We start from the raw sequence: 40,893 nt of genomic DNA, 5'->3' as shown, positions 1-40,893 counted from the left end.
GGGATTGGGCCCGAACCCGGGGGCGGACACACGGTCTGGACCTGCGACTTCTGGTCCGTTCCTGCTCCGGAATCGGGCAGTGCGGTGGCCGTGAGCCGGCTGCGCACGATGAACCGTGGCAGCCGGCCGCCCTCACCTCACGGCGTGGCCGGAGGGACGGAGTAGTAGACGATCAGCCGGGGCCGGCGGGCCGACGTGTTCGTGTACTCGCGCGAGTCATACACCGAGCGGCTCCCTGGCGAGTCGAGCCGGAAGGAGACCAGCCCCCCCGGGAACAGCATCTCCTGCACGATGGGCACCAGCAGGGGGCTCGCGTTGATGCCCGCCTGCGTGGTGTACGGCACGGTCCGGTTCGGGAACTGCCAGGAGCCCAGCTCGCAGCTGAAGCTGGAGGGCTTGGTGTTCCAGGTGAGGCCCGCCTCGCTCCACGCGTTGTCGGGGACCCACCGCGTGTAGACGTTGTTGTCCGCGCCGGGCGTGACATCTCCGCCCGAGGACGTGGTCGCCAGGACGACGGAGGCCACCTGGGCGTTGGGAGGAAGGCTCGCGAGGTTGAAGCGCAGGAAGGTCTCCGCGTCCGCCCGGTTCACGGTCAGGCTCATGGACGCGCCCGCGGTCGCGTTCGGGTTGCTCCTCCAGACGGACGTGTCCGCCACCGGGAAGAAGGACGCCGCCTCCAGGTGGGACGTCACCTGCGGATCGCCAGGCTCGAAGTAGCTGACGACCAGCCGGGGCCGCTCACTGGCGACACTGTACTCCCGCGAGCGATACACCGTGTGGTAGCCCGGCGACCGCAGCCGGAAGGAGATCAGCCCATCCGAGTCCAGCGCCTGTTGCACGGGCGCCTGCAGCTTCGGGTCGAAGTTGACGCCCAGCTGCAACGGCTTGGGCGTGCTGTTGGCGTTCCAGAGCCACCAGGACCCCAGGTCGCTCCCGCTCACGGCGGGCCGGGTGTTCCACGTCATGCCCGTCTCGCTCCACGTGTCGTCCGGCACCAGGTGCGCGTAGACGCTGCCGTCGCCGCCCGCGGAGGAGCCCTCGTAGGACAGGGCCTCCAACCGGACCGAGGCGATGTGGGCTCCGGCCGGGACGCTGCTCAGGTTGAAGCGCAGGTAGGTCTCACCCTTGCCGGAGTCGACCCACAGGTTCTGGGCGGTGCCGTAGTTCGTGGTCGGGCTGGCCGACCAGACGTAGGTGTCCGCCTCCGGCTCCAGGACCACCTGCGTGGGCGCGGAGCCAGTGGGCGTGGGGCAGGGGGGCGGCACGAAGTAGGAGACGATCAGCTGGGGCCAGCGGGCCTCCGACACGTCGTACTCGCGCGAGTGGTAGTTCGTCCGGTACCCGGGCGAATCCAGCCGCAAGGAGATCATCCCGTCCGACTCCAGCGCCTGCTGCACGGGCTCCACGAGCTTCGGGCTGGAGTTGATGCCCACCTGGGTCGTGTACTGGCCATTGCGGTTCCAGAGCAGCCAGGAGCCCAGGTCCTCGCTGGAGGCCGCGGGCTTGTTGTTCCAGGTGATGCCGGTCTCGCTCCACGTGTTGTCGGAGACGAGCCGCGTGTAGACGTTGCCGTCCGCGTTGTCATACGCGTAGCCGTCATTGGACGTGGCCACCAGGGACACGGCGACCACCCGCGCGTTGATCGGGACGCTGCCCAGGCCGAAGCGGAGGAAGGACTCCGCCGCCGTCCGGTCCACGGTCATGCCCCCGCTCTTGCCGTAGTTCGTGGTGGGGTTGCTCGCCAGTACCTGCGCGTCCGCCATGGGGTAGAGGGCCACGACCTGGAGGTCGGTGGTCACCTGCGGATCCCCGGGCTCGAAGTAGTTGATGATGAGCTTGGGCCGCTCGCTGGCGACGCCGTGCTCCCGCGAGCGATACACCGTCTGGTAGCCCGGAGACATCAGCCGGAAGGACACCAACCCATCCGAGTCCAGCGCCTGTTGCACGGGCGCTTTCAGCTTCGGGTCGAAGTTGACGCCCACCTGCAAGGGTTTGGGCGTGCTGTTGGGGTTCCAGAGCCACCAGGAGCCCAGCCTTTCGCCGGTCACCGCCGGCCGGTTGTTCCAGGTCATGCCCGTCTCGCTCCACGTGTCATCCGGAACCAGGTGCGCGTAGACGCTGCCATCCCCTCCAGCGGAGGCGCCGGAGTAGGCCAGCGCTTGCAGCATGACCGAGGCGATGTGGGCGCCAGCCGGGAGGCCGCTCAGGTTGAAGCGCAGGTAGGTCTCACCCTTGGAGGTGTCGACCCACAGGTTCTGGGCGGTGCCGTAGTTCGTGGTCGGGCTGGATGACCAGACGTACGTGTCCGCCTCTGGCTCCAGGATGAGCTGCTTGGGGGTGGGGACCGAGGTGAGCGGCGCGGTCTGGGCCCGTGCCGGTGAGTCTGGCGCTCGCGGTGCTTCGCCGGTGTCACAGCCCGGGACGAGCCCCGCCACGAGCGGTGCGATGAGAAGGGAACGCAGGGACTGCTTCCACGGGGATACGCGATGCATGCAGTGGCACTCGGGGGCATGCGCGCCGGTCCTTTCCAGCGCGACGTACACCCCTTGAGCAACCCCCGCGCCAGGGCGCGGTGGACGCCGGAACCTCCATGACTTCAGGCACTTGCGCGGCGAACCGCGTCGTGACGGCGCCCGCGCCGGGGAGGAACGTGCCAGAACCGGCACGCTCGCGAGCGCGCCCAGCGGACGCACGTGTCAGGGCCTCACGGTTCCAAAGCCAATAGCCCAAGGGCGCGGGCGTCTACCGATCACGGAAAGGCCCCCGAATGCGCCACCCTGCTCGTACGCTCCTGCTGACCTGTCTTTGTCTCCTGCCGGCCTGCAAGCCCCGCGACAATCAATCCATTACGCCCCGTCCCATTCCCCCGGGGTATGACTTTCCAGGCAACCGGGAGGAGATCCAGAGAGGTCTACCCGGGAACCGGGCTACCCATGCCCGTCTGGGACACCTGGAACGGAGAGGAGCTCTTCCCGGCCCCGAATCAGCCAACGCCAGACATCTCGCGGCGCAAGGCAGCGCATGGGTTCCACGGGCCACGCCAGTTCCACCACCCCGCGGGTGCGGGCCCGGTCGTCACTCCGACCGAGCAGCTCGTCTCCTTCAACAAGTTCAACCCCGAGATGGCTGCGTACCTGACGCAGGGCCATCCGGCCCGGAAGGAGGGACCCCGGTATTTCTACAACCGGTTCGCCAGCCTGGCCGCGCTCAACAGCCAGTGGCCGGCCAACACGCCCCTCGCGCAGCGGACCGTGCAACAGGCGCCGTATACCGCGCCCTCGGCGGGCAGACCGGGCGCGGCGGCCATGGAGCTCAAGCCCGTGCTGTACTTGGTCAAGAAGAGCCAGCCCACGCCGGTGCCCCTCTGGATGGGGTTCGAGGGCAGTCTCAACTCCGGAACCACGTGCACGCCCGAGCAGCAGGCACTGGACAACTGCCATCCCACGCCCTCGCTCTGGCTGACGTGCGCCATCGTGGATCCCACGGCGCTGGCGGGGGCTCCCATCGCGGAGGCCACCGCCGGGCAGATCCAGGGCGTCGCGCCGCTCATCGCCCAGGCGAACAACGCCAACCCCGCGGCCCTTCCAGATGAACGCCGAAGAGGCCCAGGCCTTCAACGACACCAACATCGAAGGGCTCCAGGCGGAAGCGGGCGACTACGCGGTCCTCACGGCCATGCACGTCAACACCAAGGAACTCGCCAACTGGACCTGGCAGACCTTCTGGTGGCAGCCGGGCCGTGACGCGCCGGATGACTTTCCGGGAAGCAAGAAGGGGATGACTGACAAGGTGACGGGGGCGGGGCGCAACTATGCGATGTGCACCGCCTACAACCAGACCCAGGGCAAGGGGAGCAGCAAGATGACCGTCTGCTTCAATCCATACCTGGAGACCTCGCCGAACATCCCCAAGGGCGTCCAGAGCAACTGCATGACGTGTCACGGGACCGCGGCCGTGGGCAGCGCCTTCCTGAACACCGCCAGCAGTCCGCCCGCGGCGTGGGCGCCCCAGACGCCCTCGTATCCGTGTGACTACAACGCGCCCATCGACTTCGACACATACACGTGGCTCACGGGCTTCACGAGCACGGACTTCTCCTGGGCGATTCCGGCGGATCCCCAGCCGCTCCCCCAGAACCCGAACAACCTCCCCCAGGTCCCGACGTTGAACTGCCCTTGAGGGAAGTCATTCTCGCGGCGCCAGGATTTCATCCAGGAGCGCCGGTGTGCCCTCCACCCGCCGCAGGCGGGGGTAGCGCAACCCCTCATGCCAGGGAATGAGGGCGGAACGGGTGGCCGTCCCCTGGCGCCAGGAGAGCCGCAGGGGCTCCTGGCGCGAGGTGGCTCGGACCGCGTCCTTCAATCGCTGCGCGTCGTAGGGGCTCCCGTTCACGGCCGTCACCACCGTACCGGGCAGCAGGCCCACCTCGAAGGCAGGCCTCTCCCAATCCACCCGGAGCACCTTGCCGTCCTTCGCGAGCTGGAGGGCGAGGTTCGTCTGGGATTGCCGCAGGACTTCGCTGAAACCTGGCTGCCCCGGGTGCTCAGCACCTTCGCTCGCGCGCATCCGGCGGTGCGCATCGAGGTGCGCACCGAGCGCAACGCCCACCTCGTCAACCACGTCATGACCGGCAAGCTGGACCTCGCGCTCGCGCAGGAGTTGACGGCACCCCGGCGGGCGCGGTCGCGCGGCGAGGGCTGACGTCAGGCAATCAGGTCGAGAACCGCTTCCGGTAGTCGCTCGGCGAGACGGAGAGATTGCGCTGGAAGGTCACCCGCATCCGCTCCTCGCTGCCGAAGCCGCACATGCGGGCGACCTGGTCCACGTTGCGCTTCGAATCCTCCAGCAACCCCCGGGCCCGCTCCAACCTCATGACCTCCACCGCCTTCGCGGGGGTCCGGCCGGTCTTCTGCTTGTAGACGCGCGCGAAGTTGCGGGGACTCATGCGTGCCTTCCGGGCCAGCGCTTCAACGGTGAGGTCGTCACGGCCCAGGTTGTCCGCGAGCCACAGATGCAGCTCATCGAAGTCGGCGTGGTCCTGGGTCTGTGATTGCAGCAGCTCGCTGAACTGGGATTGTCCGCCCGGCCGCTTCAGGAAGACGACCAGCTCCCGTGCCACCGTCATCGCGAGGTCATGTCCATGGTCCGCCTCCACCAGCGCGAGGGACAGGTCGATGCCCGCGCTGACTCCCGCGGAGGTCCACACCGGATCCTCCCGGACGAAGATGGCGTCGCGGTCGAGCGTGAGCGTCGGGAAGCGCTCACGCAGCCGGTCTCCCATGGCCCAATGGGTCGCCGCGCGCTTGCCGTGAAGCAGCCCGGCTTGCGCCAGCAGGAAGGTGCCGCTGCACACCGACGCAGTCCGGCGGGTCGCTTCCGCCTGCTTGCGCAGCCATTCAATCAGGCGCCCTGACCGGGCCAGCACCTGCTCGATGTCCGGCGAGCCCGGAACGACGAGGGTGTCGACCGGCACGTCCCGGAACGCGGCGAGCGGCGACGTCTGCAACACGACGCCTTCCGCTGTCTGCACGAGCCCCCCTTCCATGCTCACGGTGTGGCGGACGTACCCCGGCTGTCCGCGCTCGGCCAGGGCCTTGGACGCGGCCCAGAACACCGTCTGGGGGCCCGTCAGGTCCAGCAGCCCCATGTCCGGAAAGGCGACGAAGAGCACGGTGCGCAGCTGGCGGGAGGTTGGCAGAAAACCAGGGGTGGATGGCATGGCGGCCACCACCTTTCACCCCTACGTTCCTGGCGTCAACCGAAAGGCAATCATGAAGATCGTGGTCATTGGAGGCACCGGCCTCATCGGAACGAAGCTGGCGAAGCGGCTTCGCGAGCAGGGCCATGAGGTGGTGGCGGCGGCCCCCAGCATGGGCGTCAACACCCTCACGGGCGAGGGCCTGGCGGAGGCGCTCGCGGGCGCGCAGGTGGTGGTGGATGTGGCCAACTCGCCGTCGTTCGAGGACGCCGCTGTGTTGTCGTTCTTCGAGACCTCGGGGCGCAATCTGCTCGCGGCGGAGGCGAAGGCTGGCGTGAAGCACCACGTCGCGTTGTCCGTGGTCGGCACCGAGCGGCTCCTGGGCAGTGGCTACTTCCGCGCCAAGATGGTCCAGGAGAAGCTCATCCAGGCCGGCGGGATTCCATACACCCTGGTGCGCGCGACGCAGTTCTTCGAGTTCATGGGCAGCATCGCGCAGGCGGGAACGGAAGGGGACGTGGTGCGCCTTTCCACTGCGCTCATCCAGCCCATGGCGGCGGAAGACGTGGCGGACGCCGTGGCCGAAGCGGCGCTGGGCAAGCCCGTCCAGGGCATCGTCGAAGTGGCCGGACCGGAGCGTCTGCGCCTGGTGGACGCGGTCCAGCGCTACCTGCGCGCGAAGCAGGAAGGGCGCAAGGTCATCGCGGATGCGCACGCGCGCTACTTCGGCGTGGAGCTGGACGACAGCTCACTCACGCCGAGCGGCACACCGCGTGTCGGGAGGACGCGGTTCGAGGAGTGGCTCGGCCGCTCCGTGGCATAGCCGCGCCGCTTCAGGACGAGCGAGGCCGGACGAACCTCCAGGCCAGGGGCATGAGCAGGCCCGCGATGGCGGCCTTGATCAGCCCTCCGGGGAGGAACGGGACGAAGCCCTTCTGGATGGCCGTGGCGAAGTCGAGCCCGGCCTTCACCCGGAGCCAGGACACGCCCACCGCCAGGATGAGGACCTGGCCTACGACGAAGAGCGGGAACGCCGTCCACGGCCTCCTGTCGTACCCGAGGCGCGCCGCGGCGCCCACCAGGAGGGCCGCGGGGAGGAAGGCCACCAGGAAGCCGCCGGTGGGCCCGGCGAGCGCTCCCCAGCCGCTGGCGCCCTTCGCGAAGAAGGGCAGCCCCACCGCTCCCAACAGGAGATAGGCGGCCTGCGCGGCCACGCCCCGTCGGGGCCCGAGCGCCGCCGCAGTGAGGACGACCGCGAGCGTCTGTCCCGTGATGGGCACGGGTGAGCCCGGCACCGCGATGGCGACCTGGGCGAGCAATGCCGTGCAGAGCGCCGCTCCCAGGATGAGCGCGGCCTCCTGTGCGCGCGTGCGCACGAAGCGGTCAGCCAGGACGCCGTGCAATGACGATGCGGAGGGGAGGGGAGACACGCGCCGATGCTCGGCGAGGACGCACACCGGTGCAAGGCTGCCGGCGGGGAAGTGCGGGAGCCGCCCACGGGCGTCCTGAACCGGCTACGGTCCCGGCCCTCTCGTGGTCGGAGGACTTCCCCCTTTGACGAATCCACTGCTCGGCACGTTGTTCCTGGTCCCGGTGACGTCGCTCTACGCCGCGCTCAACGCCTTCCTCACGCTGGCGCTCTCCATCAACGTCAGCCTGGTCCGCACGAAGCACAAGGTGTTCCGGGGCGACGGAGGCCATGCCGGCCTCGGGTCCGCCATCCGCGCGCATGGCAACAACGTCGAGCAGGTTCCCCTGGCGCTCATCCTGCTGCTGTTGGCGGAGCTGGGCGGCGGGAACTCGACGGCGCTCCATGTCTTCGGCGGTGCGCTGCTCGTGGCGCGGCTGGCGCATGCGTTCGGGATGCTGCGCGGAAGCCCCGTCCAGGCGGTCGGCGCAACGCTGACCCTGGTCGTGCAACTGGGCCTGGCTGTCTACGTGCTCGTGCTGCGCCCCTGGGGCTGAAGAACCCTCCCCGGGGCGCGAGTTTCAGCGGCCGCGTCTACCGCTTGGCGATGTTCAGGTGGACGTTGCCGCACTCACCCTCGAAGCCCTCGACGATGATGAGCAACATGGTGCCCTTGATGAGCCCACTGAGGGTGATGCCGGACGTCAAGAGGTCGCCCGTGTCATCGTTGCACTTCAGGACCTCATTCGTGGCCCTGTAGTTCCGGATCTCCATGATGGTGTCGAAGTTGGAGTTCCTCGTGGAGAACGCATAGGTCCCCGTCTCGGGGACCCGCCAGATGTAGGAGACGTCGCGCGACGAGCCTGAACGGCACGTGGTCGCCCACTGATTGCTCGCCGTGCAGCTCGTGGGATAGGTCGCGACCGGGGCGCCCATGGCGCTCCCCAGGTCTCCCGCGAGCGTCTGCGCCTCCACGCGCCGGGGTTCCTCGGACTGGCTGTCGTCCAGGACCTCGGCCTCCTCGGGCACGGAACCGTCGAAATCCTCACCCTCGGGCAGGGGTCCGCAAGCACCGAGGAACAACGCACACGAGGCCACACCCACAAGGGATTTGCCGAAGCTCGTCATGGTTCACCTGGGCACGGACGGTTGTGTCCGTCTTGAACCCAAGGTGCCTCTTCCCAGGTGTGACAGCCATTGCCCCACCCGGCCACGACACACGCCAATTATGGATAATATGGATTCCTTGTTCTCCCGGCCTCCCATCGGATGAGAGGCGTTGGGGTCAATTCCTATCCCGCGTCCTCCTTCGCCCGGGCCCGGACCTCCGCCGCGAACAGCTCCGCTGCGGGTGTGCGAGGGGCGCCCTTGCGCCAGAGGAGCGCCGCCAGTTCGGAGCGGGGGGCGGGGGACAGCCGCTTCACCACCAGCCGCTCCGCGTCCGCGAGCCGTGGTTCGGGGAGCACCGTGACGGCGAGTCCCGCGCGGACGATGGCCAGCACGGTGGCCACCGCGTTCGATTCGAGCGCGACCCGGGGCGCGAAGCGCATCGCCGCGAAGTGCGCGTCCACCCGGGCCCGCACCCGCAGGCCGCGTGACAGGAGCGCGAAGGGCTCCTCCGCGAGCAGCTTCACGCCCACGGACTCCGCGCCCGCCAGCGCATGTCCGCGCCCGACGACGAGCGCGAGCCGGCTGTCGAAGACGGGCTCGGCATCCAGGTCCGCCAGGCGCGCGGGCGCATAGCCCAATCCCACGTCCAGCTTGCCGTCCGCCAGCTGCCGCTCCAGCTTCCGGACGACGGCCTCCTGCGCGCTCAGCCTGAGCCCGGGATGCCTGCGGAGCACCGCCGCCAGCGCCGGCACCACAAGGCCCCGCATGCTCGGGGGATAGCCCACCCGGAGCGCCCCCGTGGCGAGCCCCCGCAGCGCGCCCACCGCGGACAGGCCCGCGTTCACGTCCTCCAGCGCGCGTGAGGCATAGGTGCGGAACAGCTCCCCCGCCTGCGTCAGCCGGATGCCCGTGCGGGCCCGTTCGAAGAGCGGTGTGCCGACCTCCTCCTCCAGTTGGTGGATCTGATGCGACAGCGTGGGCTGGGAGACGTGCAGCCGCCGCGCGGCGCGCCCGAAGTGCAGCGCGTCCGCGACGGCGGAGAAGTAGCGGAGGTGTCGAAGCTCCATGTGGCCATCATAGACGGCATCTATCGGCTCGATGAAAACAGACGAATGTACGAATCGAGGCCCGCGGGTACATCTTCCGCATCACGGAGGAGAGGCACCCATGAAGGCATCGGATCTGTTCGTGAAGGCGCTCGAAGCCGAGGGCGTGCGCTGTGTCTACGGACTGCCCGGCGAGGAGAACCTGGACCTGCTCGAGTCCATGCGCGCAGCGGGCATGCGCCTGGTCGTCACGCGACACGAGCAGGCGGCCGGATTCATGGCCGCCACGCAGGGAAGGCTCACCGGACGCGCGGGCGTGTGTCTGGCCACGCTGGGGCCCGGGGCCACCAACCTGGTGACGGCCGCCGCGTACGCGCAGCTGGGCGCCATGCCCATGGTGATGCTCACCGGCCAGAAGCCCATCAAGGCGGGCAAGCAGGGCCACTTCCAGATTGTCGACGTGGTCGGGATGATGCGGCCGCTCACCAAGTCCACCCGCACGCTCGTCTCGTCGGAGCACGTCCCCTCGGCGGTCCGCGAGGCCTTCCGCCGCGCGGAGGAGGAGCGCCCCGGCGCCACGCATCTGGAATTGCCCGAGGACGTGGCGCGCGAGTCCACCGACGCCATGCCCCTGTCACCCGGTGTGCCACGAAGGCCCGTGGCGGACGAGGCGTCCATTGCCCAGGCGGTGGAGACGCTCGCCGCGGCCCGGCGTCCGCTGCTGATGATTGGCGCGGGGGCCAACCGCAAGCTGACGTCGGAGATGCTCCGCGCCTTCGTGGACCGCGTGGGCCTGCCCTTCTTCAGCACGCAGATGGGCAAGGGCGTGGTGGATGAAACGCACCCGCTGTGGATGGGCACCGCGGCGCTGTCCGACGGTGACTTCGTCCACCGCGCCATCGAGGCGTCGGACTGCATCCTCAACGTGGGCCATGACGTCATCGAGAAGCCCCCGTTCGTCATGCGCGATGGCCGCCGCACGGTCATCCACCTGAACTTCTCCTCCGCGGAGGTGGACCCCGTGTACTTCCCGCAGGTGCAGGTGACGGGCGACTTGGCCAACGCCATCTGGCGCATCGCGGAAGGGTTGGGGCCGCGCTCGCACTGGGACTTCACGCCCTTCGAGCGTTCCCGCGCGGGGCTCGACGCGCAGTTCGTGAGCGGCGCCGCGGACGACCGCTTCCCCATCTATCCCGCGCGGCTCGTCGCGGAGGTGCGCCGCGCCCTGCCGGAGGACGGCGTCGTGTGTCTGGACAACGGCATGTACAAGCTGTGGTTCGCCCGCTACTACCGCTGCCGCCGGCCCAACACGCTCCTGCTCGACAACGCGCTCGCGACGATGGGCGCGGGCCTGCCGTCCGCCATCGCCGCGAAGCTCGTCCACCCCCGGCGCAAGGTGGTGGCCGTCTGTGGTGACGGCGGGTTCATGATGAACTCGCAGGAGCTGGAGACGGCGGTGCGCCTGAAGCTGGACCTGACCGTGGTCGTGGTGCGCGACGACGGCTACGGGATGATCCGCTGGAAGCAGGAGGAGCTGGGCCTGCCCGACTTCGGGATGACGTTGGGCAACCCGGACTTCGTCCGCTACGCGGAAGCCTACGGCGCACGCGGACACCGCCCCACGAGCGCCACCGAGTTCGGCGCCACGCTCACGCGCTGCCTGGAGTCCGGCGGCGTGCACGTCATCGACCTGCCCATTGATTACACAGACACCGCGCAGGCGCTCGGTGCCGGCACCCTGGTGGAGTCGTGAGCCATGGGCACACACACGAAGGAGGGAACCCCCATGCTGGCTGAACGCTATCCGTACTATCTGGCCAACCGCCCCAGGCAACCCAACGCGGGGCTGGCCGTCACCGACAAGTACTCCGGGGAGGTCGTCACACGCGTGGCCGTCGCGGACGCCGCCGCCGTGGAGGAGGCCATCGCCGCGGCGGTGCGCGCGGCGGGACCGATGCGCAGGATGGCGCCGTATGCCCGGCAGCAGGTGCTGGAGCACTGCGTGCGCCGCTTCCAGGAGCGCGCGGAGGAGTTCGCGCTCGCCCTCTGCATCGAGGCGGGCAAGCCGCTGCGCGACGCGCGGGCGGAGGTCACCCGCCTCATCGAGACCTTCAAGGCGGCGGCGGAGGAGGCGGTGCGCGGCGGCGGCGAGGTCCTCAACCTGGAGGTGTCACAGCGCACGGAGGGCTACCGGGGCTTCACCCAGCGCGTGCCGGTGGGGCCGTGCTCGTTCATCACGCCGTTCAACTTCCCGCTCAACCTGGTGGCGCACAAGGTGGCGCCCGCCATCGCCGCGGGCTGCCCCTTCGTGCTCAAGCCGTCGGACCGCACACCGGTGAGCGCGCTGCTCATGGCGGAGGTGCTCGCGGAGACGGCCCTGCCCGAAGGCGCCTTCTCCGTGCTGCCCACGCGCCTGGAGGACGTGGGCCCCTTCATCGAGGATGACCGGTTGAAGCTGTTGTCATTCACCGGCTCGGAGAAGGTGGGCTGGGATTTGAAGGCCCGCGCCGGGCGCAAGAAGGTGGTGCTGGAGTTGGGTGGCAACGCGGCCTGCGTGGTGGACGCGGACCAGGCAGGGCGTCTGGACTTCGTCGCGGACCGCATCGCCCAGGGCGCCTTCTTCCAGGCGGGGCAGAGCTGCATCTCGGTGCAGCGCGTGCTCGCGCACGAGTCGCTGTACGACGCCCTGCGGGAGCGCATCGTCACGAGGGCGAGGGCCCTGCGCGCGGGCAACCCCCGGGACGAGTCCACCACGCTCGGTCCGCTCATCGACGAGCCCGCGGCGCGGCGGCTGGAGGGATGGATAAAGCAGGCGGTGGAGCGGGGTGCCCGGGTGCTGACCGGGGGAGGCCGGCGCGGCGCGTTGCTGGAGGCCACCGTGTTGGAGGGCGTCCCCGAGGATGCGTCGCTGTGCGTGGAGGAGGCCTTCGGCCCTGTGGTGCTGCTCCAGCCGTTCCGTGACTTCGATGACGCCCTGCGACAGGTGAATGACAGCCGCTATGGCTTGCAGGCCGGCCTCTTCACACAGGACCTGTCACGCGCGATGCGGGCCTGGGACGAGCTGGAGGTGGGCGGCGTCGTCGTCGGTGACGTGCCGAGCTTCCGCGTGGACACGATGCCCTATGGCGGAGTGAAGGGCTCCGGGCTGGGGCGCGAGGGCGTGAAGTACGCCATGGATGACATGACGGAATTGCGGCTGCTGGTGCTGCGCCAGGGGTGAATCTTCCTGTCCGAAGACTTTCTGGCAGAGTGGGTGCTTTCGCTGGGGGCCCGCCATGCAGAGCAGTGCCATCACCGAGGTGTTCCTGCCGATTGCCCTGGGGGTGATCATGCTCGGCCTCGGGCTGAGCCTCACCCTGGCGGACTTCCGCCGCGTGGCGGTGTTTCCGCGCGCGGCGCTGGTGGGCCTGGGCTGTCAGACGCTGCTCATGCCTGGGGTCTGTTACGCCATCGCGACCGGCTTCGGGCTGCCTCCCCAGCTCGCCGTGGGGTTGATGCTGCTCTCCGCCACGCCGGGTGGAGCGACCGCGAACCTGTTCAGTCACCTGGCCAAGGGCGATGTCGCGCTGAACGTCAGCCTGACGGCGGTCAACAGCGTGCTGTCGCTGCTCACGCTGCCGCTCATCGTGAACTTCTCCCTGGCGCACTTCATGGGGGAGGAGCGCGCCATTCCGTTGCAGTTCACCAAGATCATCCAGGTGTTCGGCATCGTCCTGGTGCCCATCTCGCTGGGAATGTGGGTGCGCGCGAAGCGGCCAGCGCTCGCGGATGGGCTGGACCGGCCCGTGCGCATCATCTCGGCGCTGTTCCTGGTGCTCGTGGTGCTCGCGGCGACGCTCAAGGAGCGGGATCAGCTGGTCACGTACTTCCAGAGCGTGGGGCTCGCGGCGCTTGCCTTCAACCTGGCCAGCATGGCGGTGGGCTTCGTGGTGCCCGTCCTGCTGCGCGTCGAGCGCAAGCAGGCGGTGGCGATCGCGATGGAGGTGGGCATCCACAACGGCACGCTCGCCATCGCCATCGCCTCCAGCCCCCGGTTGCTCAATGACGGCGTGATGGCCATTCCCGCGGCCATCTACAGCGTCATCATGTTCTTCACCGCCGGAGTCTTCGGCGCCCTGGTCGCACGGAGAATGTCCGCGAGCACCAGCGCCGAGGACCTCCATCCGCGCAGGGCTCCTTGAGGTCATCCCGCTCAAGAAGAAGTAGCTGTGTGTGTTTGACAGTCAATCCGCTCGCTCTGTATAGGCTGCCCGGTTTTCAGGATTCACTTCCAGTGAAGACCGGGTGGCGCTTTGATATCGAGCAGCGGAAGACTCGCCGTGGTCCTCGTTTGTATGACGGGGCTTGTCGCATGTGACGCCGGCAGGATTCCGGAAGGGGAGGGCGGTGACTCCCTGGCCCAGGTGGAGGCCGCGCTCGACGGAGGGAGCGTGGAGCTGCGGTCGAACGTGCTGAAGGGCACTGTGCGGCTCACCAACCAGAATCCCGAGGTGTTGGCGGTGCTGGCGGCGGACCCATGGGTCCATGACGCGGGCACCGTCACCGCGACGAGCACGGCGCCCGGGGGATTCATTGCCACCGTCAGTCCCACCGAGCGCATCAGCCCGCTGGAATACCGCTTCGAGATGTTGGTGGAAGCAGGTGCGGGGGGAGACGCGGGCGTCGTCTACGCCGTCGCCGCCACGCGTGGAGGCTATGCCCACCCGGGGTTGTCCGGCGTGAGGGTCCGTCCCCCCGAGGTGCAGCCCGAGCCCACGAACGTCACCGTCCAGAGCTGCATGGGCCTGGTCCAGTTCCGGTTCGGAACGGACGACACGTGCCAGACCCGCGTGCCCCTCGCCGCGCTCAACATCCGGAACTTCTCCTTCCATGGCTCGGGTCCCTACACGGCCTACGTCAACGGGGGCACGTCGCAGGCCACCACGCTCACCTATACGCTCACCACTCCCACGGGCACGGTCTCGCGGACCCTTCCCGTGCAGGTCGGCGCGGCGTGTGACGAGGTCATCCGGACGTGCATCCCCGTGGCGCCCCCGGAGCCTCCCGCCGTGGGCTCACTGACAGGCCCCTTCGAGGTCCACGGTGAGCCCACGTCTTCGTCGATGCGGGTCCTGATTCAGGGAAACAACGGCCGCAGCCAGGTCCTGCACGGGCCCTGGCGTCCCGTGAGCACCCCGGAGACCTGGTGGAAGCTGTCCGGCCTGCCCGTGGATGCCTATGTGATGGATGCGTTCGCGTATCTGCGCTGGGGCCGGGCCTTCACGGAGGCCTACAGCCGCCTGGAGCCCTTCACCGTCGTGGCGGAGCAGACCACCCCCGTGACGAAGCAGGTGGAGGGGGTGTCGCGCCACGCCTTGGACATGCACCCGGCGTACTTCTATGGCGCTGTCCGGCTGGCGGACCCCTTCATTCCCGCGCATCCCGGTGCCTGGAGCACCCTCCAGGCCCTCTTCTTCGAGGCGGACGTCGACCCCAACGGGGATGGCGTGCCCGATGCCATGAGCATCGGCGCCCGGGGAACAAACCTCGTGGCGGAGACAGCCGGGGCCGGCTCCTTCGCCTCCACCCGGACAGCCTTTCCCGGAACATTCGATGCGGCTCGCGGCGAGCTGGCTTCCACGTATGAGCACGTGCTGCCGGGACCGTATGATGTGACGTACCGCTGGTTCCAGGGCGCCATGTACCTGCGCTTCTGGTCCGAACCCGCGGGCATCACGCCCTTCACCACACGGCCGGGTCTGTACGATCCAGAGCGCTACCGGTACGGCTCGCTCGCGCTCCGCACCCTGCCCGCGAGTGGCTACACGGCCGACCTGGGCCCCGGGCAGCGCTTCCGCATCGACCACGAGTACTGCTTCAACGAGGTTCAGTTGCAGTACACGTCCGCCCAGGGGCGCTTCTTCAACCCCACGGTGGAGGTGTCAGGACAGTTCACCGGCAAGGACTGGCGCGGCCAGCCCGCGGCCTACGTGGCAAATGGTCTCTTCCACGGAACCCCCGCCGCCGTGAACATCCCGAACCCCGCCACGTACGCGGACATCCAGGGACAGGTTTCCCTGGCGCTGCCCCAGGGCGGTTTCACCCTCCGCCCCGGCGCCTCCATGGTGAGTGATTCAGGCACGGTGAACACCGCCACCTTCGCGCCCCTGGGCGTGACGCTGGGCTGCGGGCAACGGCTCAAGCTGGTGCCGCCGCTGGCCGTCAGCCTGGGCGGGGCGCCGGGCTGTGCCACCTCGGCTTCCGGGACGGTCTCCGGACAGGTGCGGAGCCTGCCCGCGCAGGTGGACCGCGTCTGGTACCGGCTCAACGGCGGTCCGGAGGTCACGCTCTGCACGAACTGCGGCACCGACCCGCACTTCTCCTTCCAGGTGCCGCTGCAAACCTGTGACAACGCCATCCAGGTCTTCGCCTTCAGTGAAGGCATGAATGAACCGGCCACCGCCATTGAACAGCGCGTCTGGGACGACCCGTCGGATGGCCCGTCCTGCGGGGCCGGCTCCTGCGTCAACCGGCCGCCCGTGGCCCGCTGCCGGAGCGTGACGGTCCCGGCGGGTGGTGCGTGCAGTGGCTGTGGCTCGGTGGATGACGGCTCATATGATCCGGACACGGGCGACACCGTGAGCTGCGTGCAGACCCCGGGCTGCCCGTACCCATTGGGTTCGCACAAGGCGACGCTGACGTGCACGGACAGCTCGGGCCTGAGCGCGTCATGCGAGGCCAGGGTGACGGTCCGGGATGAGACTCCGCCCTCGGTCGTGTGCGGCACCGTGCCGGAGCTGGAGTGTGGCGGAGGCGGCTCGACCGCGAGCTTCACGGCGACGGCCACGGACAACTGCGGCGCGGTGACCACCGCGTGCACGCCGGCTTCCGGTGGCCTCTTCCCGCCGGGCACCACCTCCGCGACCTGCACGGCCACGGACGGCGCGGGCCTGCGCTCCCAATGCACGGTCCCGGTGACGGTGCGGGACACGCAGCCGCCCACGCTCGTCTGCCCCGCGCCCGTCATCGTCGAGCGCACGGGGCCGGAGGGCGCCACGGTGGTTCCCGGCACGGCCACCGCGAGCGACACCTGCGCCCCGCCCCAGGTCTCCGGACCGGCGGCTGGCGTCTACCCCGCCGGCACCACGACGGTGACGTACACCGCCACGGATTCGGGCGGAAACCAGGCCCAATGCCTCTCCACCATCCATGTCACGGATCCGGAGCTGGGCAGTCCGCCGAACGTCACGATGTGCAACCTGCCGCGCTACACGCGTGAGATGAACCTCATGGCCTGCGGCTGGACCACGCCCGTGCCGGGCAACGCGCCCATTGCCTCGGCCTTCTTCCGGGTGGACGCAGGCGTGCCCATCCCCGTGACGCCGGACCTCAGCGGAGGCTTCGTCATCACCTTCCTGAACCTGGAGGAGGGCACCCACGTCGTGGAGTTGACCGCCATCGACACGCGGGGCGCCATCCTCCGCCGGGAGATGACGGTGACGGTGGACCTCACTCCGCCCGCGCTCACCCTCCTCTCCCCCCTGCCGGGTGAAGTCCTCACGAGCCCCGTGGTCGCCGTGCGGTCCTCCGTCCAGGATGCCTCACCGACGACGGTGGTAACGCAGTGGGTGGAGTCCAGTCAGGTCCAGAGCGGCACGGGCACGGTCACCCACACGGTGGACCTGGTGAATTGGGGCCAGATTCCGTTGCTGGTCCGTGCGACGGACGCGGCGGGAAACACCACGCAGTTGCTGACACAGGTCTTTGTCGGCACTGCGCCTCCCGCCCTCCGCGCGAGCGCTCCTGTACCCTGAGGGTGTGGCTTTGAGCGCTTGGAGCCGCATCAGGCCCTCAGGGCCGGCGGCTCATCCCCACGGGGTGCAAGCGCAGGCGGTGTCCACTTCGGTGCGGGTGATACACGCGCACGCTCGCGTGTTGATGCCGCATCCGAATTGCATCCTCGACCAGGCATCGAGTGTGGGGCCCCAGTACGTGGCCTCGCCATACTTCGTGGAGCCCTGCTCGACCCAGGCGCGCATGGAGTACTGCCCGGAGACGTAGGAGTGGACGCGAGACCAGTTCATTCCACACGCGGTGTTGTAGCGCAGCTCGACGTAGCCCCAGCTCTCGGTTCCGCGCTTGATGGGCGTCGCCGCGAACACGGTGTACGCATTGGTGCTGCAGCTGTTGTACGAAGGATCCTGGTTGTTGCAGTTGTAGCAGGTGGGACACACCGCCGCTTCCTGCTCCGCCAGGACGGGCGCCTCCTGCGGTGGCTCTTCGCTGGCCGGGCCACAGGCCACGGTGGTGAGTGCGATGAAGCCCAGGACCGCCAGCCATTGCCTTGTCATTGTCTGCTCCCCCTTGGTGGAAGCCTCCCGGTGGGCCGGGCGGCGGAAGCCGACACTAGATGCCGCGGGAACGCGCTTGGGATTAAGCGAGATTAAGAGGGATTAACCCAGGCTGGATGAGGTACGAGGGACGTCGCATCCGGCGGAATCCCTGGAATGCCGGACCATCGTACGTCGCATGAGTCTGGAGCAGCATCCCCACGAAGAGAGGCAGTCATGCTCACAGAGCAGGTCCGCAAGGCACGGCAGAAGCTGGTGTTGGCCCACTTCCATGACGAGGTGAGGCAGGACTGGGACGCCGTCCTGGCGACCTTCCCCCATCCGCATTACGAGCTCATCCCCACCCTGACGGTGCACGACGGCAACAGCGCGGTTCGCGACTACTACCGCGAGACCCGCGTCGCCTTCCCGGACCAGCACCATGAAATCATCGCGCTCCGGCACAGCGATGATGCCGTCATCGTCGAGTTCTGGCTCATGGGCACCCACCTGGGACCGCTGGGCCAGATTCCAGCGACTGGCAACAAGTTCCGGGCGCGGATGACGGCGTACTTCATCTTCGACGAGGCCGGGACGCTGGTGTGCGAGCGCGTCTATTTCGACACGCTCAGCATCCTCAAACAGCTCGTCGGCGGACTCGACATGAAGAACCCGAAGAACTGGCTGCTCGCCGTGCGATGCCTCAAGGGCCTCCTGGCGATGTCTGGCGACAAGCCGGTCCCCATCCTGACCCAGACCACGCCGCCCGTCTTCCCGGACTGACGCCTGCGGTCGCGTGCGTGAAACGCGTAGAGTGCCGGGCCATGGCACGTCGCGGGACCTGGAAGGTGTGGGCGGTCGCAGCCGCCTACTGGACACTGGCCGGCCTGGCGGCCGCGAGCGAAGCCCACGCCACCGGCGGGATGGAGTGGGGGCACGCGCTGCTCACGTCGCTGACGGCCCACCTCCTCTGGGTGCCCCTCAGTGTCGCCATCCTCCACTTCGGGCTGCGCTTTCCCTTCGAGCGGCGGAACGGGGCTTCACGGGCCGCGCTCCACGTGGCCGGTGCGCTTGTCGTGTCGTTCCTCCGCGCGGCGATGATCTTCTCGCTGGATCCCTGGGTCGGCTGGTACGCGCAGCGCCCCGCCTTCACGGACGTGCTCAAGCACGCGCTGCTCTCCAACCCGTTCGTCTACCTGACGGTGCTGGGCGTGGCGAACGCCGTCTACTACGCGGATCAGCTCCGCCTGCGGGACACCCAGCTGGCGCGTGCGCAGCTGCACTCGCTCAAGGCGCAGCTCCACCCGCACTTCCTCTTCAACACGCTCAACTCCATCAGCGCGCTGGTGCATCGCGACCCGCACGGGAGCGAGCGGATGATTGCCCGGCTGAGCGACCTGCTCCGCGGCACGCTCGAAGCGGCGGGCACGGAGGAGGTGCCGCTCCAGGAGGAGCTGCGCTCCCTTCAGCCCTACCTGGACATCCAGGGGGTGCGCTTCGCGGACCGGCTCACGGTGAAGCATGACATCGCGCAGGACGCGCTCAGCGCCCACGTCCCGCACCTCGTGCTCCAGCCGCTCGTGGAGAACGCCATCCAGCATGGCATCGCGCCGGGCTCCGAGCCGGGGACGGTGACGCTGGTCGCGCGGCGCGAGGGGCCCGAGCTCCACCTGGAGGTCCGCGACGACGGCATCGGCCTCAGGGAGCGCCCGGCGGATGTCTGCCAGGGCTCGGGAGGCGGCCGGGGGCTGCGCATCACCCGCGAGCGTCTGGTGCAGCTGTATGGCGGTGCCCACCGGATGGAGCTCCGGGACGCCGTGGGCGGCGGCACCACGGTGGCGCTCGCCATCCCGTTCCGCACGGAGCCCTCCCCATGAGCGCCCCCATGCGCGTGCTCATCGTCGACGACGAGCCGCTGGCCCGTCAGCGCTTGAAGGACCTGCTGTCCGAGGCTCCCGACATGCAGCTCGTGGGGGAGTGCCGCAACGGCAACGAGGCCATCAAGGCCATCGGCTCCGAGCGCCCGGACCTGGTGCTGCTGGACGTGGAGATGCCGGGGCCGGACGGCTTCGGCGTCCTCCGGGCGCTCGCTCCCGGGCACGCGCCCTCGGTCATCTTCGTGACGGCCCACCGTGACTTCGCGGTGCAGGCGTTCGAGGCCAACGCGCTCGACTACCTGCTCAAGCCGTTCGACCGGGAGCGCTTCCGCGCGAGCCTCGAGCGTGCGCGCGACCGGCGGCGGACCGTGCCGTCCTCTTTGGATGCGGCGCTGCTCGCGCGGCTCGAATCGCTCGCCCTCCCTCCGGCTGCCACACCCGCGCGCTACGTGACGCGGCTCGTGGCCCGGGTGGGCTGGCGCATGCGCTTCCTCCCGGTGGAGGACATCGACTACCTGACGGCGGAGGGGAACTACGTCGCCGTGCACGTGGGCAAGCAGTCGCACCTCACGCGCGAGACGATGGCGGCGCTGGAGGAGAAGCTCGACCCCAGGCAGTTCCTGCGCGCGCACCGCTCGTTCATCGTGCGGCTGGACCGCATTGAAGAGGTGGAGCCGCTGGCCCCGGGGGAGTTCGTGTTCGTCCTGCGGGATGGCACCCGGTTGACCTCCGGCCGCAGCTACCGCGCGCAGGTGCAACGGGCGCTCGAGCTGCCGACCTGAGGCCGCCTTCCACCGTTCGTCCCAGGCCCTCCACGGTTCGTCACATCTCCTTGGCCCCCTTCGCCGCCGCCGGGCGACGGTGGGTTCAACAAAGGAGATGCACATGCAGCGTTTCGCCAGGCAGTGGTCGATGAACCTCCTCCTCGCCGTCTCCGCCGTGACGGTGTCCAGCGTCGCCGGGGCCCAGGAGTTCGAGCAGGACGCCGCGTCGTGGTCGCGGCCGGTTTGCGAGCCGGGAGGCAGCCTCTTCGCGCCCGGGGAGATCTCCCTGGAGGAGCGCTCGGAGTACCGGCTCGCGCTCTCCGCGGACGGGAAGACGGCGTACTACCACGTGGACTCGGACACGCCGCCGTACCAGGCCATCTACGTGACGCAGCGGAAGAATGGCCACTGGAGCCCCGGGGAGGTGGTGTCGTTCTCGGGCACGTACAAGGACTCGGATCCGTTCCTCTCCCCGGACGGCCAGTCCCTCTTCTACTCCTCCACCCGTCCCGCGAACGGCGGCGCCGAGCGCCCGGACACCGACCTCTGGGTCGTGCACCGCGTGCGCAACGGCTGGGGAACGCCGGAGCACCTGGGCCCGCTCGTGAACACAGACAGGGAGGAGCTGTACCCCAGCGTGACGCGCGACGGGACGGTCTACTTCGCGAGCGGCACGTTCGATACGGACTTCGAGATGTACCGCGTCCGGCGCCAGGGCAACCGCTACACCGCGCCGGAGAACCTGGGCCCCGCGGTGAACACGCCTGACTCCTGGGAGTACAACCCGTGGGTGTCCCCGGATGGCCGGGTGCTCGTCTTCGCGTCGCTGAACCGCCCTGGGGGCTACGGGCTGGGCGACTTGTACGTGAGCTTCAACGTCGCGGGCACCTGGACCCCCGCCGCCAACCTGGGGCCCGCGGTGAACACGGAGAAGGACGAGTTCCACCCCACGCTGAGCCGCGACCTGGGCCACCTCTACTTCGTGCGGCAGACGTGGGACCCGTTCGTGCCCTCGGACCTCTATCACCTGGACACGCGCTGCCTCTGGCCCTGACGGGACGCGCGGCTCACGCGGCGGTGGACACCCGCCGCCGCCGTGAGACCGGCCACCAGGAGTTACTTCGTGAGTGCGTCCACGCGGAGGAGGTAGGTGGCGACATTGCCGACGCCCTCGACCATCACATAGGCCTTGCCCGCCGCGGGATTGGCGATGGAGCAGACCGCGGGCAGCGTGGTGCTGTCCGCGGTGCATTCCACCGCGCCGGGCTGTGCCACCCCGGCTTCCGGGACGGTCTCCGGACAGGTGCGGAGCCTGCCCGCGCAGCCGGTGCGGGTGATGCACGCGCACGCTCGCGGATTGATGCTGTAGCGCAGCTCGACGTAGCCCAGCTCCCGGTGCCGCGCTTGACGGGCGTCGAGAAACAGGGGGCGCCGCTACAGCCGGGGCCTGCGCCAGGCCCCAAGCGAAGCCCGGACTTCCGTCAGCGCGGAAGTCCGGGGTCTGCGTTCACAATCCCGTTGCCCGGACGCGGGACGCGGTGCTCGTCAGGACAGGGCTTGGGCGCCGTTGCCGCTCTTCAGCTCCCTGCGCACCGCCTCGCTGACGCGCTCGCCGATGATGTCCGCCATGCGCTCGCGGAGGTCGTCGCCCACGCGCTCGCGCACGGCGGCCACCACTCTCTCGGTGTCGGCCTGGGCGGGCCCCTGCGGCTGGAAGCCTCCCATGGGCTGCTCACCGAAGCCGCCGCGCATCGTGTGGCCCATCGAGCCCATCGACTCGCGGATGGCTTCACCCAGCCGCTCCCGCAGCGCCTCGTGCAGGTGCTCCCGGAGGTTGTCGGACAGCCGCTCGTGGAGGGTGTCCACGAGGCGCCCGCGGAGCGCCTCGGCGAGGCGCTCCGGGTCCAGCTGGCCGAAGCCTTGCGGTTGGACGTTCGCGAAGCCCATGGTGCGCTCGCTCATCCGCTCGCGCAGCGCGTCGCCCATCCGCTCCTTCAGCGCGTCGCGCACGCGCTCGCGCAGGCCGCTCCGGACGCGCTCGCGGATGCCGTCCGCGATGCGGTCGCGGAGGGTGTCGGCGAGGCGCTCCGGGTCGATGCCCTGCATCCTGCGCTCGGACAGCGCGGAGCGCAGCGTTTCCACCAGACGCTCCTTCAGCGCGTCGCGCACGCGCTCGCGCACGACGGTGTGGAGCCGCTCGGACACGGTGTCGGCGATCCGGGCGCGGATGGCGTCGGCGATGTGCTCGGAGTCCATCGGCGCGAAGCCCTCCATCCCCATCCTCCGCTCCACCATCGCGGCGCGCAGGGCCTCGCCCAGCCGCTCGCGCAGCGCGTCGCGGACGCGCTCCCGCACGATGGAGCCGAGCCTGTCGCGGAGGGCATCCTCGAGCCGGGAACGCACGCGCTCGGTGATGCGGTGGGGGTCGGCCTGGCCGCCGGCCTGCTGGATACTCATCCAGTTCTCGGCCAGGGCGACGCGCAGCGCCTCACCCAGCCGGTCCCGGAGCACCTCGCGGGCACGCGCGTGCACGCCGCTGATGACGCGCTCGCAGATGACGTCGGTGAGGCGGTCGTGAACGGCCTCGGCGACGGTGTCCGCGTCGAACGGCTGCCCGCCGCCCTCCCACGGCCGCATGGACATGGTGCGCTCGCTCAGCGCGCTGCGGACCGCGTCGCCGAGGCGCTCACGGATCTCCGTGCCAATCCGCTCCTCCAGTCCGGACACGACGCGCTCGCGCACGGCGTCGGCGATGCGGGTCTTGAGGGCTTCGCCCATCGCTTGGTGGCCCTGCGTGTGGAACTGTTCCTGGCTCATTGAGAAGCCTCACGGGTGCTGCGGGTTGCACGACAGGCGTGGAGCATTCCGGCTTGCCGCGTGAGGTGGATGGATAGAGACACCGGCTGTTGGCGCACATGGGGCCCGGGTCTATCGCGTGTGTTGGCGCGTGCCCGTCGGGATGCGCTGGCGGAGAGGGCCTGGCAGGCTCAAGCAGGGAGTAGCGGACGGACGCCCCGGCTTCGGGGCGGGTGGCGCAGGGGAAGCCCCGGCCCCTCGCGCTTCCCTCCGGGCTACAGCCCCGTGCTCTTCAAGAGCAGGCGCGAGTCCTCTTCGGGGAAGAACCCGGAGGAGTAGATGTTCGCGTCCGTGACGAACGCCTGGCTGCCAATGACAGCCAGCTTCGGGCCGGTGGTGGAGCGGATGAAGAGCGGCACAGGCAGCTGCGTCTCCGGCCAGCGCACCATGCCATCCGTGCCGAAGGACGTGTCCAGGTCTCCGTTGGCCAGGAGCCGGAAGAGCACGGGCTTCGCGTACACATCCGCGTAGACGAGGATCTTCCCATCCGCCTGGATGCGCAGACCACTCACGTCCACCACGTCGAGCACGCCCGCGGGCGAGGTGAGCTCGCGCACGCCCCCAGGACCAAAGGTGACGTCTGGCTTTCCGTCCGCCGTGTACGCCACGAGCTTGAGCACGCCGTGCTTCGTGCCGCCGACCTGGACGTCCTGCCGCTCGCCCGCGAGCAGGAAGCCGCCGTTGGGACGCGCCACCAGCGCGTGGGCCTGGCCGTCCTCGCTCTTCGCGAGGCCGGAGGTGCCGAACGTCAGGTCCTGGCTGCCACTGGAGGTGATGCGCACGGCCGCGAAGTGGTCGCCGCCGCCCAGGACGACGCTGGTGCCCTGGAGCGCCATGCCCTGCACGGACTCCGCATTCGTGTACGCGCCGCCAATCCAGCTGCCAGACGGGCTGCCCGCGGACTTGAACGTCGTGTCGAGCGAACCGTCCGCGTTGTAGCGGATGAGCGCGAAGTCCTCGTCGAGCCCGTCGGACTTGGTCAGGAAGCCGCCGGCGTAGAAGCGGCCGTCGGCCAGGGGCAGGATGCTGCGCACCGTCCCCACGAAGTTGACGGCGTTCTCCTCGCCAAAGTGCAGGCGGGACTTGCCTGTCTTGTTGAAACCCATGTCCAGCTGGCCGTTGGCCTTGAGCTTGACCACCACGAAGTCGCGCGAATCCGAAGCGTTGCCGCCCCGGGCGAAGCCCGCGACCAGGATGCTGCCGTCCGCGAGCACCGCCACCGTGTCCGCGCGGTCTGCTTGCTCCCGCTCGCCGGAGAGGGGGCCCTTGGCGGGACCTTCGAAGTCGAGCACCACGGAGCCCTGCGTGCCGAAGGACGTGTCCACCGCACCCGACGCGGTGTAGCGCCGCACGAGCAGGTCCACGCCCGTGGTGGCCAGGTTCGCCTCGGTGGAACCCACCACGACGAGGCCCCCATTGGACACCGCGAGCGCCCGGCCCTCCTCGGCGGGGAGCTTCGTGCCGGCATCGGGTTGCGTCCCCGCGTCCGTCTGCGTCCCGCCATCCGGAGACGGGTTGCTGTCATCGCCTCCGCAAGCCCCGCCGCCCACGAGCAGGGCGCCCGCCACCAATGCCGCCCACCCAGCCTTCCGCACGCTGTGATTCATTCGAGATGTCCCTTCCGGCCTGTCCGGTGCTGTCGCCGCACCAGGGTTACGCCGTCAGGGACATTTATTTCCGGCCCGGGCGGGGAGGGGGCCCCCGCCGCGGACGCCTTCACGCATAGTCCGCCCTCAATTGTTGTTTCAGGCTGTCATCCAGATTGGGCTGTGCGGCCACGAGTTCCCAGTAGTCCTCCCCGCCCACGGTGGGGGCGTCGAGGGTGATGCGCCCGGCGACCCGGTTGAGGTCGGTGATGAACGCGGCGGCCTCGGAGCCGGTGGCGAAGACGTCCTGTGGCTCGTTGTCGAGCACGAGCAAGAAGGGCTCGGGGGCGCCGGCGCCCATCCGTTCCATCCGTCGCCGGAAGTCCGGCAGGTCCGCCATGGCGTCGTCGAGGAGCGCGCGCGCCGCTTCGAAGCCCAGGTCGTTGAGGGGGGACTCCTCCGCCCAGAGATAGAAGGCCTTCTCCGTGCCGTCGACGGTCCAGGGCTCAGCGGGATGGGTCCGGTCGAAGGCCAACTGCTCCATCAGCGTGCGGTCTCCGAAGCGCGCAACGCCATCCACGATGACGAGGCGCACCTGCTTCTCCGTGGCGGAGATCAACGTGTCGTAGGGATCGCCGCCGGTGCCCGCGATGACCAGCACGTCCGCGAGGGAGTGGGCTCGGAGGGTGCCCAGCTCCGTCTGCCAGCCCGCGACCCGGGCCGCGTCCGCCGTCACCGAGCGCACCAGCGCCCGGGAGGACAGGGACACGCCCTGCCGCGCCGCTTCGTGGCGGGCGACCTTCAATTCCTGGAGCAGGTTCTTGCTGCCCGTGGGCGACCAATCACAGCCCAGGGAGAACGTCACGCCCGCGCTGAGCAGGTCCGACACCCGCAGGGTCTGTCCATACAGCAGCAGGTTGCTGAAGGGGGACCACACGACCTTGGCGTCCCGGGCGGCCATCATGTCCAGGTCCTGGCGTTGCAATCCCAGACTGTGGATGCCCGCCAGCGAGGGCTGGATGAGGTCATGGCCGGCCAGGTCGAGGTAGCGCCGGTGGGCGTAGTCATCCACGCCTTCGCCCAGGTGATAGAAATACGCGGCGTGGGACTTCAGCGCGTCGCGGAAGGAGTCGATGTCCTCCGCGTCGTCATGCAGGTCCATCACGCGCGTGCTGCCCGCGGGCAGGTGGTCGTCATGGGGTTCCTCGACGTTGCGCATGGCGCCCCGGAAGAGGGCCTCGCCGCCGGACACGCGGGTCCGGATTCCCTGCCCGGTGGTCGTGCCAGCCAGCAGCGCCTTGGCTTCGATGTAGCGAACGATGGCGCGGGCTGAAGGGGCGTGGCCGCCAAGCAGGCGGATGGGCAGCGAGATGCGCGGCGCGTACTCCGCGTGGCGCGGCCACTGGGTGCGATTGAGGTATCGCTTCGGCACCCGCCACAGCGTCAGCACGTCGTAGACGAAGTGGTTGTGCAGGTCGATGAGCCCTGGATACAGCGTCCCCTGGGTGTCGATGACGGGCGCGTCCCGGAAGGACTCGGGGAGGGGACCGCCCGAGGGCTCGACGGCGACGATGCGGTTGCCACGGACGAGGATGCGCCCCCGCTCCAGCACCTCGTCATGGGAGTTGAGGGTCACCACCCTGCCTTCGAGGACATAGCGGGGGGGCGCGGTGGTGGGCTGGGATGCTCCGGTGGTCATGCGCTTGAAGATAGGAACGGAGCGGAGCGGGTGGGACGAGGGAGGGGCGGCCCTGCGCGCCTCCGCTCGCCCCTCCTGGCTCAGGCCGCTCGCAGCTGCTCGTCGAGCGCCACCAGCCGTGCTTCCACCTCGCCGCGGTCCTCGGCGGTGGAGGCCAGCGCCAGGTATTGACGGTAGTCCTCGCCCGCCTCGCGCCACTGCCCCAGCGCCTCCCGGGCCAGGGCCCGGTTCTGGTACAGGTCGGCCGTCGCGGGCGTCAGGGCAATGGCCCGGTCCAGGTCGGCCGCCGCCTCCGGGAACTGATTCGCTTCGAAGTGGAGGCTGGCCCGGTTGGCCCAGACCAGGGGCTGCTGGCCGTCCAGCGTCAGGGCCACGCTGTAGTCCGCGATGGCTTCCTGGAGATGTCCCAGGGCCTCGTGGGCCTGCGCGCGTCCCACACGGGGCAGCACCTGGGCCGGATCCAACTCAAGCGCCTTGGAATAGGCCGTGAGCGCATCCTCCCACCGCTGCATCCGCCGCCACGCCTGCCCCAGGTTGGTCCACACCTCCTGGTACGGAGGGCTCAGCTCGATGGCGTGCAGATAGTCAGCCACGGCCTCGTCCATCCGGTTCATGCGCAGGAAGACGCTCCCCCGCTCGTTGAAGTACTCCGAGTAGTGGGGATCCATCTCGATGGCCGCCGAGTAGTTGAGCAGGGCGTCCTCGTAGGAGCGGATGGACATGTTGACCTGCGCGATGTTGTAGAGCAGCACCGAGCGATGCAGCCGGTGCCGCTCCTGGTGCAGGTGGCGCTGCAGGTGTTCGAACCCCTCCCGGCACAGCGTGATGGCCTCGTCGGAGCGGCCCTGGCGGTGGCGGATGAGGGCAAGCCCGTTGAGGTTGAAGACGGTGAGGAAGTGCTTGTCGTCTTCCGGGAGGGTGCAGCGCTTCACCGCGTCCTGGGCGCGCTCCAGGAACTGTTCCGCCAGGGCGAAGTCGGGCTTCTTCAGGAAGCGCGCGTGCATCATGGACAGCGAGTAGCAGATGCTCACCAGGTCATTGGGCTCGGTGACCTTGGAGTAGGCCTCGTGGAACACGAGGTCGTGGGCCTTCTGGGGCTCTCCGGTCGCGACCAGGGCGTTGAAGAGTCCCGCGATGATGTCCCACCGGCTGAACCTGCCGTTATTGGCGATGGCGAAGTCCAGGTCCTCCAGGATGGGCCGCGCGAAGGTCAGCGCGTCCTCGTAATACCCATGGTGGTTGTAGAGGGAGAGCGCCAGGCAGTGCCAGCGCAGGGCCCGCTCCGGGGTGCGGCTTCGGCTCCAGAGCGAGATGAGGCGCGGCATGTACATCTCCGCGCTCGTGCGGTCCTTGATGCGTGCCTCCAGCTCCTGCGCCTCCTGCCCCTGCTGGTCCGGGTCCACGGCGGCCGGCGCCTCGTGCGGCAGCTCCACCACGGCGTGCTGGACGGGGCGCTTCTCTCCCACGCGCTCGCGAAGCGCGCCGGCCTGGCCGGGACTGACCGCCAGCAGCAGGCTCAGCCCGTCACCGTCCGCGTACCGCCGCGAAAGCTCCGCGAAGAAGCGGGTCACCAGGGCGCCCGCGCGGTCCGTGGCGTCGAAGGCGAGCACCCAGGGGGCGCTATCAATGCGCTGCTGCCACGCGACCATCAGGTCCACGCAGCCATGCAGCAGCCGGAACGCGCGGTCCATGGGATAGCTGCGGACGCGCTCGGTGACCGGAGTGGAATCCGTCAGGCTGATCCGCCCCTGCGTCAGCTGGCCGTCCAGCTCGGGAAGGATGTGTTCCAGCTCCTGGGCGTGCCGCTCGAGCAGGTCCGGCGCCTCCGCCCGGAGCCGGGGCAGCATGGCCCGCAGGAGCTGCTGGAGGCCCGTCCACGGGCCTGCTTCATTCATGTCCGCGGAGAACACGTGGGCGTTGGACGCGGTGCCCGCCTCCGCGACCAGCTGCTTGAGCAGGCCCTCCCGCGAGGAGCCGGGCATGGCCTCCAGCACGACGGTGTGGCCGCGAACCTCGGAGAAGGACAGGGTCGACCGGGGAGTCGTTTGCATGGCTTACCTCGTCGGGCGGCGAACCGGAGTGCGCAGCTCGCGGATCCAGAGCGTGAGTCCCAGCGTCACCGTCACCAGCCAGAGCGTGATGACGAACACGGAGTCCAGGAAGGCATACAGGCCGCCCTGAAGCCCCGCCGCGATGGCGCGCAGGATGAGGGGGAGATAGTGGATGAGCAGCGGCACCTGGACGAAGAACACCAGCCCGAAGGCCAGCACCCGGCCGGCGAGCCAGATGACCGAGTAGCGCGCGATGACACGCCGTTCCCGCTGGGGGATATGGGATTGGTCCACCGGCGCGGTCCTGCCGCGCAGCCGTGCCAGCTGGTTGCGCAGGAAGTCCTCCGTGTCCTGCATCAAATCCTTGCAGTCGAAGTACGTGGTCAGCGCGTAATAGAAGTCCGTGCGCACGTAGAAGTAGCACTGCCACAGCAGGCGCATCCCATGGATGAACAGGAGGATGCTGCTCGTCCGGAGCATCCACTCGGAGAGGGAGACGAAGCCCTGCTGGGACGCGAGCAGCACCAGCAACACCAGCGACGCGCTGAAGGCATCGAAGAGGGGACCCGCGAGGAGCGGCAGGTACCGCTGAGCCCTGGGGAGCGCCCAGACGCCCGTCATGTCCGTTTCGGCCACCACGGTCCACATCCGGTTTCCGAAGCCCAGCCGGCACAGCACGCCCCTGGAGCGTGCCGCCACCAGGTGGGCCAGCTCATGGAACGTGAGCGTGAGCAGGCTCAGGAACGTCACGAGCAGCGACGTGGCCGTGATGTGCTCCGGGATGAAGAGGGCGCGCCAGGTCGGAAGCAGGGTGGGGTGCGTGACGAGTGCGACGAGCGCCGCGAGGATGACCGCCCCGTAGAGCGTCAGGGCTGGACGGCCGAAGAAGAAGCGGGCCACGCGCTCGGAGATGAAGGTCAGGTGATACGTCGGCTTGGAGGCCGTGGGTGAGACAGAAGGGGCCGTGGGGGAGGCGGTGCCCGGCAGGCTCACGAGGCCATACGCGGACAGGTGCTCCAGGAGCCCGTCGATATCGGGTTCCTCTCCGTAACGCGCCTCGTACCAGGCACGCGCCTCGGAAACGGTCTTGCCCAGGGCCAGTTCGTCCAGAAGTGCCACTGCTTCCAGCGGGAGGGACAGGAATTGACCGGTGGGCGTGGGACCAATGACCACCTCATCGCTTCCCGCCTGGCGCGTGAAGGGATGGATGGTGACGGACGAGGCGTGTTCGAGCCAGCTCATGTCGGGATGAAGAGGACCGCGGCCAGGGCCGCGGTCCCCCCTGCCGTGAAAGGGAATCAGCCCGCCTTGAGGGCGTCGCCGAGGATCTCACAGAAGGGCAAGCAGATCTTGCAGTCATAGAAGGCCGCGGTGGTCTTCACGGTCTCCACTTCACGGATCACGAACTTCTTCATCGGGGTCTTCTTGTTCATGTGCGGCTCCTTTTGAGTTGCGAATGGAAGTGTGAATTTCCGGAAGATTCGTGTCAATCAGGCTTACATGTAATCAATGATTTATTTGGGTCGGGGTGGATTGCCACCCATGCAAAGAGACGTCATCCCAAGAAAAAGCCCGGGCTCCTTGACGGGAGCCCGGGCAGGTCCAACTCGCCGTCAGGCGAGTGGAATTGTCATTGATTGCCCTGGAAGCGGTCGAGCGAGGGGCAGTAGGTGGCGTACCCGTGGCCGGTGAGGGCGCCGTTGCGACAGGGCCGACGTGCCGTCACTCCGCGCGTGCGACGGCCCGCTTCGCCGTGGACCCCGGCAAAGGGCGGAAAGTGGCGCGATGTCAGGCCTACCCTCTAGGGTGGCCCGCACCATGCTCACCACCACGCTGCTGCTGCTCGCCCTCACCGCCACCCCTGCCACGCCTGGCGCGCCGGCCACGAAGCCCGGGGCCCCGGCCGAGAAGAAGGTCGAGTTCGACAAGCACTACCTCGTCCTGCTCAAGCGCGCGCCCAACGCCCCCAAGATGGAGCCCGAAGCCCTCCAGAAGCTGCAGGGCGAGCACCTCGCGCACCTCAATCGCATGGGGGAGAGCGGAAAGATGGTGCTCGCGGGCCCCTTCGACGAGCAGGACGACGTGGGCATGCGCGGCGCGTGCATCTACCGCACGGCCACGAAGCAGGAGGCCCGGCAGCTCGCCGAGCAGGACCCGATGGTCAAGGCGGGCCGGCTCCAGGTGGAGGTGGTCGCCTGGTACACCGAGAAGGGCTACCTCGCCTTCCCCAAGGCGCCGCCCGAGGAAGCGCCGAAGCCCAAGCAGAAGTAGCGCCCGGGGGCTCAGAGATCCGTGAGGTCCGAGGGCCGGGCTCCGGATTTCCGAGAGGTCCTCCCGTGCAATCCCCCGGGAAGACGGAGGGATGCGGATGGCCCGGCGGCTGCAACAGCGCCGGGCTCATTCTCAGGAGGACGCAAATGCGAGTCATGCTTCCGTTGATGGTCCTCACCACGCTCCTGGTGGGCTGTGGTGAGATCGAGGCCTCCCTTGCCACGGACGCAACGGAGTATCAGCCCGGTGACACCGTCCAGCTCGTGCTCCAGAACGAGGGCACTCGCGAGCTGGGCTACAACCTCTGCGTCGTCCGGCTCGAGCGCCAGGAGGACAGCGGGTGGACCCACACGCCGCACCTGGGTGAGTCCGAGGCCTGCCCGCTCATGCTTCACACGCTGGATCACGGCAAACAGGCCCAGGGCACGCTGCGGCTCCCCACGGAGCTGCGGGCCGGCGAGTACCGCATCGTGCACGAGGTGGACACCCTGCGGACCGACTCCCAGGGGCGGACCGTCCACGAGCCGGTGACCAGCAATCCCTTCCGCGTCAGCGAGGACGGGGCGCCGTAGGCCGCCACATGCCTGCCTCCGGTGTGGAGGCAGGCGCGGGGGACGGGGCAGGGCGCCCCGTCAACGGCTCAGGGCAGGGGCGACAGCTGGATGTTGTCGAAGTTCGTGTCCCAGCCGTTCGACGTCGCCAGCGTGACGGACGAGCAGGAGCCCTGCCAGTTCGTCACGACGTGGGTCACCTGCCCCTGCGTCAGGTTGAAGGTGCGCGTGGGCTGGTTGAAGCAGCTCACGGTGAGCGTCGCGCCCGCGTCCCAGGTGAAGGCGTCGAGGCCGACGACGGTCCGCTCCCCGTAGATGAGGAGCTCCCCCTGGTTCACACCCCCGCCGTTGAACGAGACGCTCTTCGTGGTGAACCCGCCCCACGGCGACGCGAGGTACCACTTGTTCTGCAGGAAGTAGAAGGGGCCGAGGGGGCCGGTGATGGCCTCGTCCGCACCGTCGAAGCCATCGAAGGTGACCAGGTTCGTCGCGGCGCCCACGGGGATGGTCAGCGTGCCGGTGTTGTTGCCCGGAACGTTGTCCGTCTCGGAGGCCGTGACAATCGCCTGGAACTGGAACGTCCCGGCGACCGAAGGCACCAGCGTCATGCGGACGACGGCGTCCTGCCCGGCGGGCAGGCTCGCGATGTCGCAGTGCATGTTGTCGTTGGTGTAGTAGCCGCACGTGCCCTCCGACGCGGTCGGATAGAAGGTGAAGGGCGCGAGGCCCGTGGGAACGGGGACGTCGAGCGTGACGTTGGTGGCCGCCCGCGTGCCGTGGTTCGTCACCGTGATGTCATAGACGAGCGCTTCGCCCCGGACGCCCGACCCGGCGGGGAAGGCGTGCTGTACGGACACGTCGACCGGGGACGCGTTGCCCGTCGCGGGCACGAAGGCGACGTCCACCCAGAAGTTGGCGTTGTAATAGGTGTCCGTGGGGAAGGCGCTGCCATTGAGGTGGCGCACGCCGTTGCCGCCGGCGGTGACCGCGGACGGGGCGTGCAGGGGCGGCATGTCCACGCCCGCGCTGGTGAAGTAGTTGCTCGTGATGGCGGGGTAGCCCCCGGGCGCGAAGTACGACACGACGTAGGTCGTGTTCGCGGCGATGCTCACCGGCGTCGGGAACGCCAGCTCGCGCCAGCCGAAGCCGCCCTCCACGGGCGCCGTCGCGGTGGTGCCCAGCAGCGTGCCGGTGGCGCTCCACAGGTGGCCCACGGCCGGAGGAGTGTCCATGCCGCTCTTGTAGTAGCGGACCTTCGTCACCGTGCCCGCGACGTCCGAGTGGAACTTCAGCCCCACCTCGGCCGGCGTGGCGTCCCCGTTGATGAACTGCGGATCACCCGTCACCACGTTCCAGAAGCTGCAGGGATTGCAGCTGGTGCTCGCGAGCGTGGTGGCGGTGACGGTGGCGGACGCGGGCCCCACGTTGCCGGCGGCGTCACGGCCACGCACGGTGTAGCTATACGCGGTGGCGGGCGTGAGGCCGGTGTCACGGAAGCTGGTGGTGGTGCCGGGCAGCTCCGCGAGGAGCTGAGTGCCCCGGTACACCAGATGCCAGCGCGCGTTGCCCTGCGTCTCACCCGAGCCGTCCACGGAGGCGTACCAGGTCAGGTCGATGGCGGTGGAGGAGTTGGGCGTCGCCACCACGTTCGTGGGCGCCGTCGGGGGCGTGGTGTCATTGGGCTGGAAGGCCACGTCCACCCAGTAGTTGCTGGCCTGGAAGCTGTTGGTGGGAAAGCCGCTCGTGCCGTAGAGGAAGAGGCCGTTGCCGCCCCCCGTCCCGCTCGCGGGCGCGTGCAGGGGCGGCGCATCCAGCGCGGACGCGAAGCCATTGCTTGTCACCGCGTAGTGCCCCGCGGGCGCGTAATACGAGACGACGTAGTCCGTGTTCGCGTTGATGGACACCGGCGTGGCGAAGCGCACCTCCTGCCAGCCCGAGGCCGTCTCGCCCTGGAAGGTGGCGGTGGCCAGCCGCGACCCTGACGCGGACCACAGGCTGCCGGTGTGCGTGCCCGTGTTGCCCGCGCCCTTGTAGAAGCGCACGCCCTTGATCTGCCCGGGCGCGTCGCTGCGGAAGCGCATGCCCAGCTCCACCGCGGCGCTGTCATTCGCGGCCGCCACGGCCGGTACCGCGGAGGCGCTGAAGAGGGCGCGCTCACCCGTCAGCAGCGGCTGCGCGGCCTCCTCGGTGCGAGGTGCCTCCGGTGCCGCCGGCTGCGAGGGGCCGCAGCCCGCCTGGACCCAGGTGAAACCCACGACCATCGTCGTGATCCATCGTGATGCATGTCGAAGCACTTCGGACTCCTTGGGGGGAAAGGACTGGAAGTGAAATCGCACACTGCGGGATTTCATGGAAGAAGGGTCCTTCCGGGCTTGCGGTTGAAGTCTTGAGGCTCAAACCTTTCCGGACCGCGCCTGGGTCGGGGTGAACCGCCCCAGCAAATGGCAGACATGGGGGCTTGTGCTTGTCACGGCAATGCCCTGGGCCTCAGGATGCGCGCGCCCGTCCGGATGGCCCACCCGGCCACGACGCGGCCTCCTCAAAGGCTCCCATCCATGAAAAGACTCGCAATCCTTCCCTCTCTTCTCCTGGCCCTGTCGTCCGTGGCCTGTGGCCCGGACGCGCCAGTCGCGTCAGACGCGGCGTCCGGCGTGACGGGCGCGCAGCGCTCTGCGCTGGGAACGCCCCAATGGCACTCCACCGGCAGCCTGCTGACGGCCCGGTCCAATTCGAGGGCCACGCGGCTGGCCTCGGGACAGGTCCTCATCACGGGCGGCACCGGCGCGGGCGTGCCCCTGAGCAGCGCGGAGCTGTACACGCCCGCCACCGGCACCTGGACCGCCACCGCGGCGATGACGTCCCTGCGCTCCGGCCACACCTCCACCCTGCTCTCCAACGGCAAGGTCCTGGTGGCCAACGGGTACGCGGGCGGCGGCGCGGGCGTGTACCTGGCCAGCGCGGAGCTGTACACGCCCACCACCGGCACCTGGACCTCCACCCCCACCAGCCCCCGCGCCCGCAGCGAGGGACGGGACGTGGTGCTGGCCTCGGGCAAGGTGATGATCACCGGCGGCGCCGGCGCCATCGGGTCCATTGCCCTGGTGGATCTGTACGACCCCTCCACCAACGCGTGGACCGCGGGCCCCGGCATGCTCGCCAACCGCGCCCGTCACACGGCGACGCTGCTGCCTTCCGGCAAGGTGCTGGTGACGGGCGGCGTCGGGCGGTTGGGCGCGATGGCGACCACGGAGCTGTACGACCCGGCCACCAACTCCTGGAGCTACGGCCCGTCCATGGGCCAGTCGCGGAGCTACCACGCGGCGACGCTGCTGCCCTCCGGCAAGGTCCTGGTGGCGGGCGGCAACGGCAGCCTCACCGCGCAGCTCTACGACCCCGCAACGAACACCTGGGCCAACACCGGCGCCATGGCGCAGACGCACTGGAACACCACCACCACCGTCCTGCTGCGCTCGGGCAAGGTGCTCCTCTTCGACAGCGACGGCCTGGCGGAGCTGTATGACCCGGCCACGGACACCTGGAGCGCCACGGCCAGCCTGCTCCTCGGCCGCAGCTCGGCCCCCGTCGCGCTGCTTGCCTCCGGGCAGGTGCTGGTCGCGGGCGGCATCGACTCCGTGGCTTACAACACCCAGGCCAGCGCGGAGCTGTACGACGCGGCCCAGCTCACCTGGAGCGCCACCGCGCCGCTGGCCACCAACCGCTGCGGCCACACCGCCACCGCGCTGGGCTCCGGCGAGGTGCTGGTCGCGGGCGGCACCGACAGCGTGACCTACGACACCCTGACCAGCGTGGAGCGGTACGACCCGGTCACCCGGACCTGGACGACGGTCGCGAGCATGACGGAGCCCCGCTCGGGCCATGTCGCGGTGCGGCTGGCGAATGGCCAGGTGCTCGTCGTGGGCGGCAACCTGTACAGCACCGGCACCACCGCGGAGCTCTATGACCCCGCCACCAACACCTGGACGGCCACGGGCAGCCTGCTCACCGCGCGGTCGGGCTTCACGCTGACCGTCCTCGCCACGGGACAGGTACTGGCCGCCGGAGGCCGCGGCGATGGCGGCATCTTCACGACCAGCACCGAGCTGTACAACCCCGCCACCGGGACGTGGTCCGCCACGGGGAACCTCTTCACGGGCCGCATCAACCACTCCGCCGTCCTGCTGAGCGACGGGCGCGTGCACATCGCGGGCGGCTACTACATGGTCAACACGACGCTCACCCGGCTCAAGAGCACGGAGACCTACTCGCCCTTCAGCGGCACCTGGTCGACGAGCGGAAACCTCGCCACGGCCCGCAGCAGCTTCACGATGCACCTGGTGGGGACGGGCACCCCGCTGGTCGTGGGCGGGCTGTCCGGCTCCTCCATGCTCACCAGCCACTATTCGCTGGCGACGGCGGAGAAGTTCCAGCCGGTGGGCGGATGGGTCTCCGCGGGGACGATGACGGCGCCCCGGCATGCCCATGCGAGCGCGGTGTTGCCGTCCGGCGCGGTGCTGGTGGCGGGAGGAACCAACAAGATTGGCGGCTCCACCACGTCGCTCTACCAGTCCAGCGCGGAAGTCTATGAGCCGGCCACCAACACCTGGTCGGCCACCGCGAGCATGCTCGCCACGCGTTCGGGCTTCACGCTGACGCCGCTGTCCACCGGCGAGGTGCTGGCCGTGGGCTGCACGAACGTGGTGAGCCCCGAGGGACCGTCCGCGGAGCTGTATTCGCCGTGAGCTGAACCGAGGTGACGCGGGTCCGGCTGAGTGGCCGGGCCCGCGGCAGTCGGCTGCTACCAGATGCAGGAGAGCCCGGCGGAGAACAGCGGCACGGAGACCAGCGCGCCAGCCGGAACCTCGCTGTGCGCGGGGTCGGCCGTGACGGACTTCCTCATGGTGGTGGAGCTGCTGTTGATGTACCCCAGGGTGTACACGGTGCTGCTCGAGCGCTCCCGGAGGTTCGCTCCGCACCAAGGCTCGTGCGTGGTGCTGGCCAGCGTCCCGAGCGGAATGACCTTCACGCTGGACCCCCCGCCGAAATAGTCGAGGTCCGCCTGGCTGGTGATGGGGTACTTCGCGCCAGCCACCCAGAGATAGACTTGGCTCGTCGAGCGCTCCTGGACCAGGACCCTGTGGGAGTAGTTGATGAAGGGTCCCCGCCAGTCGCTGTTCGGGATGTCATTGACCATCCGCCAGTCATCCCAGAAGGCCAGCTCCGTGGGCGACGGAATCCACCAGTACGCGTCCCCCACCACGACGTAGATCTCCGCGGTGCCCTTCTGGCGGATCAGCGTGCCGTCCTGGGGAATCTGTGTGTACGAGTCGATGGTGGCCTGGGGCAGCGCCACGGTGGTGGCGCCGGAGTACAGGGAATGCTGCGCGGGAGGGATGTAGAACCGGGCGCCCCCCGCCACCAGGTAGCGGTTGCCATTGTCGGTGCTGAGCAGGAGCCACCCGTCCGGCACGGACGTGTAACCCGCGAATGCCTGAGCGCCGAAGAGGCCCAGGCACACGGCGAGCCAGCGAGGAAGGACTGCGAGGAACGAGAACGCACGCACAGGGTCTTCTCCGTTCAAGAGGGTGCTCCGGAGAAGTACCGGGATGGACAGACACGGGACATCGCCGTGCCGCCAGTGGCCCCAGGCGTGTGGCGAAGCGGCCCAGGGCGTGGGCAGGCTGGCCTGGACCCCCGGTCGACGATTCAAGGAGGATGCTGTTTCCACAATGCCAACGCTCTTCTCTTCATGGATGTCCGACCCGGGTGTGCTGCTCGCCACCCCTGATTCCGGGGGCTGCTCTGGATGTTCATGCCTGGCGTGGCCATCCTCGCGGTGGTGGCCTACCAGTCGATGAAGCTGGTGCGCTTCCATCGAGGCGCCTTCCGGGGGCCGGCCGAGGTGAGTTGGGTCCAGGGAGGCGAGGACTTCGAGCACTACTTCAAGAAGGGGGGGCAACAAGCTGGTCATGTTGGGCGACAAGGAGTTCCGCCGCAGGCACCTGTTCGGGCTCTGGGTGCTCATCCGTCCGCCCGACGAAGAGCCCCTGGAGATCGGGCTCCACGCGAGCCGGGCCGGCCAGTTCAAGCACGGAGACACGCTGGAGGTGCCCTACAACCCGAAGCAACCCCAGCGTGCGTTCGTGGCCGGGGAGAATCAGTGGGTGGGCCTGATCATCCTGGGAGTCATCGGGCTCGTGCTCCTCTGGGCTCCCATTTTCGCCGGGCTGTAGGGCCCCCGCTGGTAGGAAAAATTCTCGCGATGCCTCCTGGCGGAAAAGCCGCAGGATGGCGGACCGTTCCGCTGGACGTTGCCAAAGTCTTCCCGCAGTGAGCGAGACATGTCCTCGCCACGCTACACCCCGCAGATAACGCATGCATCGCAGCCTGTTGCTTACCTGTGTGGCGTCGTTCCGGTTGGTGACCCTGCTCGCCGCGCACGCCTGGACGGCGCCCGCAGGCTCTGCGCTGAAGATGGAGGAGCAGCACACCCTCTGGAACATCCATGGCCTCCGCACCGAACTCCGTCAGACTCGGCAGGTTCCGGTCGGAATGTAGCTCAGGAGGATCCAGCCACCGAAGGAACCATGGGGTGCCGTTTCTCATGAGCAGCGAGCGCTCCCCCTCGATGAGCCAGTTCCCCACCATGCCCGCGTGGCGGCTCTGGCATTCCCCTACGCCTCCCGGTCTACGTCGCAGGCCGTGTGCCAAGTAGGGCCGTGAGTGTCTCAAAAATCACCGCGCGAGGAATCAATGGAGTCATTTCGTCAGTCTGTGGGGAAGCTCATTCTTGCCTCAAGGAAATGGGGCGTCAGGATAGGGGGGATGGTGTCGGCCTCTACCCATCCTCGCTCGGCTGCCTGACTGGTGTACGGTTCTCCCGATATGCGAAGCGCTTGTATTGGGTGGGCGGTGTGGCTCCTCGGCTTCTCGTTGGTATTCAGCGAGGCTCGGGCCACTTCTATTGAAAGCACTCAAGGAGACAAGACTCCTCCGCGAGTTTTGGGTTGGCTTGCGTCGCTTGACGATGGCAACGATGAGGTGGCGCTCCAGGCGCTGGAGTTCATCGGTGAAGGATCGCTCAAACGCCAGCCCGCCATTCGGCGTCGGCTTCAATCGTTCATCAAGGAGCCCCGATTTGGCCGGTTCCTCAATAGCTCCAACCCCCATACTCGGGAGCGTTCGCTCAATCTTCTCCTGATCATGGGAGAACACGGCAAGGCGCAGGCCTCGCGTCTCCGTGAAATGCTGGTCGATCCGGAAACCAAGGTGCGAGAGCTTGCTGCCCGCGCGCTGCGGGCGATGGGAAGCGCTGGCGAAGAGCAGATCGCCATCCTCGGTGCGTCGCTTAAAGACCCGAATGCTGAGGTCCGTGGAGCAGCCGCCTTTGCCCTGGCGGCGATGGAGGGAGCGGCCAAGTCTCATGCTCCCAGCTTGAGTGAGTTGTTGAAGGACCCTGATGATGGGGTGCGCGGAGCGGCCGTAATGGCCCTGATGGCACTGGGGACTGACGCACGCACGCAAGCCCCCCAATTGGGGGCGCTCCTGTTGGACCCCAACGCCAAGATACGGATGGCCGCAGCACAAGCATTGATGGCCATGGGGGAAGAGGCTCGAGAACAGGCGCCTCGCTTGGGGCGCCTCTTGAGTGACTCGGAGCCGAGTGTTCGTGAAGCTGCGGCACACGCCCTAATGGCAATGAGGACGGAAGCGCGAGGGCAGGTTCACCTCCTGGCGGGCCTTGTGCATGACCCGAACGCAGGCGTTCGTATGGCATCTGCTCGGGCTCTCGGTGCAATGGGCGTGGAAGCACGAGCGCACGTACTTCAGCTCGCGATCTTGTTGAATGATCCGGACGCGGAGGTCCGCGCAGTGGCTGCCGGCGCCATGGGCTCGATGGGGGCCGCAGCAGGTGGGCAGGTCGAGCGTCTCGTCACTTTGTTGACTCAAGACGAAAACTATCAAGTTCGTCGGAATGCTGCTGGCGCACTGGGGGAACTAGGGGACGAAGCCAGGCGGCAGGTGCCGAGGCTCGAGGAGATCATCCCGAGACTGGATGCAGACCTGCGCGTTGAGATGGTCACGGGGGCCGCCGGGAGAAACATGAGGATGGACTACTCATATCTCCTTGATGTCATGACGAGTTTGCCTGTCCATGAGCGTGCATTCATCATGGCGATGTTGATTTTCCACTCGGAGTTTCCGGTGGAGCAGGCTCCTCGCTTGGTTGACCTGTTGGCTCACCCAGAAGACGATGTTCGCATGGCTGTTGCTGGACCCCTCCGTCGAATGGGGCCAAAGATTGTTGACCGGATTCCTCGGTTAATTGAATTGTTGGAGAACAAGGATGAGGATGTTCGTCGGCATGTCCTGCGTGTCTTGGAGAGCATGGGTGAGGCAGCCCAGGCGGCTGTCGATCCAGTTGGTCGCTTGTTGAAGGATTCGGACAAGGAAGTGCGCGAACAAGCCGCGAAAACGCTCGCAGCGATGGGGGATTCCGCGAAGACACATGCCCCTCAGCTCAACGTGCTTGCCGAGGAAGATGACGCCACGTCTGTCAGGCTTGCCGCATTGGAGGCGCTCGGCGCCATGAGGGAGTTGAAGGGCGAGCACGCCCCGATGCTTCTGGCGATGCTTGCGTATCAAGAGCCGTTCTCGGATGTGAAGACGCAGGAGTCGCTCCAGAACATGTTTCCATCCATGATGCAGCACCCGGATACCACGGCAGCCGAGGTGCATGCCCGGGCGGGCACCACCTTGGCGAGCATGGCACCACTGGGCATGGATGCCATCGCGGCCATTCTCGCCATGGCCAGCAAGGAGCCGCAGGGTCGCGCTGAGTGGTTGGTGCGTGCCCACATCGCGGGGGGCGGGGTGAGAAGGACGGAGCTCCTCCTGCAATGGCTGGTGGGACGGACTGCGTCGGAGCTGCCCCAAGCCCCTGCGCTGGACGATGCGCGGGAGGCGCTGATGGCGTTCAACGATCTCTGGCCCTATACGAAGGAGCATGCCGGACTGAGAGACGATCTGGCGCAGCAGATTGCCCGGGTGACGAGCCTCTTCAGTGGGCGGTGGTCAGAGTCAGATGTCGAGCTGCTCGCAGTCCATGCAATGAATCTCCAAGAGTTCTATCCCATGCATGCGGAGAACCTGCGCTCGGCCATTGGCCAGAGCGAACGATGGAGAAAGGCCACCGCATTTTTTTGGGTTCTGGTGACCCATTCTTTCTTTTGGATTCTGCTCCTCTATTTCTACCCACGGTTTCCTCAGGTGCAGGCCTTCTTCTTCTGGAGCCCGTGGGTGCGCAGGTTCACTGGATTCGGCTACGTCGGGCTCTTGCTGACCTGGGTGCCATTCCTGCGGCGCCGCTTGTTGTCGCCCTTCAAGTATCTGCTCGTAGCGGATGCCGAACTCGCGAAGTTCGACCCTGCAACCTACTTCAAGGAGTCGATGGTTTCCTCCCCAGTCTCAAGAAAGACGGAGTCGCTGACTTCGGCCATTCCGCAGTTGAAGGGGCCGAGCATTCTTGAGGGGGCTTCAGGACTAGGGGCTGTCCCTGATTAACGCAGCCAGAGAAGCATGGACGCAACGTGCAAGACGGCGAGGTAGCAGGTCGCCGTCTTGTCGTAACGAGTGGCGGCGGCGCGAAAGCGCTTGAGGTCGTGGAAGA

35 protein-coding genes are annotated in these 40,893 nt (G+C 68.5%); 18 read left to right on the top strand and 17 right to left on the bottom strand.

The genetic code is table 11. From position 1 onward, the window contains the following. Positions 1–137 precede the first annotated feature (137 nt). Together D7W81_RS11810 and D7W81_RS11805 are read right to left on the bottom strand one after the other, a co-directional pair. On the bottom strand, positions 138–2,492 hold the full coding sequence (locus tag D7W81_RS11810) for a CBM96 family carbohydrate-binding protein (protein WP_120555457.1): 2,355 nt from the start codon (positions 2,490–2,492) through the stop codon (positions 138–140). 686 nt (positions 2,493–3,178) lie between these two features. Further along, positions 3,179–3,571, bottom strand: a complete 393-nt coding sequence (locus D7W81_RS11805) for a hypothetical protein (protein ID WP_120555456.1) — start codon at positions 3,569–3,571, stop codon at positions 3,179–3,181. Positions 3,572–3,588: 17 nt separating this feature from the next. On the opposite strand from D7W81_RS11805, the gene D7W81_RS11800 reads away from it, so the two are divergent. After that, the gene (locus D7W81_RS11800) at positions 3,589–4,179 is read left to right on the top strand and encodes a hypothetical protein (RefSeq protein WP_120555455.1); all 591 of its coding nucleotides are present in this window, start codon (positions 3,589–3,591) and stop codon (positions 4,177–4,179) included. Positions 4,180–4,185: 6 nt separating this feature from the next. Here D7W81_RS11800 and D7W81_RS42980 read toward each other — a convergent pair whose 3' ends face one another. After that, positions 4,186–4,566: a hypothetical protein gene (locus D7W81_RS42980; protein WP_208721269.1), complete on the bottom strand. Its 381-nt coding sequence runs from the start codon at positions 4,564–4,566 to the stop codon at positions 4,186–4,188. On the opposite strand from D7W81_RS42980, the gene D7W81_RS42975 reads away from it, so the two are divergent. Further along, positions 4,504–4,701 carry a LysR substrate-binding domain-containing protein gene (locus tag D7W81_RS42975; protein WP_208721268.1) on the top strand — a complete coding sequence of 66 codons (198 nt, stop codon included), beginning with the start codon at positions 4,504–4,506 and terminating at the stop codon, positions 4,699–4,701. The genes D7W81_RS42980 and D7W81_RS42975 overlap by 63 nt on opposite strands. Positions 4,702–4,711: 10 nt before the next feature. On the opposite strand, the gene D7W81_RS11790 is transcribed toward D7W81_RS42975, so the two are convergent. Further along, positions 4,712–5,719, bottom strand: coding sequence for a GlxA family transcriptional regulator (locus D7W81_RS11790; protein WP_120555453.1), 1,008 nt, complete (start codon positions 5,717–5,719; stop codon positions 4,712–4,714). 52 nt (positions 5,720–5,771) lie between these two features. On the opposite strand from D7W81_RS11790, the gene D7W81_RS11785 reads away from it, so the two are divergent. Continuing rightward, complete coding sequence (locus tag D7W81_RS11785) at positions 5,772–6,521, top strand: SDR family oxidoreductase (RefSeq protein ID WP_120555462.1); 750 nt, start codon at positions 5,772–5,774, stop codon at positions 6,519–6,521. A 10-nt stretch (positions 6,522–6,531) separates the two neighbouring features. Here the strand turns inward: D7W81_RS11785 and D7W81_RS11780 are convergent, their stop codons facing one another. Next, on the bottom strand, positions 6,532–7,074 hold the full coding sequence (locus D7W81_RS11780; protein ID WP_244227152.1) for a biotin transporter BioY: 543 nt from the start codon (positions 7,072–7,074) through the stop codon (positions 6,532–6,534). Between the two features lie 178 nt (positions 7,075–7,252). Between D7W81_RS11780 and D7W81_RS11775 the strand changes: the two genes are divergently transcribed. Beyond that, positions 7,253–7,663, top strand: a complete 411-nt coding sequence (locus D7W81_RS11775; RefSeq protein ID WP_158621560.1) for an MAPEG family protein — start codon at positions 7,253–7,255, stop codon at positions 7,661–7,663. Positions 7,664–7,700: 37 nt separating this feature from the next. Here D7W81_RS11775 and D7W81_RS11770 read toward each other — a convergent pair whose 3' ends face one another. Next, complete coding sequence (locus D7W81_RS11770; protein WP_120555450.1) at positions 7,701–8,135, bottom strand: hypothetical protein; 435 nt, start codon at positions 8,133–8,135, stop codon at positions 7,701–7,703. Positions 8,136–8,398: 263 nt separating this feature from the next. Continuing rightward, on the bottom strand, positions 8,399–9,283 hold the full coding sequence (locus tag D7W81_RS11765; RefSeq protein ID WP_120555449.1) for a LysR substrate-binding domain-containing protein: 885 nt from the start codon (positions 9,281–9,283) through the stop codon (positions 8,399–8,401). Positions 9,284–9,383: 100 nt separating this feature from the next. Between D7W81_RS11765 and D7W81_RS11760 the strand changes: the two genes are divergently transcribed. The 4 genes from D7W81_RS11760 to D7W81_RS11745 all read left to right on the top strand — a co-directional run bounded on the left by D7W81_RS11760 (position 9,384) and on the right by D7W81_RS11745 (position 17,055). Beyond that, on the top strand, positions 9,384–11,015 hold the full coding sequence (locus tag D7W81_RS11760) for an acetolactate synthase large subunit (RefSeq protein ID WP_120555448.1): 1,632 nt from the start codon (positions 9,384–9,386) through the stop codon (positions 11,013–11,015). A 33-nt stretch (positions 11,016–11,048) separates the two neighbouring features. Beyond that, positions 11,049–12,482, top strand: a complete 1,434-nt coding sequence (locus tag D7W81_RS11755) for an aldehyde dehydrogenase family protein (RefSeq protein WP_120555461.1) — start codon at positions 11,049–11,051, stop codon at positions 12,480–12,482. A 55-nt stretch (positions 12,483–12,537) separates the two neighbouring features. Next, positions 12,538–13,443: a bile acid:sodium symporter family protein gene (locus tag D7W81_RS11750; protein WP_120555447.1), complete on the top strand. Its 906-nt coding sequence runs from the start codon at positions 12,538–12,540 to the stop codon at positions 13,441–13,443. A gap of 138 nt (positions 13,444–13,581) precedes the next feature. Continuing rightward, a complete protein-coding gene (locus D7W81_RS11745; RefSeq protein ID WP_147445441.1) occupies positions 13,582–17,055 on the top strand; it encodes an HYR domain-containing protein in 3,474 nt (1,157 codons plus the stop codon). 51 nt (positions 17,056–17,106) lie between these two features. Here D7W81_RS11745 and D7W81_RS11740 read toward each other — a convergent pair whose 3' ends face one another. Then, a complete protein-coding gene (locus D7W81_RS11740; protein WP_120555445.1) occupies positions 17,107–17,592 on the bottom strand; it encodes a DUF2690 domain-containing protein in 486 nt (161 codons plus the stop codon). Between the two features lie 216 nt (positions 17,593–17,808). Between D7W81_RS11740 and D7W81_RS11735 the strand changes: the two genes are divergently transcribed. From D7W81_RS11735 to D7W81_RS11720, 4 genes are all read left to right on the top strand, one after another. Then, positions 17,809–18,354 (top strand): ester cyclase, encoded by a 546-nt coding sequence (locus D7W81_RS11735; RefSeq protein WP_120555444.1) that lies wholly within the window; start codon positions 17,809–17,811, stop codon positions 18,352–18,354. Positions 18,355–18,395: 41 nt separating this feature from the next. Further along, positions 18,396–19,448 (top strand): sensor histidine kinase, encoded by a 1,053-nt coding sequence (locus D7W81_RS11730; RefSeq protein WP_120555443.1) that lies wholly within the window; start codon positions 18,396–18,398, stop codon positions 19,446–19,448. Next, positions 19,445–20,230, top strand: a complete 786-nt coding sequence (locus D7W81_RS11725) for a LytR/AlgR family response regulator transcription factor (protein WP_120555442.1) — start codon at positions 19,445–19,447, stop codon at positions 20,228–20,230. Before D7W81_RS11730 ends, D7W81_RS11725 begins: the two co-directional genes overlap by 4 nt. 103 nt (positions 20,231–20,333) lie before the next feature. Further along, positions 20,334–21,266, top strand: coding sequence for a TolB family protein (locus D7W81_RS11720; protein ID WP_120555441.1), 933 nt, complete (start codon positions 20,334–20,336; stop codon positions 21,264–21,266). A 62-nt stretch (positions 21,267–21,328) separates the two neighbouring features. Here D7W81_RS11720 and D7W81_RS11715 read toward each other — a convergent pair whose 3' ends face one another. The 7 genes from D7W81_RS11715 to D7W81_RS44075 all read right to left on the bottom strand — a co-directional run bounded on the left by D7W81_RS11715 (position 21,329) and on the right by D7W81_RS44075 (position 29,837). Next, the gene (locus tag D7W81_RS11715) at positions 21,329–21,487 is read right to left on the bottom strand and encodes a hypothetical protein (protein WP_244227150.1); all 159 of its coding nucleotides are present in this window, start codon (positions 21,485–21,487) and stop codon (positions 21,329–21,331) included. A 270-nt stretch (positions 21,488–21,757) separates the two neighbouring features. Further along, positions 21,758–23,029 carry a hypothetical protein gene (locus D7W81_RS11710; protein ID WP_120555440.1) on the bottom strand — a complete coding sequence of 424 codons (1,272 nt, stop codon included), beginning with the start codon at positions 23,027–23,029 and terminating at the stop codon, positions 21,758–21,760. A 254-nt stretch (positions 23,030–23,283) separates the two neighbouring features. After that, positions 23,284–24,663, bottom strand: a complete 1,380-nt coding sequence (locus D7W81_RS11705; protein WP_244227149.1) for an NHL repeat-containing protein — start codon at positions 24,661–24,663, stop codon at positions 23,284–23,286. 121 nt (positions 24,664–24,784) lie between these two features. Beyond that, positions 24,785–26,353 (bottom strand): amidohydrolase family protein, encoded by a 1,569-nt coding sequence (locus D7W81_RS11700; protein WP_120555438.1) that lies wholly within the window; start codon positions 26,351–26,353, stop codon positions 24,785–24,787. 80 nt (positions 26,354–26,433) lie between these two features. Continuing rightward, a complete protein-coding gene (locus D7W81_RS11695; protein ID WP_120555437.1) occupies positions 26,434–28,404 on the bottom strand; it encodes a tetratricopeptide repeat protein in 1,971 nt (656 codons plus the stop codon). Between the two features lie 3 nt (positions 28,405–28,407). Continuing rightward, on the bottom strand, positions 28,408–29,646 hold the full coding sequence (locus tag D7W81_RS11690) for a hypothetical protein (protein ID WP_120555436.1): 1,239 nt from the start codon (positions 29,644–29,646) through the stop codon (positions 28,408–28,410). 56 nt (positions 29,647–29,702) lie between these two features. Further along, on the bottom strand, positions 29,703–29,837 hold the full coding sequence (locus D7W81_RS44075) for a hypothetical protein (protein ID WP_279637812.1): 135 nt from the start codon (positions 29,835–29,837) through the stop codon (positions 29,703–29,705). A 385-nt stretch (positions 29,838–30,222) separates the two neighbouring features. Between D7W81_RS44075 and D7W81_RS11685 the strand changes: the two genes are divergently transcribed. Beyond that, positions 30,223–30,675: a YciI family protein gene (locus D7W81_RS11685; RefSeq protein ID WP_120555460.1), complete on the top strand. Its 453-nt coding sequence runs from the start codon at positions 30,223–30,225 to the stop codon at positions 30,673–30,675. A gap of 146 nt (positions 30,676–30,821) precedes the next feature. Next, positions 30,822–31,247 (top strand): immunoglobulin-like domain-containing protein, encoded by a 426-nt coding sequence (locus D7W81_RS11680; protein WP_147445440.1) that lies wholly within the window; start codon positions 30,822–30,824, stop codon positions 31,245–31,247. 68 nt (positions 31,248–31,315) lie between these two features. Here D7W81_RS11680 and D7W81_RS11675 read toward each other — a convergent pair whose 3' ends face one another. Continuing rightward, a complete protein-coding gene (locus D7W81_RS11675; protein ID WP_244227147.1) occupies positions 31,316–33,487 on the bottom strand; it encodes a DUF4082 domain-containing protein in 2,172 nt (723 codons plus the stop codon). Between the two features lie 294 nt (positions 33,488–33,781). On the opposite strand from D7W81_RS11675, the gene D7W81_RS11670 reads away from it, so the two are divergent. Further along, positions 33,782–35,965 carry a Kelch repeat-containing protein gene (locus D7W81_RS11670; protein WP_244227145.1) on the top strand — a complete coding sequence of 728 codons (2,184 nt, stop codon included), beginning with the start codon at positions 33,782–33,784 and terminating at the stop codon, positions 35,963–35,965. 56 nt (positions 35,966–36,021) lie between these two features. Here the strand turns inward: D7W81_RS11670 and D7W81_RS11665 are convergent, their stop codons facing one another. Further along, positions 36,022–36,786, bottom strand: a complete 765-nt coding sequence (locus D7W81_RS11665; protein WP_120555434.1) for a hypothetical protein — start codon at positions 36,784–36,786, stop codon at positions 36,022–36,024. Positions 36,787–37,192: 406 nt separating this feature from the next. Here D7W81_RS11665 and D7W81_RS11660 point away from each other — a divergent pair, with 406 nt between their 5' ends. The 3 genes from D7W81_RS11660 to D7W81_RS11650 all read left to right on the top strand — a co-directional run bounded on the left by D7W81_RS11660 (position 37,193) and on the right by D7W81_RS11650 (position 40,787). After that, a complete protein-coding gene (locus tag D7W81_RS11660) occupies positions 37,193–37,456 on the top strand; it encodes a DUF3592 domain-containing protein (protein ID WP_120555433.1) in 264 nt (87 codons plus the stop codon). 142 nt (positions 37,457–37,598) lie between these two features. Then, positions 37,599–37,781, top strand: coding sequence for a hypothetical protein (locus D7W81_RS42325; protein WP_120555432.1), 183 nt, complete (start codon positions 37,599–37,601; stop codon positions 37,779–37,781). 354 nt (positions 37,782–38,135) lie between these two features. After that, complete coding sequence (locus D7W81_RS11650; protein WP_158621559.1) at positions 38,136–40,787, top strand: HEAT repeat domain-containing protein; 2,652 nt, start codon at positions 38,136–38,138, stop codon at positions 40,785–40,787. The last annotated feature ends 106 nt before the right edge of the window (positions 40,788–40,893 follow it).

Origin of the sequence: Corallococcus aberystwythensis (assembly GCF_003612165.1) — a bacterium.
GTDB classification, from domain to species: domain Bacteria; phylum Myxococcota; class Myxococcia; order Myxococcales; family Myxococcaceae; genus Corallococcus; species Corallococcus aberystwythensis.
This window is presented reverse-complemented; position numbering and strand designations above follow the sequence as displayed.

Coding starts and splice junctions, on each gene's coding strand:
- D7W81_RS11675 (WP_244227147.1), bottom strand. CDS start 33,487: ATGGTCGTGGGTTTCACCTGGGTCCAGGCGGGCTGCGGCCCCTCGCAG.
- D7W81_RS11760 (WP_120555448.1), top strand. CDS start 9,384: ATGAAGGCATCGGATCTGTTCGTGAAGGCGCTCGAAGCCGAGGGCGTG.
- D7W81_RS11700 (WP_120555438.1), bottom strand. CDS start 26,353: ATGACCACCGGAGCATCCCAGCCCACCACCGCGCCCCCCCGCTATGTC.
- D7W81_RS11680 (WP_147445440.1), top strand. CDS start 30,822: ATGCGAGTCATGCTTCCGTTGATGGTCCTCACCACGCTCCTGGTGGGC.
- D7W81_RS11785 (WP_120555462.1), top strand. CDS start 5,772: ATGAAGATCGTGGTCATTGGAGGCACCGGCCTCATCGGAACGAAGCTG.
- D7W81_RS11660 (WP_120555433.1), top strand. CDS start 37,193: ATGTTGGGCGACAAGGAGTTCCGCCGCAGGCACCTGTTCGGGCTCTGG.
- D7W81_RS11765 (WP_120555449.1), bottom strand. CDS start 9,283: ATGGAGCTTCGACACCTCCGCTACTTCTCCGCCGTCGCGGACGCGCTG.
- D7W81_RS11695 (WP_120555437.1), bottom strand. CDS start 28,404: ATGCAAACGACTCCCCGGTCGACCCTGTCCTTCTCCGAGGTTCGCGGC.
- D7W81_RS11690 (WP_120555436.1), bottom strand. CDS start 29,646: ATGAGCTGGCTCGAACACGCCTCGTCCGTCACCATCCATCCCTTCACG.
- D7W81_RS11740 (WP_120555445.1), bottom strand. CDS start 17,592: ATGACAAGGCAATGGCTGGCGGTCCTGGGCTTCATCGCACTCACCACC.
- D7W81_RS11790 (WP_120555453.1), bottom strand. CDS start 5,719: ATGCCATCCACCCCTGGTTTTCTGCCAACCTCCCGCCAGCTGCGCACC.
- D7W81_RS11720 (WP_120555441.1), top strand. CDS start 20,334: ATGCAGCGTTTCGCCAGGCAGTGGTCGATGAACCTCCTCCTCGCCGTC.
- D7W81_RS11725 (WP_120555442.1), top strand. CDS start 19,445: ATGAGCGCCCCCATGCGCGTGCTCATCGTCGACGACGAGCCGCTGGCC.
- D7W81_RS42325 (WP_120555432.1), top strand. CDS start 37,599: ATGCATCGCAGCCTGTTGCTTACCTGTGTGGCGTCGTTCCGGTTGGTG.
- D7W81_RS11685 (WP_120555460.1), top strand. CDS start 30,223: ATGCTCACCACCACGCTGCTGCTGCTCGCCCTCACCGCCACCCCTGCC.
- D7W81_RS11735 (WP_120555444.1), top strand. CDS start 17,809: ATGCTCACAGAGCAGGTCCGCAAGGCACGGCAGAAGCTGGTGTTGGCC.
- D7W81_RS11800 (WP_120555455.1), top strand. CDS start 3,589: ATGAACGCCGAAGAGGCCCAGGCCTTCAACGACACCAACATCGAAGGG.
- D7W81_RS11750 (WP_120555447.1), top strand. CDS start 12,538: ATGCAGAGCAGTGCCATCACCGAGGTGTTCCTGCCGATTGCCCTGGGG.
- D7W81_RS11810 (WP_120555457.1), bottom strand. CDS start 2,492: ATGCATCGCGTATCCCCGTGGAAGCAGTCCCTGCGTTCCCTTCTCATC.
- D7W81_RS11730 (WP_120555443.1), top strand. CDS start 18,396: ATGGCACGTCGCGGGACCTGGAAGGTGTGGGCGGTCGCAGCCGCCTAC.
- D7W81_RS11710 (WP_120555440.1), bottom strand. CDS start 23,029: ATGAGCCAGGAACAGTTCCACACGCAGGGCCACCAAGCGATGGGCGAA.
- D7W81_RS44075 (WP_279637812.1), bottom strand. CDS start 29,837: ATGAACAAGAAGACCCCGATGAAGAAGTTCGTGATCCGTGAAGTGGAG.
- D7W81_RS11670 (WP_244227145.1), top strand. CDS start 33,782: ATGAAAAGACTCGCAATCCTTCCCTCTCTTCTCCTGGCCCTGTCGTCC.
- D7W81_RS42980 (WP_208721269.1), bottom strand. CDS start 4,566: ATGCGCGCGAGCGAAGGTGCTGAGCACCCGGGGCAGCCAGGTTTCAGC.
- D7W81_RS11755 (WP_120555461.1), top strand. CDS start 11,049: ATGCTGGCTGAACGCTATCCGTACTATCTGGCCAACCGCCCCAGGCAA.